General features: G+C 72.2%; 49 protein-coding genes, 1 tRNA gene and 2 pseudogenes (2 of these 52 cut by a window edge). 28 read left to right on the top strand and 24 right to left on the bottom strand.

The features are described 5' to 3' along the window. From ACIGA3_RS21215 to ACIGA3_RS21200, 4 genes are all read left to right on the top strand, one after another. On the top strand, positions 1–1,419 hold the 3' portion of the coding sequence (locus ACIGA3_RS21215) for an MFS transporter (RefSeq protein ID WP_399717840.1). 72 nt of this gene lie to the left of the window's left edge; 1,419 of the gene's 1,491 nt are visible here — the last part of the coding sequence; the start codon falls outside the window, past its left edge; the stop codon is at positions 1,417–1,419. 152 nt (positions 1,420–1,571) lie between these two features. Continuing rightward, positions 1,572–2,333: a DeoR/GlpR family DNA-binding transcription regulator gene (locus tag ACIGA3_RS21210; RefSeq protein ID WP_399717838.1), complete on the top strand. Its 762-nt coding sequence runs from the start codon at positions 1,572–1,574 to the stop codon at positions 2,331–2,333. Next, positions 2,330–3,277 carry a 1-phosphofructokinase gene (gene pfkB / locus ACIGA3_RS21205; RefSeq protein ID WP_399717836.1) on the top strand — a complete coding sequence of 316 codons (948 nt, stop codon included), beginning with the start codon at positions 2,330–2,332 and terminating at the stop codon, positions 3,275–3,277. Before ACIGA3_RS21210 ends, pfkB begins: the two co-directional genes overlap by 4 nt. Positions 3,278–3,401: 124 nt before the next feature. After that, positions 3,402–5,480 (top strand): fructose-specific PTS transporter subunit EIIC, encoded by a 2,079-nt coding sequence (locus ACIGA3_RS21200; RefSeq protein WP_399717833.1) that lies wholly within the window; start codon positions 3,402–3,404, stop codon positions 5,478–5,480. A gap of 80 nt (positions 5,481–5,560) precedes the next feature. Here ACIGA3_RS21200 and ACIGA3_RS21195 read toward each other — a convergent pair whose 3' ends face one another. The 3 genes from ACIGA3_RS21195 to ACIGA3_RS21185 form a co-directional block, all read right to left on the bottom strand. Beyond that, positions 5,561–6,307, bottom strand: coding sequence for a DUF6227 family protein (locus tag ACIGA3_RS21195; RefSeq protein ID WP_399717830.1), 747 nt, complete (start codon positions 6,305–6,307; stop codon positions 5,561–5,563). A gap of 185 nt (positions 6,308–6,492) precedes the next feature. Further along, on the bottom strand, positions 6,493–7,521 hold the full coding sequence (locus ACIGA3_RS21190) for a P1 family peptidase (RefSeq protein WP_399717827.1): 1,029 nt from the start codon (positions 7,519–7,521) through the stop codon (positions 6,493–6,495). Positions 7,522–7,546: 25 nt separating this feature from the next. Further along, complete coding sequence (locus ACIGA3_RS21185) at positions 7,547–8,167, bottom strand: flavin reductase family protein (RefSeq protein ID WP_399717825.1); 621 nt, start codon at positions 8,165–8,167, stop codon at positions 7,547–7,549. Positions 8,168–8,240: 73 nt separating this feature from the next. Between ACIGA3_RS21185 and ACIGA3_RS21180 the strand changes: the two genes are divergently transcribed. Then, positions 8,241–8,417, top strand: a complete 177-nt coding sequence (locus tag ACIGA3_RS21180; RefSeq protein ID WP_399717823.1) for a hypothetical protein — start codon at positions 8,241–8,243, stop codon at positions 8,415–8,417. Positions 8,418–8,436: 19 nt separating this feature from the next. Here the strand turns inward: ACIGA3_RS21180 and mscL are convergent, their stop codons facing one another. From mscL to ACIGA3_RS21150, 6 genes and pseudogenes are all read right to left on the bottom strand, one after another. After that, complete coding sequence (mscL, locus tag ACIGA3_RS21175; protein ID WP_399717820.1) at positions 8,437–8,958, bottom strand: large conductance mechanosensitive channel protein MscL; 522 nt, start codon at positions 8,956–8,958, stop codon at positions 8,437–8,439. Between the two features lie 141 nt (positions 8,959–9,099). Further along, positions 9,100–9,705, bottom strand: coding sequence for an RcpC/CpaB family pilus assembly protein (locus tag ACIGA3_RS21170; RefSeq protein WP_399717818.1), 606 nt, complete (start codon positions 9,703–9,705; stop codon positions 9,100–9,102). A 143-nt stretch (positions 9,706–9,848) separates the two neighbouring features. Next, complete coding sequence (locus ACIGA3_RS21165; protein ID WP_399717816.1) at positions 9,849–10,682, bottom strand: S-methyl-5'-thioadenosine phosphorylase; 834 nt, start codon at positions 10,680–10,682, stop codon at positions 9,849–9,851. A gap of 108 nt (positions 10,683–10,790) precedes the next feature. Continuing rightward, positions 10,791–11,105, bottom strand: a complete 315-nt coding sequence (locus tag ACIGA3_RS21160) for an FmdB family zinc ribbon protein (RefSeq protein ID WP_399717814.1) — start codon at positions 11,103–11,105, stop codon at positions 10,791–10,793. A 67-nt stretch (positions 11,106–11,172) separates the two neighbouring features. Next, positions 11,173–12,468, bottom strand: coding sequence for an MFS transporter (locus ACIGA3_RS21155; protein WP_399717811.1), 1,296 nt, complete (start codon positions 12,466–12,468; stop codon positions 11,173–11,175). A 221-nt stretch (positions 12,469–12,689) separates the two neighbouring features. Next, positions 12,690–14,195, bottom strand: a pseudogene (locus ACIGA3_RS21150) (potassium/proton antiporter). Positions 14,196–14,464: 269 nt separating this feature from the next. Between ACIGA3_RS21150 and ACIGA3_RS21145 the strand changes: the two are divergent. After that, positions 14,465–17,266 (top strand): penicillin acylase family protein, encoded by a 2,802-nt coding sequence (locus ACIGA3_RS21145; protein ID WP_399717809.1) that lies wholly within the window; start codon positions 14,465–14,467, stop codon positions 17,264–17,266. A gap of 73 nt (positions 17,267–17,339) precedes the next feature. On the opposite strand, the gene ACIGA3_RS21140 is transcribed toward ACIGA3_RS21145, so the two are convergent. Further along, positions 17,340–17,867: a 5-formyltetrahydrofolate cyclo-ligase gene (locus tag ACIGA3_RS21140; protein WP_399717806.1), complete on the bottom strand. Its 528-nt coding sequence runs from the start codon at positions 17,865–17,867 to the stop codon at positions 17,340–17,342. A gap of 185 nt (positions 17,868–18,052) precedes the next feature. On the opposite strand from ACIGA3_RS21140, the gene galU reads away from it, so the two are divergent. The 7 genes from galU (at position 18,053) to ACIGA3_RS21105 (ending at position 23,615) form a co-directional block, all read left to right on the top strand. Continuing rightward, the gene (gene galU, locus ACIGA3_RS21135; protein ID WP_399717804.1) at positions 18,053–18,964 is read left to right on the top strand and encodes a UTP--glucose-1-phosphate uridylyltransferase GalU; all 912 of its coding nucleotides are present in this window, start codon (positions 18,053–18,055) and stop codon (positions 18,962–18,964) included. Continuing rightward, entirely contained in the window at positions 18,961–20,277 is a 1,317-nt protein-coding gene (gene glp, locus ACIGA3_RS21130; protein WP_399717802.1) for a gephyrin-like molybdotransferase Glp, read from the top strand. The genes galU and glp overlap by 4 nt, the downstream gene beginning before the upstream one ends. 143 nt (positions 20,278–20,420) lie before the next feature. Continuing rightward, positions 20,421–20,900 (top strand): cyclic pyranopterin monophosphate synthase MoaC, encoded by a 480-nt coding sequence (gene moaC, locus ACIGA3_RS21125; RefSeq protein ID WP_030814523.1) that lies wholly within the window; start codon positions 20,421–20,423, stop codon positions 20,898–20,900. Further along, a complete protein-coding gene (locus ACIGA3_RS21120) occupies positions 20,897–21,424 on the top strand; it encodes a molybdenum cofactor biosynthesis protein B (RefSeq protein WP_399717799.1) in 528 nt (175 codons plus the stop codon). Before moaC ends, ACIGA3_RS21120 begins: the two co-directional genes overlap by 4 nt. Positions 21,425–21,441: 17 nt before the next feature. Beyond that, positions 21,442–22,074 (top strand): GNAT family N-acetyltransferase, encoded by a 633-nt coding sequence (locus ACIGA3_RS21115; RefSeq protein WP_399717797.1) that lies wholly within the window; start codon positions 21,442–21,444, stop codon positions 22,072–22,074. 183 nt (positions 22,075–22,257) lie between these two features. After that, entirely contained in the window at positions 22,258–23,469 is a 1,212-nt protein-coding gene (gene glpR, locus ACIGA3_RS21110) for a gephyrin-like molybdotransferase receptor GlpR (RefSeq protein WP_399717794.1), read from the top strand. Between the two features lie 72 nt (positions 23,470–23,541). Next, positions 23,542–23,615 (top strand) — tRNA-Ala (locus ACIGA3_RS21105). 82 nt (positions 23,616–23,697) lie between these two features. Here ACIGA3_RS21105 and ACIGA3_RS21100 read toward each other — a convergent pair. The 3 genes from ACIGA3_RS21100 to ACIGA3_RS21090 all read right to left on the bottom strand — a co-directional run bounded on the left by ACIGA3_RS21100 (position 23,698) and on the right by ACIGA3_RS21090 (position 26,154). After that, positions 23,698–24,351 carry a class F sortase gene (locus ACIGA3_RS21100; RefSeq protein ID WP_399717791.1) on the bottom strand — a complete coding sequence of 218 codons (654 nt, stop codon included), beginning with the start codon at positions 24,349–24,351 and terminating at the stop codon, positions 23,698–23,700. Positions 24,352–24,429: 78 nt separating this feature from the next. Further along, positions 24,430–25,452 (bottom strand): hypothetical protein, encoded by a 1,023-nt coding sequence (locus tag ACIGA3_RS21095; protein ID WP_399717789.1) that lies wholly within the window; start codon positions 25,450–25,452, stop codon positions 24,430–24,432. Between the two features lie 204 nt (positions 25,453–25,656). Then, positions 25,657–26,154 carry a GNAT family N-acetyltransferase gene (locus tag ACIGA3_RS21090; protein ID WP_399717788.1) on the bottom strand — a complete coding sequence of 166 codons (498 nt, stop codon included), beginning with the start codon at positions 26,152–26,154 and terminating at the stop codon, positions 25,657–25,659. A gap of 68 nt (positions 26,155–26,222) precedes the next feature. Here ACIGA3_RS21090 and ACIGA3_RS21085 point away from each other — a divergent pair, with 68 nt between their 5' ends. Next, positions 26,223–27,026: an exodeoxyribonuclease III gene (locus ACIGA3_RS21085; protein ID WP_399717786.1), complete on the top strand. Its 804-nt coding sequence runs from the start codon at positions 26,223–26,225 to the stop codon at positions 27,024–27,026. Here the strand turns inward: ACIGA3_RS21085 and ACIGA3_RS21080 are convergent. After that, positions 27,023–27,643: a MerR family transcriptional regulator gene (locus ACIGA3_RS21080; RefSeq protein ID WP_399718513.1), complete on the bottom strand. Its 621-nt coding sequence runs from the start codon at positions 27,641–27,643 to the stop codon at positions 27,023–27,025. The two genes, ACIGA3_RS21085 and ACIGA3_RS21080, sit on opposite strands and share 4 nt — an antisense overlap. A 184-nt stretch (positions 27,644–27,827) precedes the next feature. On the opposite strand from ACIGA3_RS21080, the gene ACIGA3_RS21075 reads away from it, so the two are divergent. The 4 genes from ACIGA3_RS21075 (at position 27,828) to ACIGA3_RS21060 (ending at position 31,400) form a co-directional block, all read left to right on the top strand. Beyond that, a complete protein-coding gene (locus tag ACIGA3_RS21075; RefSeq protein WP_399717784.1) occupies positions 27,828–29,342 on the top strand; it encodes a flavin-containing monooxygenase in 1,515 nt (504 codons plus the stop codon). Then, positions 29,339–30,226, top strand: coding sequence for an alpha/beta fold hydrolase (locus ACIGA3_RS21070; RefSeq protein ID WP_399717782.1), 888 nt, complete (start codon positions 29,339–29,341; stop codon positions 30,224–30,226). Before ACIGA3_RS21075 ends, ACIGA3_RS21070 begins: the two co-directional genes overlap by 4 nt. Next, complete coding sequence (locus ACIGA3_RS21065; RefSeq protein WP_399717779.1) at positions 30,223–31,107, top strand: SDR family oxidoreductase; 885 nt, start codon at positions 30,223–30,225, stop codon at positions 31,105–31,107. The genes ACIGA3_RS21070 and ACIGA3_RS21065 overlap by 4 nt, the downstream gene beginning before the upstream one ends. Positions 31,108–31,193: 86 nt before the next feature. Further along, complete coding sequence (locus tag ACIGA3_RS21060; protein ID WP_399717777.1) at positions 31,194–31,400, top strand: hypothetical protein; 207 nt, start codon at positions 31,194–31,196, stop codon at positions 31,398–31,400. Between the two features lie 70 nt (positions 31,401–31,470). Here the strand turns inward: ACIGA3_RS21060 and helR are convergent, their stop codons facing one another. After that, a complete protein-coding gene (gene helR / locus ACIGA3_RS21055) occupies positions 31,471–33,645 on the bottom strand; it encodes an RNA polymerase recycling motor ATPase HelR (protein ID WP_399717774.1) in 2,175 nt (724 codons plus the stop codon). A gap of 128 nt (positions 33,646–33,773) precedes the next feature. Next, positions 33,774–37,064, bottom strand: a complete 3,291-nt coding sequence (locus tag ACIGA3_RS21050) for a S41 family peptidase (RefSeq protein WP_399717771.1) — start codon at positions 37,062–37,064, stop codon at positions 33,774–33,776. A 179-nt stretch (positions 37,065–37,243) separates the two neighbouring features. Between ACIGA3_RS21050 and ACIGA3_RS21045 the strand changes: the two genes are divergently transcribed. Beyond that, positions 37,244–37,843, top strand: coding sequence for a TetR/AcrR family transcriptional regulator (locus ACIGA3_RS21045; RefSeq protein ID WP_399717768.1), 600 nt, complete (start codon positions 37,244–37,246; stop codon positions 37,841–37,843). Between the two features lie 104 nt (positions 37,844–37,947). Further along, positions 37,948–40,152: an MMPL family transporter gene (locus ACIGA3_RS21040; RefSeq protein WP_399717765.1), complete on the top strand. Its 2,205-nt coding sequence runs from the start codon at positions 37,948–37,950 to the stop codon at positions 40,150–40,152. A 54-nt stretch (positions 40,153–40,206) separates the two neighbouring features. Here ACIGA3_RS21040 and ACIGA3_RS21035 read toward each other — a convergent pair whose 3' ends face one another. Then, positions 40,207–40,569 carry a hypothetical protein gene (locus ACIGA3_RS21035; protein ID WP_399717764.1) on the bottom strand — a complete coding sequence of 121 codons (363 nt, stop codon included), beginning with the start codon at positions 40,567–40,569 and terminating at the stop codon, positions 40,207–40,209. A 161-nt stretch (positions 40,570–40,730) separates the two neighbouring features. Here ACIGA3_RS21035 and ACIGA3_RS21030 point away from each other — a divergent pair, with 161 nt between their 5' ends. The 4 genes and pseudogenes from ACIGA3_RS21030 to ACIGA3_RS21015 all read left to right on the top strand — a co-directional run bounded on the left by ACIGA3_RS21030 (position 40,731) and on the right by ACIGA3_RS21015 (position 44,197). Continuing rightward, complete coding sequence (locus ACIGA3_RS21030; RefSeq protein ID WP_399717762.1) at positions 40,731–41,576, top strand: EamA family transporter; 846 nt, start codon at positions 40,731–40,733, stop codon at positions 41,574–41,576. Positions 41,577–41,702: 126 nt separating this feature from the next. Next, entirely contained in the window at positions 41,703–42,824 is a 1,122-nt protein-coding gene (locus tag ACIGA3_RS21025; protein ID WP_399717760.1) for an FAD-dependent oxidoreductase, read from the top strand. An 85-nt stretch (positions 42,825–42,909) separates the two neighbouring features. Next, a pseudogene (locus tag ACIGA3_RS21020) lies at positions 42,910–43,830 on the top strand (NAD(P)-dependent oxidoreductase); the annotation flags it as partial. 91 nt (positions 43,831–43,921) lie between these two features. Continuing rightward, the gene (locus ACIGA3_RS21015; protein ID WP_399717759.1) at positions 43,922–44,197 is read left to right on the top strand and encodes a DUF1876 domain-containing protein; all 276 of its coding nucleotides are present in this window, start codon (positions 43,922–43,924) and stop codon (positions 44,195–44,197) included. Positions 44,198–44,203: 6 nt separating this feature from the next. Here ACIGA3_RS21015 and ACIGA3_RS21010 read toward each other — a convergent pair whose 3' ends face one another. The 4 genes from ACIGA3_RS21010 to ACIGA3_RS20995 all read right to left on the bottom strand — a co-directional run bounded on the left by ACIGA3_RS21010 (position 44,204) and on the right by ACIGA3_RS20995 (position 48,074). Further along, positions 44,204–45,364: a serine hydrolase domain-containing protein gene (locus tag ACIGA3_RS21010; RefSeq protein WP_399718511.1), complete on the bottom strand. Its 1,161-nt coding sequence runs from the start codon at positions 45,362–45,364 to the stop codon at positions 44,204–44,206. A 100-nt stretch (positions 45,365–45,464) separates the two neighbouring features. Further along, on the bottom strand, positions 45,465–46,232 hold the full coding sequence (locus ACIGA3_RS21005; protein WP_399717757.1) for an energy-coupling factor ABC transporter ATP-binding protein: 768 nt from the start codon (positions 46,230–46,232) through the stop codon (positions 45,465–45,467). Beyond that, a complete protein-coding gene (gene cbiQ / locus ACIGA3_RS21000) occupies positions 46,220–47,020 on the bottom strand; it encodes a cobalt ECF transporter T component CbiQ (protein ID WP_399717755.1) in 801 nt (266 codons plus the stop codon). The genes ACIGA3_RS21005 and cbiQ overlap by 13 nt, the downstream gene beginning before the upstream one ends. A gap of 1 nt (position 47,021) precedes the next feature. Next, positions 47,022–48,074 (bottom strand): energy-coupling factor ABC transporter permease, encoded by a 1,053-nt coding sequence (locus ACIGA3_RS20995; RefSeq protein ID WP_399717752.1) that lies wholly within the window; start codon positions 48,072–48,074, stop codon positions 47,022–47,024. A 155-nt stretch (positions 48,075–48,229) separates the two neighbouring features. On the opposite strand from ACIGA3_RS20995, the gene ACIGA3_RS20990 reads away from it, so the two are divergent. After that, the gene (locus ACIGA3_RS20990; protein WP_399717750.1) at positions 48,230–48,571 is read left to right on the top strand and encodes an SsgA family sporulation/cell division regulator; all 342 of its coding nucleotides are present in this window, start codon (positions 48,230–48,232) and stop codon (positions 48,569–48,571) included. Here ACIGA3_RS20990 and ACIGA3_RS20985 read toward each other — a convergent pair whose 3' ends face one another. The 3 genes from ACIGA3_RS20985 to ACIGA3_RS20975 all read right to left on the bottom strand — a co-directional run bounded on the left by ACIGA3_RS20985 (position 48,572) and on the right by ACIGA3_RS20975 (position 54,187). Next, a complete protein-coding gene (locus tag ACIGA3_RS20985; RefSeq protein WP_399717748.1) occupies positions 48,572–50,236 on the bottom strand; it encodes a penicillin-binding transpeptidase domain-containing protein in 1,665 nt (554 codons plus the stop codon). It abuts the gene before it with no gap. Positions 50,237–50,332: 96 nt separating this feature from the next. Continuing rightward, on the bottom strand, positions 50,333–51,952 hold the full coding sequence (locus ACIGA3_RS20980) for a penicillin-binding transpeptidase domain-containing protein (protein ID WP_399717745.1): 1,620 nt from the start codon (positions 51,950–51,952) through the stop codon (positions 50,333–50,335). Between the two features lie 483 nt (positions 51,953–52,435). After that, the gene (locus tag ACIGA3_RS20975; RefSeq protein WP_399717742.1) at positions 52,436–54,187 is read right to left on the bottom strand and encodes a dolichyl-phosphate-mannose--protein mannosyltransferase; all 1,752 of its coding nucleotides are present in this window, start codon (positions 54,185–54,187) and stop codon (positions 52,436–52,438) included. 106 nt (positions 54,188–54,293) lie between these two features. On the opposite strand from ACIGA3_RS20975, the gene rsmI reads away from it, so the two are divergent. From rsmI to ACIGA3_RS20960, 3 genes are all read left to right on the top strand, one after another. Next, on the top strand, positions 54,294–55,142 hold the full coding sequence (gene rsmI / locus ACIGA3_RS20970; protein WP_399717740.1) for a 16S rRNA (cytidine(1402)-2'-O)-methyltransferase: 849 nt from the start codon (positions 54,294–54,296) through the stop codon (positions 55,140–55,142). 247 nt (positions 55,143–55,389) lie between these two features. Continuing rightward, positions 55,390–55,725, top strand: a complete 336-nt coding sequence (locus ACIGA3_RS20965) for a hypothetical protein (RefSeq protein WP_399717738.1) — start codon at positions 55,390–55,392, stop codon at positions 55,723–55,725. Positions 55,726–55,750: 25 nt separating this feature from the next. Next, a protein-coding gene (locus ACIGA3_RS20960) for a TatD family hydrolase (protein ID WP_399717735.1) crosses the window boundary here: on the top strand, positions 55,751–56,393 show its 5' portion. The gene runs 245 nt beyond the window's last position; only the first 643 of its 888 coding nucleotides appear in the window; its start codon is at positions 55,751–55,753; the stop codon falls past the right edge of the window.

Genomic DNA, 56,393 nt, shown 5'->3' with positions numbered 1-56,393 from the left:
GCCTTCATGGACCTCGTCGACGTGACGATCGTGAACATAGCCATCCCCTCCATCCAGCGGGACGAGGGCGCCTCGTTCGGTCAGATCCAGTGGATCACCGCGGGGTACGCGCTGGCGTTCGCGGCCGGGCTGATCACCGGCGGGCGGCTCGGCGACATCCACGGCCGCAGGCGGCTGTTCCTGCTCGGGGTCGGCGGCTTCACCCTCGCCTCGGCGCTGTGCGGCTTCGCCGTCGCCCCGGCGATGCTGGTCGCGGCCCGCATTCTCCAGGGCGGCATGGCCGCGATGATGGTCCCGCAGGTGCTCTCCATCGTGCACGCCACCTTCCCCGCCCATGAACGCGGCAAGGTGTTCGGCCTGTTCGGCGCGGTCGTCGGCCTCGGCGCGGTCTCCGGCCCGCTGCTCGGCGCCCTGCTGACGGAGTGGAACCTGTTCGGCCTCGAATGGCGGCCCATCTTCCTCATCAACCTCCCCGTCGGCATCGCCGCCGTCCTGCTCGGCCGCCGCTACATCACCGAGTCCCGCGCGCCCCGCGCCCTCAAGCTGGACCTCGTCGGCGTCGCCCTGGTCACCCTGGGCCTGCTGATGCTGCTCTACCCGCTCACCCGGGGCCGCGAGCTGGGCTGGCCGCTGTGGGGACACCTGATGATGGCGGGCTCCGTCCTCGTCTTCGCCGCGCTGGTCGCGTACGAGCGGCGCAAGGCGGCCCGCGACGGCTCCCCGCTGGTCGAGCTGTCCCTGTTCCGGGTACGGAGCTTCGCCGCCGGTATCGCCGTACAGACCGTGTTCGGGGTCGCGCTCGGTGTCTTCTTCCTGGTCTGGACGCTGTACATGCAGATCGGCCTCGGCTGGAGCGTGCTGCGCGCCGGACTGACCGGGGTGCCCTTCTCGCTCGCGGTGTCCACGGCCGCCGCGCTGTCGGTGCAGTTCCTCGTGCCGCGCTTCGGACGCAAGGTGCTCCAGACCGGCGCCCTGACGATGGGGCTCGGCGTGCTCCTCTACATCTGGGAGTCCGACCGGTACGGACTCGCCATCGCCTCCTGGCAGATGGCGCTCCCGCTGGTCGTGATGGGCGTCGGCATGGGCCTGATCGTGGCCCCGCTGACCGACGCGGTCCTCTCCGAGGTGCCGCGCGAGCACGCCGGATCGGCCTCCGGCCTGATCAACACCGTGCAGCAGATGGGCAACGCGCTCGGGCTCGGCCTGGTGTCCGTGGTCTTCTTCGGGCAGATCGCCGACCGGCTGACCCCGGCGCAGGTGGGTCCGGCGTTCGTCGGCGCCTTCCAGCACGCGCTGTGGTGGGTGGCCGGGGTCATGGGCGTCATCTTCCTGCTGATGTCCGCGCTGCCGAAGCGGCCGGCGCAGCATGTGGAGGGCGGGGCGGAGTCTGTGGAGGAGCGTGAGCTTCTGAACGCTTGAGGGTGCCCGGGTCCGCCTGCTGGAGTTCCGTTCATGTCCGAATGGAGCCCGAACCCGTTTACTTTCCGGAAACTCGGGCGTAGCCTCGCAGTGAAACCACACGTTCGGGCATGAGCCGGGGCGGTGGGCAAAGGCTGCGGAGGCAGGCGGACATGTACGGACCGGAGCGCCAGCAGGAGATCCTCCGGCTCGCCCGTGACGGCGGCCGGGTGGACGTGCTCTCGCTGGCCGAGGTGTTCCAGGTGACGGCGGAGACCATCCGCCGTGACCTGAAGGCCCTCGACCGCGCCGGCCTGGTCCGCCGGGTGCACGGCGGCGCCATCCCGGCCGGCCGCCTCGACTTCGAGCCCGACCTCAGCGAACGCGAGTCCACCGCCGCCGACGAGAAGGACCGCATCGCCAAGGCGGCCCTCGCGGAACTCCCCGTCGACGGCACGGTCATCCTCGACGCGGGCACCACCGTGGCCCGGCTGGCTGCCGCGATCCCGCTGGAGGCGACGCTCACCGCCGTCACCCACAGCCTGCCGATCGCCGCCCGCCTCGCCGACCACCCGGGCCTCCAGCTCCACCTGGTCGGCGGCCGCGTCCGCACCCGCACCCGCGCCGCCGTCGACGCCTGGGCCCTGCGTGCCTACGGCGAGATCCGCGCCGACGTGGCCTTCGTCGCCGCCAACGGCTTCTCCGCCGAGCACGGCCTGACCACGCCCGACCTCGCCGAGGCCGCCGTGAAGCGCGCGGCCGCCGCCGCCGCCCGCCGGGTCGTCCTGCTCGCCGACTCCGCCAAGCACGGCCAGGAGCACTTCGCCCGCTTCGGCGACCTCGGCGACGTGGACCTGCTGATCACCGACAGCGGGCTCAGCCCCGAAGACGCGGCCGTCATCGAGCGCGGCGGCACGGAAGTAGTACGCGCATGATCCTCACCGTCACCCCCAACCCGTCCCTGGACCGCACCTACGAGGTCCCCGCCCTGGAGCGCGGCGAGGTCATCCGCGCTTCCGGCGAGCGCATGGACCCCGGCGGCAAGGGCGTCAACGTCTCCCGCGCGGTCGCCGCCGCCGGCCGCCGCACCCTCGCCGTACTGCCGCTCGGCGGCGCGCCCGGCGCCCTCATCGCCGAACTGCTCGACGCACAGGGCATCGAGGTCGCCCCCGTACCCGTGGCCGGGGCCACCCGCTCCAACATCGCGCTCGCTGAGGCGGACGGCGTCCTGACGAAGATCAACGCGCCTGGTCCGGAACTGACCGCCGCCGAGGAGGAGTCACTCCTCGGCGCCGTGCGCACCCACTCGGCCGACGCCGACTGGATCGCCTGCTGCGGCAGCCTCCCGCTGGGCCTCGCCCCGTCCTGGTACGCCGATGTCGTCACCCGCGCCCACTCCGGCGGCGCCCGCATCGCCCTCGACACCTCGGGACCGGCGCTGCTTCAGGCGCTGCGTGCCCGGCCCGACGTGGTCAAGCCCAACGCCGAGGAACTGTCCGCCGCCGTGGGCCGCCCGCTGCTCACCGTGGGCGACGCGGTGAAGGCGGCCGAGGAACTGCGGGCGATGGGCGCCCGCGCGGTACTGGCCAGCCTGGGCGCCGACGGGCAACTGCTCGTGGACGACGAGGGCGCCTGGTTCGGCACCGCCCGCGTGGCCGCCGTCCGCAGCAACGTCGGCGCGGGGGACTCCTCCCTCGCCGGGTTCCTGATCGCCGGGGGGAGCGGGCCCGAGGCGCTCGCCTCCGCCGTGGCGCACGGCGCGGCCGCCGTGCAATTGCCGGGCAGCGTGATGCCGACGCCGGCCGACCTGGACCCCGCCTCGGTCACGGTGACGGCGGACGTTCCGGTCGACCGTGTGCTGACGGAGCCGGTGTCATGACCAGCGCGCTCCGGCGTGCGAGGGCCGCGTGGCCGGCCGACCCCTGTTTCCACCCCCACATCCCCATCCCCATCACGCCCACCCCACGTCACAACAGGGCGATACGCGAGCAAAGGAGCCCGCGATGAGCGAGATGATCACCGCGGACCTGGTCGACCTCGACCTGTCCGCCGAGAGCAAGGAAGCGGCGGCGCGTGCCCTCGCCGAGCGCATGGTGGCCAAGGGGCGGGTGACCGACCTGGACGGCTTCCTCGCCGACGTGGCCGCCCGCGAGGCCCAGATGCCGACCGGTCTCGACGGCGGCATCGGCATCCCGCACTGCCGCAGCGAGCACGTCACCGAGCCGACGCTCGCCTTCGGGCGCAGCGCCGCCGGGATCGACTTCGGCGCGCCGGACGGCCCGGCCGACCTGATCTTCCTGATCGCGGCCCCGGCCGGGGCGGACGACGCCCACCTCACGATCCTCTCCTCGCTGGCCCGCCAGCTGATGAACACCGAGTTCACCGACGCGCTGCGGGCGGTCTCCGACCCGGAGACGGCGGCGGCGCTGATCCGGGGGGACGAGACGCCCGCAGAGGCTGCGGGTGGCTCCTCCGCGGAGACCGAAGACACCGCCACGGCGCCGGCGGCGGCCTCCGCCGGCGCCGCGGCGGGCAGTACGACCCCGGCGGCCTCGGAGGAGTCCGGCCCTGCGGAGCGCCCGTTCCGCATCGTCGCCGTCACCTCCTGCCCCACCGGTATCGCCCACACGTACATGGCCGCCGAGTCGCTGGAGAACGCCGGCCGGGAGGCGGGCGTCGAGGTGACCGTCGAGACGCAGGGCTCGGCCGGCTTCACCCGGCTCGACCCGGCGGTGATCGAGGCGGCGGACGGTGTGGTCTTCGCCCACGACGTTCCGGTGCGCGAGAAGGACCGCTTCGCCGGCAAGCCCACCGTGGACGTCGGCGTGAAGGCGGGCATCAACCGCCCCGCCGAACTCATCTCCGAGGTCCGCGCCAAAGCGGAACGCGGCGAGCGGACCGCCCCCGCCGGTGCGGCCGGCACCCCCGTGGACCGCGCGGGCGACTCCACCGAGGGATATGGCACCAAGCTCCGCAAGTGGCTGATGTCCGGGGTCAGTTACATGGTCCCGTTCGTCGCCGCGGGCGGTCTGCTCATCGCCGTGGGCTTCGCCATCGGCGGCTGGACGGTGAACAAGGCGCCCTCCGTCATGGACCACTTCGTGTGGACCCAGTCCGACAGCTGGGGCGCGCTGCTGTTCCAGATCGGCGGCATGGCGTTCAACTTCCTCGTCCCGGTGCTCGCCGGGTACATCGCCTACGGCATGGCCGACCGGCCCGGCCTCGTGCCCGGCTTCGTCGGCGGCGCGATCTCGCTCAGCATCAACGCGGGCTTCCTCGGCGGCCTCGCGGCCGGTCTGATCGCCGGTGGTGTGGTGCTGGCGATCCAGCGGGTGCGGATACCGGCGGCCCTGCGCGGCATCATGCCGGTGGTGGTGATCCCGCTGATCTCGTCGGCGGTCGTCGGCTTCCTGATGTTCGTGGTGATCGGCAAGCCCATCGCCGCCGCCCAGAAGGGCATGACCGACTGGCTGAACGGCCTCACCGGAACCAACGCCGTCCTGCTCGGCGCGCTCCTCGGCCTGATGATGTGCTTCGACCTGGGCGGCCCGGTCAACAAGGTCGCCTACACCTTCGCCACCGCCGGCATCGCCGTCGCCGGCCCCAGTGACTCCGCGATGAAGATCATGGCCGCGGTGATGGCCGCCGGTATGGTCCCGCCGCTGGCGATGGCCCTGGCCACGACCGTGCGCGGCAAGCTCTTCACCCCGGCCGAGCGGGAGAACGGCAAGGCCGCCTGGGTGCTGGGCGCCTCCTTCATCTCCGAGGGCGCCATCCCGTTCGCCGCGGCCGACCCGCTGCGGGTCATCCCGTCCGCGATGGTCGGCGGCGCGGTCACCGGTTCGCTGTCGATGATGTTCGACGCCACGCTGCGCGCCCCGCACGGCGGCATCTTCGTGGTCCCGCTGATCGGCAACCCGTTCCTCTACCTCATCGCCATCGCTGCGGGCGTCTGCGTCAGCACCGCCCTGGTGGTCGTCCTCAAGGGCATGCGCAAGCCGGCCCAGGGCACTCCGGCCGCCGACTCGGCGGAGAGCCGGGCGGCGGGGGAGAAGGGGAGCAAGCAGCCGGTCGCCGCCTGACCCTGACCGGATCAACTCACGCGTCCCCTCGGCGAACTCGCCGGGGGGCGCGGTGTTTCGTGGGTTCGGGCCCGGGTCCGTCAGCCGTGCCGGGCCGCGCGATGCTCCATGGCGTCGCGGGCCGCGTCGGGGGTGGTGTACACCTCGCACATGTGACGGCCATCGGGGGTGGCGGTGTGCTCGACCTCCCACAGGGAGATCTCCCGGCCGTCCCGCAGCAGGAACGCGTGCTCGTACAGCGCGAAGCTCACCCCGGCCCGCGCGGTCCGGCCGGGGCGGCCGAACGCCTGGGTGATCTCGTGCGCCGCCGCCGTGGCCAGCAGCGCCGCCAGCTCCTCGCCGGGGCCGTCCGGGTTCTCCGCCCGGCGCAGCAACCTGCGGGCGTGGTCGGGGGAGTTGTCCTCCACGTACGCGTGCCGGGGCTCGGGCACGGCCCCCAGCTCGGTCAGCACCGGCAGCTCGAAGTCCGAGGTGTCGTACGGCAGCGCCAGCCGGGCCGTGGCGGTGTGCAGCTCCTCCTCGTCGAGGTACACCTCGTGCTGCGCCTCCGCGCCCGGCGCGGTGTTGTGCGCCAGCTCCCACAAGGTGACCGCCGAGCCGTCCACGAGCAGCCAGGTGTGCCGGTACGTCTCCCGGTGCAGGCCGGCGCTGTGGTGCGCGGAGTGCAGCGAACTGTCGTGCGCCAGGGCGCAGTCCAGCAGCCGTATCACCTCGTCGGGCAGCTCGAACGAGTTCAGGGCACGGCCGAGGAGTCGCGCGAGGTGCTCCTCCGGAGACTCGGGCGACTCGGCGGACTCGTACTCCGCCGTCTCGTACGGAACGCTCAAGGTGTCTCCCGGCGTCGCTGCATGTCACCTGGTGGGTGCATACCGTAGCCCCTCGGTCGGACATCGTGTCCGGGAACCGAGAAACGTACTGGGGTAAACGCAGGGCGTGGCCGGAGAGTTCCCGATCGGCGGCCGAAATGCCCTGACAGCCAAGGCTTTTCCACCCCCGTACGCCTCTTCTTCCCCTACCTCCCCCCGTACAACTCCTCGTACGACGGCCACGCCCCGCCCGGCTCCGACACCGGGTGCGCGGCGCGTACGGCGCGGGTGATGGCGCGGGTCACCAGGTCCGCGCCGGCGGCGAGGATCTCGTTCAGCGCGGTCGGCGCCGGGTCCAGCGGGCGGGCGCCCGTGGCCAGGGCGAACACGGTGTCGCCGTCGTGCAGCAGGTGCACGGGCCGGACGGCGCGCGCGATGCCGTCGTGCGCGGTGCCCGCCAACTTCTGCGCCTGCGCCTTGGAGAGGTCCGCGTCGGTGGCCACCACCGCGAGCGTGGTGTTCAGCGGCGGGGGCGCGTTCCGCGCGGCGACCTCGTCCAGCCGCCGCCGCGCGGCCGCCCGCACCCCCGGCGCCGGATACGCCACCGGCCCGTCGAACAACTCCCCGTACAACACCCCCGTTTCGGCGTCCAGCACGGACCCGGCGGAGTTAACGACCACGAGCGCGCCCACGGTGACCCCGGAGTCGAGCACGACGCTCGCGGTCCCCACCCCGCCCTTGACGCACCCGGCGACCGCCCCGATGCCGGCCCCCACGGCCCCTTCGCCCACCGGCGCCCCCGGCGCGCTCGCGGCCGCCGCCTCCACCGCAGCCCGCCCCATCTCGGCGTCGGGACGGGCCCGGAAGTCCCCACCCCGCCCCAAGTCGAAGAGACAGGCGGCAGGCACGACCGGCACGACATGCCCCGCCTCGGGCCCCACCCGCACCCCCCGCCCCCGCTCCTCCAGCCAGGCCATCACCCCGGACGCCGCGTCCAGCCCGTACGCGCTCCCCCCGGCGAGCACGACCGCGTCCACGCGCTGCACCACATTGCGCGGGTCCAGCGCATCGGTCTCCTTGGTACCGGGCCCCCCACCCCGAACATCCACGGCAGCAACGGCCCCACCCTCCGGCGCGAGCACCACACTCACCCCACTGAGCCATCCGTCCCCCCACCGCCCCGCATGCCCGACCCGAACCCCACCGACATCCGTCAACGCCCCAGCCGTCGTCATACGGGCAGTCTGGCTCACCGCTCCGTCAGCCGACGGTGGCCGTGCGCGGTGTCTCCGTCCGGTAGGAGCTGCCCAGTTCCGGGCCCAGGCCGAAGTAGTGGCGGAAGTTGTAGATGAGGGGGCTCCAGGCGGCGGGGTCTATGTGGTGGGTGCCGGGGATCACCAGGTCGGGAGCCGCGTGGATCTTCAGGACCGTCGTCTCGACCACGACGCAGTCGCCGGAGAGGTCGGGGCGTATCCGTTCGGCCCGCGCCTCCAGGTGGAGGGGGCACTCGGCGGCTCGGGGCGGGCGGACCACGTGGGAGGGCTCTTCGCGCAGGCCCGCCGCGGCGAACTTGTCCGGTTCGAAGCGGCAGCCCTCCGCCTTGGTCTGCGGGACCGGGTCGCGGCCGGTCAGGGGGGCCAGGCGTTCCACCGCGGGCCACTGGTGCGGGGCGGGGAGGTTGATGACCAGGTCGGGGCGGGTGCGCAGGTTGCGGGCGGTCTGGCCCTCGCGGCCCAGGCCGAGGACGACCGTGCGGCCCAGTGCCCACGCCGAGGACATGGGCGCGAGGTTGAAGGTGCCGTCCTCGTTCTCGGTGGACAGCAGCACCACCGGGGTGCCGAAATAGAGGATGCTCGGCTCGATCGCCGTGTGGCTGCTCATGGGGGTGAGCCTAGGAACGGGTCCGTTCGGTGGGCGCCGAACCGTGCTCGCAGGCGGACCGTACCCTGGAGGCATGAGTACCGTCCCCGCACCCGAGCCGCGTGACCCGAAGGCCACGCTCGTCTTCGACGACCCGCTGAACCAGCAGTCCTCGGACGACACCGACCGGGGGTGGGGCGAGCGTCCGGCCGGCGACAGCGCCGCCGACCTCAGGCGCTTCCTCGACGAGAAGCCGCCCCACCACCTCTGAACGGTGCGGAGGGTCTTCGCTAGCGCCCGTCCGGCCCGGCCGCGCGCTGCTGCTTGACCACGCCGTCCGCCGCGCCCGTGCGCTGGGAGACCAGCAGGTCGCGGATGTCCTGGAGGACTTCCAGCTCCGTCACCGGGTTCGGCTCCGGCTCGGTCTTGCCGGTGCGGGCCTGCTTGCGGGCCTCCTGACGGGCCAGGTACTTCGCCATCGGCAGCACCATCAGGAAGTACACCACCGCGGCGGTGATCACGAAGTTCAGCGCGGCTCCGGCCACCGAGCCCCAGAGGATCTGCACGCCGCCCTCGGCGGTGCCGTCCGCTCCCGGCTTGCAGGGGTCCTTCAGGCAGTAGCTGTAGTGGTCCAGGTTCTTCGTGCCGATCGCGCCGACCAGCGGATTGATGACACCCTTCACCACCGCGGTCACGATGCCGGTGAAGGCGGCGCCGATGACCACCGCGACCGCCAGGTCGATGACGTTGCCGCGCATCAAGAAGGCTTTGAAGCCGTCCAGAATGCTCGTCGCTTCCTTCTTCGCGTTCACCGCGGTGACTCTCCTCGTCGTGTACACAGGCTGGGGAACAAAGCGCTCCGCAACCTACGTCAAGGTGCGGCCACCATGTCCAATCCCGTCGCTCGATCGAGCGACTTGACCGCACGCCTCCGGACATATGGCCGACAAGGCTCACCACAGCGTCACCGCCAGCCTGGCCATGGGGTTCGCACCCACCAGCCGCGCCGCCGTGGCACGCGGTACCGCCAGTACGACCAGTGCCCCGTCAGTGACGCTCCCCTCACCCACACCCGCCGCCGACCCGCCCCCCTGAGCCCGCTCCAGCGGCTCCGGCAGCCGGACCACCCGGGCCCCGCGCGCCAGCACCCGCGCCGACCCGCCACCCGCCGACCGCTCCTCGGCCGCGACCACGTCCACCCGGTCGCCGGGGCGCAGCAGCCGGACCGTGGCCGCGTCGGCGATACGGACGGGAGCCCGGACCAGCTCACCCGGCCCGTGCCTCCGTACCGGGTCGGCGGCCGGGTGCCCTCGGGGCCGCTCGGCGGACGGCGCACTGCCGGACAGGGAGCGGGGACCGGCCGCGACCAGCGCCGCCGCCGTCACCGCCAGCCCCGCCGCGACCGCCCGGCCCCGGTACCGCACCAGCCGCCCCGCCTGACGGCCCCCGCCCCGCACCCGCACGGGTGGGAAGGAAGGGACCTCACGGGTTGCCGGGGCATCGGTCCCCAGCGGACGTGGCACACGGAAAACGGGGACGGTGTTCGGGTTCACGGACATGCGGATCACCACCTGCGACGAGGGGAACGGCTTGCGATCCCCACGATGACCCGCCCTGCCCGACCCCGCCGGAGCCCGTGGACTACCGACCGGTTGTGGAAAACTCCGTCACCCGAACGAGGAAAAACACTCGCTCACCCGCCTCACGGCAGCGCGATCCCCGGCTCCATCCCGCCGAGCGCGTTCACGCACAGACAGTCCCGCTCACCCGTCGTCGGCAGCGCGGCCACCGCGTCGAAGAGAACGCCCCGCAGCCGGTCCACGTTGGCCGCGAAGACCCGCAGCACCTCGTCGTGGGACACGCCCTCGCCGGTCTCGGCGCCCGCGTCGAGGTCGGTGACCAGGGTCAGCGAGGTGTAGCAGAGCTCCAGCTCACGGGCGAGGGCCGCCTCGGGATGCCCGGTCATGCCCACCACCGACCAGCCCTGCGCCTGATGCCACAGCGACTCGGCGCGGGTGGAGAAGCGCGGCCCCTCCACCACGACCAGCGTGCCCCCGTCCACCGGAGTCCAGTCCCGCGCACGGGCCGCCTTCAGCGCGATGCTCCGCCCGGTCGGGCAGTACGGGTCGGCCAGCGACACATGCACCACGTTGGACACCGTGCCGTCCGGCAGCGGGACCCCGTCGAAATAGGTCTGCTGTCGCGTCTTGGTGCGGTCGACCATCTGGTCCGGCACCAGCAGCGTGCCCGGCCCGTACTCCGGCCGCAGCCCGCCCACCGCGCACGGCCCGAGAACCTGGCGCACGCCCAGCGAACGCAGCGCCCACAGGTTGGCCCGGTAGTTGATGCGGTGCGGCGGAAGATGATGTCCGCGTCCGTGCCGGGGCAGGAAGGCCACCCGCCGGCCCGCGACCTCGCCCACGAAGACGGAGTCGGAGGGCGCCCCGTAGGGGGTGTCCACCCGGACCTCGGTCACGTCGTCCAGGAACGAGTAGAAGCCCGAGCCGCCGATTACGCCGATCTCTGCGTTCGCCATGCCCAGCACCCTAACGGGCCAACGAAACCGGTCACCAGGAGCACCTGCGCGCACCCACGCCGAAGACCCCGCCGTCGCATGACGGCAGGGTCCGGGAAAGCAGGGGTCTCAGGCGGCGGAGCCGGCCGAGGACGACGGCGTCGAAGAGGACGACGAAGACGAAGACGACGATGACGTCGAGGACGACTTCGAGTCCGAGGACGACGAGCCGGACGACTTCGCGGCCGGGCTGCTGCTCGACGACGCACCGCGTGAATCGTTGCGGTAGAAGCCGGAGCCCTTGAAGACAATGCCGACCGCGGAGAACACCTTCTTCAAGGGGCCACCGCAGCTGGGGCACTCGGTCAGGGCGTCGTCGGTGAACTTCTGCACCGCCTCAAGGCCCTCGCCGCAGTCCTTGCACTGGTACTGGTAGGTCGGCACTGTCTTCCTCCTGGCACTCTCACTCAATGAGTGCTAACGATGCTCCATAGTGACGCATTCCCGTGGATCAGTCCACCGTGACCGGCTCGCGGTGACCGACGCCACGCGCCACGGTGCGGTTCCGGCCCCGCGCCACCAGCAGGGAACGCAAGACCAGAATCGTCGCCAGCGCCGGTACGGTCCCGGCCATCGGGACCAGGAACCCGGCGCCGTCCCACAGCCGGTCCTCCCATTGTCCCGCGACCGTGACGGCGGCCGCCTGGCCCAGCGCGACCGCGCCGGTCAGCCAGGTGAACGCCTCCGTCCGGGCGCCCGCCGGCACCAGGTCCTCGACCAGGGTGTAGCCCGTGATCAGCGCGGGCGCGACGCACATGCCGACCAGCAGGCCAAGGCCGGCCAGCAGCGGCAGCGAGTGCACCGTCCACAGCGCGGACGTGGTCAGCGCGAGCCCCGCGTAGCCCACCATGAGCCGGCGCCGGGGCGACGACTTCCAGGCGACCGCGCCGCACACCACCCCGGAAATCATGTTTCCGGCGGCGAAGACGCCATAGAGGACGCCGTTCAGACCGGGCTCGCCGATCGACTCGGTGAACGCGGCCAGCGAGACCTGCATCCCGCCGAAGACCGAGCCGATGCCGAGGAACGTCACGATCAGCACCCGTACGCCGGGCACCCGGAGGGCGGACACACGCGCGTGCGCCTCATCGGCCTCCGTGAGCGTCCCGCGCGGCGGCACCGGCGGCTGCGTACCCCGCTGGGCGGCGAACAGCAGGCCGCCGAACAGGGTCAGCGCGGCCTCCGTGACCAGTCCGGCCCAAGGGGTGACGGTGGTGCACAGGGCGGTCGCCAGCAGCGGGCCGACGACGAAGGTCAGCTCGTCCGTGACCGACTCGAAGGCCGCCGCCGTGCTCATCAGCGGCGACCCCTTCAGCCGCGTACCCCAGCGGGCCCGCACCATCGGCCCGACCTGCGGGACCGAGGCACCGGTCGGCACGGCCGCCGCGAACAGCGCCCACAGGGGCGCGTGCGCCAGCGCGAGAACGGTCAGGGTGAGCCCCGCCGCCGCGTGCACGACGACACCCGGCATCAGCACGGCCCGCTGGCCGTGGCGGTCCGCGAGACGGCCGCTGCAGGGCGCGAACAGGGCCATGGAGACCCCGGTGACGGCCGCGGCGGCACCGGCGGCGCCGAACGAGCCGGTGGTGTGCCGCACCAGCAGCACGATGGAGATGGTGAGCATGGCGAACGGCTGGCGTGCCGCGAAGCCGGGGACCAGGAAGGCCCACGCGCCCTTGGTGCGCAGCAGTTGCCCGTATCCCGGACGGGACGGCGCCGACTGCTCGGTGGTGACCGTGGATGCCACGGCCCGTGCCTCTCTTCCGCCTGGTAGCGCGCCCGTGCGGGGGGCACCGAGAGCCGTCCTCTTGCGCGCGGAACTGCGGTAGATACCGGTGGAACTGCTCAGGTCCGGCCGCCATACGGTCGCGCCAGCTCTGCGTCAGACGAATCGGACAGAGTTGGTTCGATCAGATGCCTTGATCGTACAGGCGGCCCCCGCCGCCGGACCTGTGAGAACCAGCACGCTCAGTGCCGGTGCGCCTTTCCGCCCGTGCCCAGCCAGTCGGCCAGCTTGCCGCCCTGGGTGACCGCGCGCAGGCGCCGTTCGGCCGCGTCGCGGACCGGGTCGGTGGCGACCACCAGCAGCTCGTCCCCGTGCCGCAGCACGGTCGTCGGCGACGGCACGAACGACCTGCCGTCCCGCACGACGAGGGTGACGGCGGCGCCCGGCGGCAGCCGCAGCTCGCCCACCTCCACGCCGTGCATCCGGGAGTTGTCCGGCACGGTCAGCGACAGCAGATGGCCGCGCAGCCGCTCCAGCGGCGCCGACTCGATGCCGAGGTCGGACGCCTCGCCCTCCTCGCCGAGCCGCAGCTTGCGGGCCAGCCAGGGCAGGGTCGGGCCCTGGACCAGGGTGTAGACGACGACCAGCACGAAGACGATGTTGAAGATGCGGCGGCTGCCCTCGATGCCGCTCACCATGGGGATGGTCGCCAGGATGATGGGGACCGCGCCGCGCAGCCCGGCCCAGGACATCAGCGCCTGTTCCTGCCATGGCACCCGGAACGGGGTCAGGCTGAGCACCACGCTCAGCGGACGGGCCGCCATGGTCAGCACCAGTCCGATGATCAGCGCGGGCACCACGTCGTCGCCCAGCTCGTGCGGTGTCACCAGCAGGCCGAGCAGGACGAACATGCCGATCTGCGCGATCCAGCCCAGCCCCTCCGCGAACCCGCGCGTGGCCGGCCAGTGCGGCAGCTTGGCGTTGCCCAGCACCATCGACGCCAGATAGACGGCGAGGAAGCCGCTGCCGTGGGCCAGGGCGCCCGCCGCGTACGCGGTGACGGCGATGGCCATCACGGCGATCGGGTAGAGACCGGAGGCCGGCAGGGCGACGTGCCTGAGTCCCCAGGAGCCGATGAAGCCCACCGCGAGACCCAGGGCGGCGCCGATGGCCAGCTCCAGCACGATCTCGGCCAGCAGGATGTACCAGTGCTCCACCGGGCCCGCCTGGCAGAAGGCGACGACCAGGATGACCACCGGGGCGTCGTTGAAGCCGGACTCCGCCTCCAGTGTGCCCGTCACGCGCGCGGGCAGGGGAATCCTGCGCAGGACGGAGAACACGGCCGCCGCGTCGGTCGAGGAGACCACCGCGCCGACGATGAACGCCTGCCGCCACTCCAGCCCGACCAGATAGTGCGCGCCCGCGGCCGTCGCGCCGACGCTGACCGCGACGCCCACCGTCGCCAGCACGGAGGCGGACGGCAACGCCGGCCGTACCTCCTTCCACTTCGTGCCGAGACCGCCCTCGGCGAGGATCACGACCAGGGCCGCGTACCCGATGACCTGGGTCATCTCGGCGTTGTCGAAGTGGATGTTCCCGATGCCGTCGGAGCCCATGAGGACGCCGATCCCCAGGTAGACGAGCAGGCTGGGGAGCCCGCTGCGCGAGGAGATCCGCACGGCCGCGACCGCGACCAGGAGGACCAGCGAGCAGGCGAACAGGAGCTGGTTGAGGTGGTGGACAGTCAGCGGCGCATCCCTTCATTGGCCCGCGCGGGGCGCACGTGGGCTCGCGTACACAAGACACCGAGGGGGCGGCGCACCGCACCCGACTACTTCGTTACCTTACCTAACTCTTGACGCTTCCTTGACGCTCGGGTTGGCAAGATCGAACGCCCGTCCGCGCTGGTTCCCGACTCCGCGTCAAGTGGCTCCGGGCCCTGCGCCTATGGTTGCTCCAGCGCTCATTCAAAGTCACAGCCCGACCTGCCGCTCGCGTTAGGACAGCAAGGACAGCGATGCCCCCGAATACCACCGCCACATCGGGCGACAAGCCCGGCAAGTCCGGCAGGAAGAAGGGGCGCAAAGCCCGACTTGTCGTGATTCTGCTGGTCCTGGCCCTGATCGGAGGCATAGCCTTCGGGGCGTTCTGGTCCATCAGCACCGTGCGTGCCTCCTTCCCGCAGACCAAGGGATCGGTCGCGCTCGAGGGCCTGTCCGGCCCGGTCGACGTCAAGCGCGACGGCTACGGCATCCCGCAGATCTACGCCTCCTCCGACGCGGACCTGTTCATGGCGCAGGGCTACGTCCAGGCGCAGGACCGGTTCTACGAGATGGACGTGCGCCGCCATCTCACCTCCGGGCGCCTGTCGGAGATGTTCGGCAAGAGCCAGGTCAAGAACGACGCCTTCCTGCGCACCCTGGGCTGGGACCGGGTGGCGAAGCAGGAGTACGACACCAAGCTGTCGCCCTCCGCGAAGAAGTACCTCCAGGCGTACGCCAAGGGTGTCAACGCCTACCTCAAGGGCAAGGACGGCCAGGACATCTCCCTGGAGTACGCGGCCCTGGGGTTCACCAACGACTACAAGCCCGCCGAGTGGACCCCGGTCGACTCCGTCGCGTGGCTGAAGGCGATGGCCTGGGACCTGCGCGGCAACATGCGCGACGAGACCGACCGCGCGCTGATGACCAGCCGCCTGGACCCGCGGCAGATCCGCGAGCTGTATCCGGACTACCCCTACGACCGGAACAAGCCGATCGTGCGCGAGGGCCAGTACAGCGCGCTGAGCCGGACCTTCCAGCAGGACGGCGCCCCCTCGGGGACCGGCACGGGCACGCAGGGCACCCAGGGCTCGACGGGGACCGCGGGCGGCACCGGCACCGGCGCGACCGGTACCGCGGCCACCAACGGCACCGGCACCGGCCTCACCGGCCAGCTCACCAGCCTCACCAAGGTCCTCGACGACCTCCCCACCGCCGTCGGCGTCAACGGCCAGGGCATCGGCTCCAACTCCTGGGTCGTCTCCGGCGAGCACACGATCACCGGCAAGCCGCTGCTCGCCAACGACCCGCACCTGTCGGCGTCGCTGCCCTCGGTCTGGTACCAGATGGGCCTGCACTGCCGGAACGTCTCCAGCAAGTGCCAGTACGACGTCGCGGGCTACACCTTCGCCGGGATGCCCGGCGTGGTCATCGGCCACAACGGCAGCATCGCCTGGGGCATGACCAACTCCGGCGTCGACGTCAGCGACCTCTACCTGGAGAAGCTGTCCGGCGACGGCTACCTCTACGACGGCAAGGTCCGCCCCTTCCGCACCCGCGAGGAGACCATCAAGGTCGCCGGGGGCACGTCCAAGAAGATCGTCGTCCGCCAGACCGCCGACGGCATGCCGCTGCTCTCCGACCGCGACGACGAGCTGGTGGAGGTCGGCCGCAAGGCCGACGTGGACACCGCCGCCCCCGACCGCGGCGACGGCTACGGCATCGCGCTGCGCTGGACCGCGCTCGACCCCGGCACCTCCATGGACGCCGTGTTCGCCATGGACAAGGCGTCCGACTGGACGAGCTTCCGCTCGGCCGCCGCCCTGTTCGACGTGCCCTCGCAGAACCTGATCTACGCGGACTCCCAGCACATCGGCTACACCCTGCCCGGCAAGATCCCGACCCGCTCCGCGGGCGACGACGGCTCCGTGCCGGCGCCGGGCTGGGACTCCAAGTACCGCTGGACCGGGTTCCTGGACCAGGACGAGCTGCCCTTCGAGTACGACCCGAAGCGCGGCTACATCGTCACCGCCAACCAGGCCGTGGTCGACAAGGACAAGTACCCGTACACGCTGACCACCGACTGGGGCTACGGCACCCGCAGCCAGCGCATCGCCGACCTGATCGAGTCCAAGATCAAGGACGGCGGCAAGGTCTCCACCGACGACATGCGCCAGATGCAGCTGGACAACAGCAGCGAGATCGCCAAGCTGCTGGTGCCCAAGCTGCTGAAGCTGGACCTGGACGACCCCGAGGTCCGCAAGGCGCAGAAGCTGCTGGAGGGCTGGGACTACACCCAGGACGCCGACTCGGCCGCGGCCGCCTACTTCAACGCCGTGTGGCGCAACATCCTCAAGCTCGGCTTCGGCGACAAGCTCCCCAAGGAGCTGCGCGCCAAGGGCCAGTGCCTGTGGGTGGAGAAGGCCGGCAGCACCGGTCCGCTGGACGACGAGAGCAAGGTCCGCGAGTGCGGCCGGCGCGACGCCGACCAGGCGCAGCCGGACGGTGGCGACCGCTGGTTCGAGGTCGTGCGCACGCTCATGGACAAGCCGGACAGCCAGTGGTGGCAGGCGCCGAAGTCGGGCAACCGCCCGGCCGCGCACAACCGCGACGAGCTGTTCACCCGCGCCATGATCGACGCCCGCTGGGAGCTGACCGCCAAGCTCGGCAAGGACATCGACACCTGGAGCTGGGGCCGCCTGCACCGGCTGTTCCTGAAGAACCAGACCCTCGGCATCGAGGGCCCGGAGGTGCTCCAGTACGCGCTCAACCGCGGCCCCTGGAAGCTCAGCGGCGGCGAGGCCACCGTCAACGCGACCGGCTGGAACGCGGCCGGGGGCTACGGCGTGGTGTGGGTGCCGTCCATGCGGATGGTGATCAACATGGCGGACCTCGACAAGTCCCGCTGGATCAACCTCAGCGGTGCCTCCGGGCACGCCTTCAGCGCCCACTACACCGACCAGACCGACAAGTGGGCCGACGGCGATCTGCTGCCCTGGTCCTTCTCCGCCAAGTCGGTCGACGGGAGCACGAAGGACACGCTGAACCTGCGGCCGTGAGCCGCTGACAGCGGTCACCGTATGAAGGCCCTCACGCGTGCGCGTGGAGGGCCTTCACCCGTATCGGGGCTTCTCAGGGGCGCGCGAAACGGCGTACGCCGGTCGGGGTCACCACGGCGTGCACCGGGCGGTCGTGCGCCTCGGCGGGCACCCGCGCCACCACCTCCGTGTCGTACAGCAGCACCACGAGCGCCGGACGCGCGCCCGCGCGCTCCAGGCGCGCGAGCACCCGGTCGTACGACCCCCCGCCCCGCCCCAGCCGCATCCCGCGCGCGTCCACCGCGAGGCCGGGCAGCAGCACCACGTCCGCCGAGGCCACCGCGCCGGGGCCGAGACGCGCGCCGGTGGGCTCGGCCAGCTCCATCCGCCCGCCGTGCCGGACCGCCGCCAGAGAGCCGGGTCCGGTGTACGCGCCCCAGTCGAGGTCGTCGTCGGGCAGCAGGACCGGGAGCAGGACGCGGGTGCCGCGCTCGCGCAGCGTCTCCAGGAGGGCGGCCGTACCGGGCTCGGTGCCGACCGAGACGTACGCGGCCACCGTGCGCGCGGTGGCCAGTTCGGGCAGACCGAGGGCCTGCGCGGCGAGAGCACGCTCGGTCGTCATGAGTTCTTCGTCGCTCAACTCCCTTCTATTTGCCAGGAGTTCACGCCGAAGACTCCGCTTGTCGGGCTCGTTCGCGCGTCCGTCGGATTTCACCTGTGGCCGCCTCCTTTTCGGTCCGCGATTATCACGCTCTCCTAAGCGGAGCAGGGGATTTCCCCCTAAGGACACCGGTTAGAGTGGCGCGCATGACTGAGTTGCACCCGAGGATCAGCAAGGCTGTCATTCCGGCAGCCGGGCTGGGCACCCGCTTTCTGCCCGCGACCAAGGCGACACCCAAGGAGATGTTGCCGGTCGTGGACAAGCCGGCCATCCAATATGTGGTCGAGGAGGCGGTAGCGGCGGGCCTCGAGGACGTCCTCATGGTCACCGGACGCAACAAGCGTCCGCTGGAGGACCACTTCGACCGCAATTACGAGCTGGAGTCCGCGCTCGGCAAGAAGGGCGACGCCGACCGCCTCGCCAAGGTCCAGGAGTCCAGCGACCTGGCCACCATGCACTACGTCCGCCAGGGCGACCCCAGGGGCCTCGGCCACGCCGTGCTGTGCGCCGCGCCCCACGTCGGCCACGAGCCCTTCGCGGTCCTCCTCGGCGACGACCTGATCGACCCCCGCGACCCCCTGCTCCAGCGCATGGTGGAGGTGCAGGAGCAGCACGGCGGCAGCGTGATCGCCCTCATGGAGGTCGCCCCCGAGCAGATCCACCTCTACGGCTGCGCGGCCGTGGAGGCCACCGCCGACGGCGACGTCGTCAAGATCACCGGCCTGGTCGAGAAGCCGGAGCCGGCCGACGCGCCCTCCAACTACGCGATCATCGGCCGCTACGTCCTCGACCCGCACATCTTCGACATACTCCGCAAGACCGAGCCCGGCCGGGGCGGCGAGATCCAGCTCACCGACGCTCTCCAGCAGCTCGCGGAGGACGAGAAGGTCGGCGGTCCGGTGCACGGCGTCGTCTTCAAGGGCCGCCGCTATGACACCGGCGACCGTGCCGACTACCTGCGTGCCATTGTCCGCCTCGCGTGCGAACGTGAGGACCTGGGCCCGGACTTCAGGACCTGGCTGCGCAGTTTCGTCGCCGAGGAGATGCAGGAACGTTGAGCACCGCCGCGAACCGTCCCGTCGGACCGGACCACGTGTGGTCGGTGGACGAGCACCTGGAGGACATTCTCAGCACCGTCCGCCCGCTCGACCCCATCGAGCTCCAGCTCCCCGACGCGCAGGGCTGCGCGCTGGTCGACGACGTCATGGTGCCGGTGTCCCTGCCGCCCTTCGACAACAGCTCCATGGACGGTTACGCGGTACGGGTCGCGGACGTGACCGGGGCCACCGAGGAATTCCCGGCGGTCCTGGACGTCGTCGGTGACGTCGCGGCAGGCGACGCCGCCCCGGTCCAGGTCGGCCCCGGCCAGGCGGCGCGCATCATGACCGGCGCGCCGCTGCCGCCCGGCGCCGAGGCCGTCGTCCCCGTCGAGTGGACGGACGCCGGGCTCGGCGGCGGCCCCGCGAGCGGTATGCGGGCCCGCGCCCAGGCGCCGGAGGGTGCCGAGGGACAGGTCCGGATCTTCCGGCCCGCCGAGACCGGGGCGCACGTCCGGCCCAGCGGCAGCGATGTGCGCGCCGGTGACCGGGCGCTCGCCGCGGGCACGGTCCTCGGCCCCTCCCAGATCGCCCTGCTGGCCGCGATCGGCCGGGGAACGGTCCGGGTGCGCCCGCGCCCGCGCGTCGTGGTGATGTCCACCGGCAGTGAACTCGTCCAGCCGGGCGAGCCGTTGGCGCACGGCCAGATCTTCGACTCCAACAGCTTCGCCCTCAGTGCCGCCGCCCGTGCCGCGGGTGCCATCGCCTACCGGGTCGGCGCCGTCGCGGACGACGCGGACGTGCTGCGCTCCACCATCGAGGACCAGCTGGTCCGCGCCGACCTGCTGGTCACCACCGGCGGGGTCAGCGTCGGCGCGTACGACGTGGTCAAGGAGGCGCTCACCGAGGTCGGCGAGGAGGAGGGCGGCGGTGTCGACTTCCGCAAGCTCGCCATGCAGCCCGGCAAGCCCCAGGGCTTCGGCGCGGTGGGCCCCGACCACACCCCGCTGCTGGCGCTGCCCGGCAACCCGGTGTCGTCGTACGTCTCCTTCGAGCTGTTCGTCCGCCCCGCCATCCGCGCCCTGATGGGCCTTCCGGACGTCCAGCGGCCGCGCACTCGGGCCACCCTCAAGGTGGACGAGCCGCTGCGCTCGCCCGAGGGCCGCCGCCAGTTCCTGCGCGGCAACTACGAGGACGGCGAGGTCGCCCCGGTGGGCGGCAGCGGCTCCCATCTGATCGCCGCGCTGGCCCACGCCAACGCGCTGATCGTGCTCCCCGAGGACATGTCGACGGCCGAGCCCGGCACCGAGGTCGAGGTCGTCCTGCTCGGCTGACCGGACGGCACCCGCGCGGGTCCCTCAAGGGGCCTCGCGGGGTCCCGGCCCGGTGTCCGAGCCGACTTGGCGGTACCGTGGCGCGCACAAGAGCCCGCACACCGCAAGCGCCGGCGGGCCGCGAACGGGAAGCACCGCACACCATGAGTACGCACGACCGACTGACGCACATCGACGAGGCGGGCGCGGCCCGCATGGTCGACGTATCCGGGAAGGAAGTGACCGCGCGCACCGCCCGTGCCAGTGGCCGGGTGCTCGTGTCACCGCGCGTGGTCGAGCTGCTGCGCGGCGAGGGGGTGCCCAAGGGCGACGCCCTGGCCACCGCCCGGATCGCGGGCATCATGGGCGCCAAGCGCACCCCGGACCTGATCCCGCTGTGCCACCCGCTGTCGGTGTCCGGCGTGACGCTGGACCTCGCGGTCACGGACGAGGGCGTGGAGATCCTGGCCACCGTGAAGACCACCGACCGCACCGGCGTGGAGATGGAGGCGCTCACGGCGGTCTCCGTCGCCGCGCTGACCGTGGTCGACATGGTGAAGGCGGTCGACAAGGGCGCCGTCATCACCGACGTGCGGGTGGAGGAGAAGACGGGCGGCAAGTCCGGCCACTGGAGCCGGGCGTGAGCGGCACCTCGTACCGCGCGCTGGTCGTCACCGCCTCCAACCGCGCCGCCGCCGGCGTCTACGCCGACAAGGGCGGCCCCGCCGTGGCCGAGGGCCTCACCCGCCTCGGCTTCACCGTGGACGGCCCGCGGGTGGTCCCGGACGGCGACCCGGTCGAGACCGCCCTGCGCGAGGCCGTGGCGGCCGGGTACGACGCGGTCGTCACCACCGGCGGCACCGGCATCTCGCCCACCGACCGCACCCCCGAGGCCACCCGCGCGGTCCTCGACTACGAGGTGCCGGGCATCGCCGAGGCGATCCGGGCGTACGGGCGCGAGAAGGTGCCCACCGCCGCGCTCTCACGGGGCCTGGCCGGGGTCGCGGGCACCACGGTGATCGTGAACCTGCCGGGTTCGAGCGGGGGAGTGCGGGACGGGCTCGCCGTGCTGGAGCCGCTGCTGACGCACGCCGTCGACCAGATCCGCGGCGGCGACCACCCCCGGCCCGACGCACCGGGCCACGCGGGCGCCGGGGGTGCGAGCTGACCGGCAGATCCTGGCCCGTGGTGCTGGTCGACGGGGATGTCGTCCTGCGGCCGATAAGGGTGCGCGACCAGCGCGCCTGGCGCGAGGTGAACCGGCGCAACCGGGACTGGCTGCGCCCCTGGGAGGCGACCATTCCGCCGCCCACCCCGAGCGGCCCGATCGCCCACCGGCCCACCTACCGCCAGATGATCCGGCACCTGCGCTCGGAGGCGGGGGCGGGCCGGATGCTGCCGTTCGTCATCGAGTACCAGGGGCGCCTGGTCGGCCAGCTGACGGTCGCCGGGATCACCTGGGGCTCGATGTGCTCCGGGCACATCGGCTACTGGGTGGACGAGTCCGTCGCCGGGCGCGGGGTGATGCCGACCGCCGTCGCGCTCGTGTCCGACCACTGCTTCCGCGCGGTGGGCCTGCACCGGCTGGAGGTCTGCATCCGCCCGGAGAACCGGCCCAGCCGCCGGGTGGTGGAGAAGCTCGGCTTCCGCGAGGAGGGGCTGCGGCCGCGCTATCTGCACATCGACGGCGCCTGGCGCGACCATCTGGTCTACGCGCTCACGGCCGAGGAGATCCCCGACGGCCTGGTCGACCGCTGGCGGCGCACGCGTGCCGGGCGGCCGGGACAGCCCGGGAATGCGAACAGCACCGGAAATTGAATATGTGTTCGAATTGATGCGTGAGCCGACCGTCTTGGACGTGTCTCCGGGCATTCAATTCCTCCCTTCGACGGTCCGCTGATCGCATCGGTCGCAAAAAAAGCTGGAAATATCAGCCAGATCGTGCGACACACCGGCTCAATTGGCGGATGGCCTCAGGGAAACCCCTCTACCGTGTGAGTCGTGAGCAGCAGCGGCCTCATCTACGCAGTCATCGTCGGGGCCTGGGCCGCCTACTTGGTGCCGATGTGGCTCCGTAGGCAGGACGAGCTGAACGAGGCCCGTCCGACGGAACGCTTCAGCACCGCCATCCGGCTGCTGTCCGGAAGGGCGGGGATGGAGCGCCGGTACGCCAAGGACCTGCGGGCGCGCTCCACCCTGGAGGGGGAGCCGGACGCCGGTGACCCGGACGTCGCCACCGACTCGGTGGACGTCCGGGACTTCGCCATGCCTCCGACGCGCCGTCAGGTCCGGGCGGACATCGAGCCGGAGCGGCAGATGCGGGCGGAAGCCCCGCGCGACCAGGTGGCCGTACCGGCCCCCAAGTCCCCTTCCGCGCAGGCGCATCCGTCCCGTTCCGCCCAGGCGCCCGAACCCGAACACGCCCCCGTGCCCGCCCGGCGCGCGCCCTCGGCGCAGACCGCGGCGGCGCGCGCCCAGCGCACGAAGGCGCTCGCCCGCAGGCGGCGCACCACCGTGATGCTCTTCCTCGCCTTCACCCTCGGCGCGATCGCCGCCGCGGTGGGGGGCCTGGCCCTCCTCTGGGTGCCCGCCGTGCCCGCCGTCCTGCTCAGCGCGTACATCGGCTATCTGCGCCGGCAGGAACGGCGCCGGTTCGCCTTCCAGATGGACCGCAGGAGCGCCGAGGACGCGGCGGCGCGGCTGCGTGAGCGCGCCCGTCAGCCGCGTCGCCGCGCGGCCGCCGAGGCGGCCGCCGTCGCCGGCGAGCCGGAGGAGGGAACGGGGCCGCACACCGACCCCGCTCTGTCCGCCGCCCTCGCCGCCGACCGGCGCGCGCTGGTCGAGCAGACCGACCACGCCGAGTGGGTCGACCAGCAGCGCGAGCGGCAGCGCCGCCCCGGTCACGGCGACAGCTGGGACCCGGTCCCGGTGCCGCTGCCCACCTACGTGACCGCGCCGGTCGCGCCGCGCGCCACCGCCGACGTGGACCTGGGCGCCCCCGGCACCTGGAGCTCGGCCCGCTCCAGCGCCGTCGCCCCGGACCAGCGTCCCGAGGTCCCGGCGGCCGATCCGGCGCCGGCCGAGGAACGCCCGGAGGACGCCCGGGGCGACGCCCGGCGCAGCGCCTCCGCCCGCCGGTCCCGCGAGCGCGGCCGCACCCCGCTGTTCGACCAGTACGAGGACGGCGACCGCCCCCGCGCCGCCAACGAGTGACCCGCGCCTGACCAGTCAGGGAGCGGATTTCAGAGCACCCCGATCGGGATGCTAGAGTTTCACTCGTTGCAAGGGCCTGTGGCGCAGTCTGGTAGCGCACCTCGTTCGCATCGAGGGGGTCTGGGGTTCAAATCCCCACAGGTCCACGCATCGACTGTTCTTGAGTTCGCTCAGGGGCGGTTACGAAGAACCCGTCCGATCGGAAGATCGGGCGGGTTCTTCGTCGTTTCAGGAAGCGTCAGAGGTGCCGGCAGCGTCAGGGGTGCCGGACACGAGGTCGCCGTAGACGATGACGTTGTCCGGGCGGTGGCCGTTCTCGATGGCTCCGCCGCAGGTGATCAGGCGCAGTTCGGGGTGGGTCGTGTCGCCGTACACCTTGTTGGTGGGGAAGGCGTCCTTGTCGACCTGCTGCACCGTCCGGACGGCGAAGACGGCGTCCGAACCGTCGGCGCGTGCGACGGTGATCAGCGCGCCCTTCCTGATCTTCCCGACGTTCCGCAGCACGGCCGGGCCCTGCACCGTGTCGTAGTGGCCGATCAGGACGGCGGGGCCGGTTTCGCCGGGGGTGACGCCCTTGGAGTACCAGCCGATCCGGTCGGCCTGGGCGACGGAGGGGACTTCCACCGTGCCGTCGGCGGCGAGGCCCAGCTCCAGGATCGGGCCCGCGTCGACGCCCGCCGAGGGGATCGTGACGTGGACCGGGAGCGAACGGGCCATGGGAGAAGCCGACTTGACGGGTATGGCGGCGGATGTCGAGACGGGCTCGGGCGGTGGCGGGGCCGTGCGCTCGGCGCTGTCCGACGAGCCGCAGCCGGCCAGGGCGAGGCCGAGGGCGACGGTGAGCGTGGCGGTCATGAGGCGGCGGGCGGCGGGCGGTTGCATGAGGCTGACTCCAGGCGGAACGACGGGCGCGGGCCGCCGCTCATCAGGCGGCGGGCCCGCACCCGTGGGGGTGGCGTTTCAGATCCGGCCGGCGCCGGACATCCCTCGGCGGCGCAGGACGACGAAGCCGATGCCCGCGGCCCCGGCCGCCGCGGCTCCGCCGACCGCCATCAGCACCGGGGCGCCGTTCTCCGGGGCGCCCTCGTAGCCGGCGGCGACGCTGCCCTTCGGCACCACGGTGGTCTGGTTGGTCGAGGTGGTGCCGGTGTTGCTGGTCGTGGTGCCGCCGGTGCTGCCGGTGGAACCCGTCGAGCCGGTCGGGTAGGTGAAGCTGCATCCGCTGGGCAGCTTCGGGAAGTCCTGGACCGTCGCCGGGTGGCCGCCGCCCTCCATGTTGGTGCGCAGCCGCGGGTGGGTGCTGTTCGGGTCGAGGATCTCGGCGAGGAAGCCCGCGCTCGCCGAGAGCCTGGGGTGCAGGCGGTTCAGGTGGTACGGCATCAGCTTGGTCTCGCCCGCGCCCCGGAAGTCCACCGTCGGCCCCGAGGGGCTGATGGTCAGCAGGGCCTCGGTGCCCGCGCCGATGCTCCGCGTCACGGTGACGACGCACCTGACCGGGGTGACGGGGCCCTGGCCGCCCAGGTCCGACACGGAGGATATGCGGCCGTCCGCCCGCAGGGTCACCTTGAAGCCGTTGAAGACCTTGCTCTGCTGGGCGCCGAAGCCGCTCCCGGCGCGCAGCTCCCCGAGGGTCTTCCCCTTGGCGACAACGGTGGCCGAGTAGTAGTCGCCCTTGTCGGTGTGCTTGTAGACCCTGGCCGTCAGACCGCCCTTCAGCGCGACCGTGTTCATCAGGACGGGGCCCTGCTGCCCGTTGGGGCCGTCGTGCCCCTGGGACGGGGTGGGCGCCGCACTGGTGGGCGTCTGGACCGGGGCCGGAGTGCTGGGCTTGCCGGTCGCGGTCGGCGTGCCGGCCTGCGGGCTCGGCGTCGCGCCGTTCGCGGCGAACGCGGCACCGGCGGGCAGGAGGACGGTGGCGGCGAGAGAGGCGGCGACGAAGCCCGTACGGAGGGCGGAGTTGCGTCGGAAACCGAGCGAAGACATGAAGGACTCCTGAGGATGAAAAAGAACCCGATTGATGAGGAGGGGGAGTCGCATCCGCTCGCACTGTCAGGTGGGGCCGAAAGGCGCGGCAGCTACTGAGCTGATCGTATGTTCCGACTTTCGGCGGAGTGATCGCCGTCACGTCACAGGCGCGTCACAGGGAAAGTAGTGGCCTGCGCTGCGGCAACAGGCCACTGGGGCGGTCTACTTGACGCCGTCCGGCGCCTGGAGCGGCTTCGCGTAGCAGAGGCTGTTCTCGTGGTGGCGGTAGTAGCCGAACTTGGCGCACGGGGTGTAGCCGCTGGAGGTGTACAGGGCGATGGCCTCCGGCTGTTCGGTGCCGGTTTCCAGGACCATGCGGGTGCGGCCGGCCGCGCGGGCATCCGCTTCCAGTTCCGCGAGGATGCGGCGGGCCAGGCCGTGGCCGCGCATCTGCGCGATGACGAACATCCGCTTCAGTTCGGCGTCGCCGTCCTGGTTGCCCTCGTCGTTCAGGTCCTGGCCGCGCCAGCCGCCGGTGGCGACCGGGCGGTCCCGCTCGTCGTAGGCGATCAGATACACGCCTCTGGGCGGGGCGAAGTCCGCGGGGTCCAGGGTGGTGGCGTCGCCGCCGTCGCCGTAGCGCACGTGGTACTCGGCCTGGACCTCGTCGTTGAGCTTCACGGCGTCGGGGTGGTCGAAGCGAACGCGACGTATATTCATGCTGGGCATCGTACTTCTATGCGGTGAGTGGGCGTCGGACTCCACCAGTGTGCCGGTATCGTGCCCTGGTGCTGACTGTGACCTCGGTGAATGTGAACGGACTGCGGGCCGCCGCCAAGAAGGGCTTCGTGGAGTGGCTGGACCAGACCTCCGCGGACGTGGTCTGTCTGCAGGAGGTGCGCGCCGAGCCGCAGCAGCTGCCCGAGCGGGTGCGGCAGCCCGAGGGCTGGCATGTCGTGCACGCGCCCGCCGCCGCCAAGGGCCGCGCGGGCGTCTCCCTCTACACGCGCCGTGAGCCCGACCGCGTCCGGGTCGGCTTCGGCTCGGCGGAGTTCGACGGCTCGGGCCGCTATGTGGAGGCCGACCTGCCCGGTGTGACCGTCGCCTCGCTGTATCTGCCCTCGGGCGAGGTCGGCACCGAGCGGCAGGACGAGAAGGTCCGCTTCATGGGCGAGTTCCTGGCCCACCTCAAGGCGCTGCGCGAGCGGGCCGCCGCCGACGGCCGTGAGGTCCTGGTCTGTGGCGACTGGAACATCGCCCACCAGCAGGCCGACCTCAAGAACTGGCGCGGCAACATCAAGAACTCCGGCTTCCTGCCCGAGGAGCGGGAGTGGCTGAGCCAGGTGCTCGCCCCCGGGGACGGCGGCTACGTGGACGTCGTCCGCGCCCTGCACCCCGGCGTCGAGGGCCCGTACAGCTGGTGGTCCTACCGGGGCCGCGCCTTCGACAACGACTCCGGCTGGCGCATCGACTACCACCTGGCCACCCCCGGCCTCGCCGCGAAGGCGGTCAAGGGCTACGTGGAGCGCGCGGCCACCCACACCGAGCGCTGGTCCGACCACGCGCCCGTCACGGTGGTCTACGAGCGCTAGTCCAGCTTGCTCAAGCGCCGGTCCATGGCCAGGGACAGCTCCGCCTCCACCACGCTGCGGGCCAGCGGGCGCAGGCGGTGCAGGGTGTCCTCGGGGGCGTGGCGCTGGATCAGCTCGGCGAAGAGGGCCGCGAGGGCGTCCGCGTGCTCGCGGACCCGTGCCGCGGCCGTCAGTACCTCGGCCAGCGGGATGCCCTCGCGGACCAGCGCCGAGGAGACGTCCAGCAGACGGCGGCTGATGTGGACGATCTCGTCGCCGTCGGTGCCGACGTAACCGAGGTTCATCGCGGCCGCCAGGTTCTCCGGGGTGACGTCGCCCTCGAAGCGGGCCGCCAGCTCCTCCGGGGTCAGCCGGACCGGCTCCTCCTCGGTGGGCGGGGCGACGCCCAGCAGGTCGGCCACGTCCCGGCCGTGGTCCAGTGCCTCCGCCAGCTCGGCTATGCCGTTCAGGGTGTGCCCGCGCTCCAGCAGCGCCGCGATCGTGCGCAGCCGGGCCAGGTGGTGGTCGTCGTACCAGGCGATACGGCCCTCGCGGCGGGGCGGCGGGATCAGTCTGCGCTCGCGGTAGAAGCGCAGCGTGCGCACGGTGATCCCGGCGACGCTCGCCAGCTCCTCCATGCGGTACTCGCGCCCGCCGGTCTGCCCGCCGCTGTGTCCGCCGTCTTCTGCCACGCCCGCAGCCTATGGCGTACCCCCGGTAACTTTCCTTCCCGCGCCCCCTACCGCTCGGTACGGAGCTGCTCTACAGTCCCATTGCGCCAGTGTTCACTGGCAGAGTCCGAGGATGCGTGGAGGCGTCGGGATGGCCGAGCACGAGCATGTACGGGTGGCGGTGATCGGGTCCGGGTTCGGCGGACTGGGGGCCGCCGTGCGGCTGCGCCGGGAGGGGATCACCGACTTCGTCGTCCTGGAGCGGGCCGGCAGCGTCGGCGGGACCTGGCGGGACAACAGCTATCCCGGCTGCGCCTGCGACGTGCCGTCGCACCTGTACTCCTTCTCCTTCGCGCCCAACCCCGACTGGCCGCGCACCTTCTCCGGGCAGGAGCACATCCGCGCCTACCTGGAGCGCGTCGCCGACGACTTCGGGCTCCGCCCGCATCTGCGCTTCGACTCCGAGGTCAAGCTGATGACCTGGGACGCGGAGAACCTGCGCTGGAACATCGAGACCGCGAGCGGCTCCCTCACCGCCGACGTGGTGGTCTCCGCCACCGGCCCGCTGTCCGACCCGAAGATCCCCGCGATCCCGGGGATCGACTCCTTCCCCGGCCGGGTGTTCCACTCCGCCCGCTGGGACCACGACTACGACCTGCGTGGCAAGCGCGTCGCCATGGTCGGCACCGGCGCCTCCGCGATCCAGATCGTCCCCTCGATCCAGCCCGAGGTCGCAAAGCTGACCGTCTTCCAGCGCACCCCGCCCTGGGTGATGCCCCGCATGGACCGGGCCATCGGCACCGCCGAGCGCAGGCTGCACCAGGCGCTGCCCTTCACCGCGCGGCTGCGGCGCGGGCTGCTGTGGGGCATCCGGGAACTCCAGGTGCAGGCGTTCACCAAGCACCCCGACGAACTCGGCCTGGTCGAGCGGCTCGCCAAGCGCAACATGGCCCGCGCCATCAAGGACCCGGCCCTGCGCGCCAAGCTCACCCCGGACTACCGCATCGGCTGCAAGCGCATCCTGCTCTCCAGTACGTACTACCCCGCGCTGGCCCAGCCCAATGTGGACGTGGTCGCCAGCGGGGTCAGCGAGATCCGGGGCTCGACCGTGGTCGCGGCCGACGGCACCGAGACCGAGGTCGACGCGATCATCTTCGGCACCGGCTTCCACGTCACCGACATGCCCATCGCCGAGCGGGTGGTCGGCGCCGGGGGCGTCACGCTCGCCGAGGCGTGGAAGGGCGGGATGGCGGCGCTGCGCGGTGGTTCGGCGGCCGGGTTCCCGAACTGGCTGAGCGTGATCGGGCCCAACACCGGCCTGGGCAACTCCTCCATGATCCTCATGATCGAGTCCCAGCTGAACTACCTCGCCGACTACCTGCGCCAGCTCGACACCCTCGGCGGCCGCACCGCCCTGGACGCCCGCCCCGCCGCCGTCGACCGCTGGAACAAGCGGGTGCAGGAGCGGATGAAGCGCACCGTCTGGAACACCGGCGGCTGCACCAGCTGGTACCTGGACGCCAGTGGCCGCAACACCACCGTCTGGCCCGGCACCACCACCGAGTTCCGCCAGGCCACCCGCCGCGTGGACCTCACCGAGTACGAGGTGCTGCGCAAGCCGGCGCCCGAGAAGCAGGCCCCCGTCCGGAGCGAGGCCACCGCATGAGCCGCACCCTGGAGGCCGCCTCCACCAGCGGCGCCCGCCTGCACGTCGAGGTGCACGGCCCCGAGGACGCCCCGCCGGTCGTCCTCTCCCACGGCTGGACCTGCTCGACCGCCTTCTGGGCCGCGCAGATGCGGGAGCTGGCCCGCGACCACCGGGTCATCGCCTATGACCAGCGCGGGCATGGCCTGAGCCCGTACAGCCCGGTCTGCTCCACCGACGCGCTCGCCGACGACCTCGAAGCGGTGCTCGCCGCCACCCTGGCGCGCGGCGAACGCGCCCTGATCGTCGGCCACTCCATGGGCGGCATGACGATCATGGCCGCCGCGAACCGCCCCCGCTTCCAGGAGCACGCGGCCGCCGCGCTGCTGTGCAGCACCGGCAGCGGACGGCTGACCGCCGAGGCGCGCGTGGTGCCGCTGCGCGCCGGACGGGCCCGCACCTGGCTCACCGGGCACATCCTCGGCTCGTCCCTGCCGCTCGGACCGGTCACACCCCTGGCGAAGAAGATCCTCAAGTACGCGACCATGGGCCCCGGTTCGGCCCCGCACATGGTGGACGCGTGCGCCCGGATCGTGCACGCCTGCCCGCGCGCCGCCCGGCACGCCTGGGGCGGAGTGCTGGACCGGCTCGATCTCGACCACGGTGTACGGCAGTTGACCGTACCCACCGCCGTGCTGCACGGCACCGCCGACCGGCTCACCCCCTCGGCGCACGCCCGCGCGCTCGTGGCCGAGCTGCCCAACTGCATCGGTCTCACCGAGCTGTTCGGGATCGGTCACATGACCCCGGTGGAGGCGCCGGAAGCGGTGACCGGCCGGATACGGGAACTCGTCACCACGTACGTCACGGGGAGCATCCCCGTCACCCTGGAGGAGGGCGCATGAGCAGGGTCGGTCTCGAAGGACAGGTGGCCGTCGTCACCGGTGCGGCACGCGGTGTCGGGGAGCTGCTCGCCCGCAAGCTCTCCGCGCGCGGCGCCAAGGTGGCCCTGGTCGGGCTGGAGGAGGACGAGCTGAAGGCCGTCTCCGAGCGGCTGTACGGCGAGAGTGCCTACTGGTACGCCGATGTCACCGACCACGAGGCGATGGGCCGGGTCGCCGCCGAGGTGAAGGAGCGGTTCGGCAAGGTCGACATCGTGGTGGCCAACGCCGGTGTGGCGAGCGGCGGTCCGTTCGCCGACTCCGACCCGGTGGCCTGGCGGCGGGTGATCGAGGTCAACCTCATCGGCTCGGCCGTCACCGCCCGTGCCTTCCTGCCGGTGCTCACCGAGAGCCGCGGCTACCTCCTCCAGATCGCCTCCCTCGCCGCGATCACCCCGGCGCCGATGATGACGGCGTACTGCGCCTCCAAGTCGGGCGTGGAGGCGTACGCGCACAGCCTGCGCGGCGAAGTCGGCTATCTGGGCGTGCGGGTGGGTGTCGCCTACCTGTCCTGGACCGACACCGACATGGTGCGCGGCGCCGACCAGGACGACGTGATGCGGGAGTTGAGGCAGCGGCTGCCGTGGCCGTCGAACAAGACGTACCCGCTGGGCCCGGCCGTCGACCGGCTGGTGGACGGGATCGAGCGGCGCTCCGCGCATGTGTACGGGCAGTGGTGGCTGCGCGGGATGCAGGGCGTACGCGGCTACCTCCCGGCGCTCATCGGCACCGTCGGACAGCGCGAGATGCGCCGGTACGCGGACCGGCTGACCGGCATGCGCTCGGGGCTGGTGGGCGCGGGCGGTGCGGCCGACGAAGCGGCCCGCGCTACGCAGCGTAACTGATCGACATGCGGAGGGTGTTCGCCCGTGTGAATCTGGTCGAGGCCCCACCGAGGGCCGCAACCGTCTCACCAGGGATGTGAACCCACATGGGTATGAAGGACCAGTTCCAGGAGAAGTCCCGCAAGATGCAGGACCAGGCCAAGGAGAAGGCCGGCCAGGCCCGCGAGAAGGCCGGCCAGCGCGGCCAGCAGGAGCGCGGTCAGCAGGAGCGCGCCCACCAGCCCCAGCGTGACCGCGCCGAGGGCGGGGCGCGCGAGGTGGAGGACCGCTTCGACCCGGACCACACCGCCTGACGCGGCAGATCCGGCGTAAGCCACGCGGCGGGGCACCCGGCACGTCCGGGCGCCCCGCCCCGGCGCACGATCAGGCGCTCAGCACCACCAGTCGCTGGGTCGCGCGGGTCATCGCCACATAGCGGTCCACCGCGCCCTCGATGCCGTCGCCGAAGGCTTCCGGGTCCACCAGGACGACCAGATCGAACTCCAGCCCCTTCGCCAGTTCCGGCGTCAGCGACCGGACGCGGGGGCGCTCCTCGAACGCGGGATCGCCGATGACACAGGCGGTCCCTTCGGCGTTCTCGGCCAGCCAGTCGTGCAGCACGGAGTCCAGGTCCGACACCGGGCCGTACGTGACCGGGATGCCGTTCGCGCGGACGGAGGTCGGTACGTTGGCGTCCGGGAGGGCGGCGCGGATCACCGGCTCCGCCTCCGCCATCACCTCTTCCGGGGTGCGGTAGTTGATGCTCAGCGAGGCCACCTCGACCCGGCCGAGGCCGACCCGCGCGAGCCGCTCCCGCCACGACTCGGTGAAGCCGTGCCGGGCCTGGGCACGGTCGCCCACGATGGTGAAGCTGCGGGACGGGCAGCGCAGCAGCAGCATCTGCCACTCGGCGTCGGTCAGCTCCTGTGCCTCGTCCACGACGATGTGCGCGAACGGTCCGGCGAGCGCGTCCGCTTCGATGGCGGGCAGCGCGTCCTCGTCGACCAGGCTCTCCCTGAGGTCCTGGCCGTGCAGCATGGTCACCGCGCCCTCGCCGTCGGGGTCGGCCGCGATCACACTGTCGATGACGACGGCCATGCGCTCCCGCTCGACGGCCACCGTGGCGGCCTGTCGGCGCTTCTTCCGCGAGGTCTCCGGGTCCCCGAGCCGCTGCCGGGCCGCGTCCAGCAGCGGCAGGTCGGACACCGTCCACGCCTGGGGGTCGGCGCGGCGCAGCAGGCGCACCTCGTCGGGGGTGAGCCAGGGGGCGCACATCCGCAGGTAGGCCGGCACCGTCCACAGGTCACCGACGAGGTCGGCCGCTTCGAGCAGGGGCCAGGCGCGCCGGAGGGTGCCGGTCAGCTCGCTGTCGGCGGCCAGGGCCCGGCGGAACAGCTTGGGCGGGACCTCCTCCTTGAGCTGGTCCTGGAGGATCGTGACCAGCGCCTCCCAGATCAGGTCGCGGGCGTCGTTGTGCGGTACGCCCGCCTCCGCGGCCTCGAACGCCTCGGCCCAGTCGGCGGCGGTCAGGTGCAGCTCGGCCCAGGGGGTGGTGATGGTCATGGGCTCGGTGGGCGGGGTCTCGTAGAAGCGCACCGCCTTCTCGATCGCCTTCACCAGCTCCGCCGACGACTTCAGCCGGGCCACCTCCGGATCGGTCTCGACGCCGGCCCCGGCGCCCTCCGCGACCAGGTCCCGCACGGTGCAGGTGCGTACCCCCTCCTCGCCGAGGCTGGGCAGTACGTCGGCGACGTAGTTCAGGTACGGCTGGTGCGGGCCGACGAACAGCACACCGCCCCGGCGGTGCCCGAGGAGCGGGTCGGAGTGGAGCAGGTAGGCGGAGCGGTGCAGGGCGACGACGGTCTTGCCGGTGCCGGGGCCGCCGTCCACCACGAGGGCGCCGCGCGAGGAGGCCCGGATGATGGCGTCCTGGTCGGACTGGATGGTGGCCAGCACGTCCCGCATCCGCTCCGAGCGGTTGCCGCCCAGGGTGGCGATGAACGCGGACTGGTCGTCCAGCGCCGCGTGGTTCTCCAGGCCGTCGGCGGTGAACACCTCGTCCCAGTAGTCGGTGATCCGGCCGCGCGTCCAGCGGTAGCGGCGGCGGCTGGCCAGACCCATCGGGTGGGCGTGGGTCGCGGCGAAGAACGGTTCGGCGGCGGGGGAGCGCCAGTCGATCAGCAGGCGGCGGCCGGTGCTGTCGGTGAGGCCGAGGCGTCCGATGTACATCGGTGCCGCGTTCTCCGCGTCGTCGGCGTGGACGATGCGGCCCAGGCACAGGTCGAGGCCGAAGCGGCGAAGAGCCCGCAACTGGGCGGTCAGCCGGTGGATCTCCAGATCCCGCTCCAGCACCTCCCGGCCCGCCCCGCCGGGCGCCCGGCGCAGGCGATCGAGGTTCTCGGAGAGTTCGGCGATGGTCTGCTCCAGGCTCGCGGCGATGTCCGCGAAGTGCCGCTCGTCAGCGGCGATCAGTGCCGGGTCGGCCTTCGCGGCGAGCCGGGCGGGCAGCTCGAACGCGCGGGACTCGGGCGCGGACTCGAGCACGGGACGCGCACACATGTCGTGGATCACTCATTTCCGCAGGTTCTGGGCTTGACCAGCGATTCTGCGCCATGAGGGGGGCCTTGCCGCAAGGCCCCCCTTGCGCTATACGTTGTAAGTGGCGGGGAGTGTGCACACCTCCGGCCTCACCCCTCTTCGCGCGGCGGCAGCTTGGGCCGCGAGCGGTCCGGTACGTCGCTGTAGTCGGGCGGTACCGCGGCCGGGGTCGTCTCCAGCATGTCGAGCGCCAGCCCCACCGCGTCGTCGAGCTGGGCGTAGCGGCCCTCGGCCCAGTCCAGCGGGGTGCGCAGCGCCTCCAGGTCCGGGGTGACGCCCCGGTTCTCCACCGACCAGCCGTACTCGTCGAACCAGGCCGCGTTCATCGGCACCGTGATGACGGTGCCGTCCCCGAGCCGGTGCCGACCGGTCATGCCGACGACCCCGCCCCAGGTGCGCTGCCCGACCACCGGGCCGAGCCCGAGCAGCTTGAACGCGGCGGTGATCATGTCGCCGTCGGAGGACGTCGCCTCGTCCGCGAGCGCCACGACCGGCCCGCGCGGCGCGTTGGAGGCGTACGACACCGGCTGCTCGTTCCGGGTGAGGTCCCAGCCGAGGATGGTCCGGGTCAGCTTCTCCATCACCAGCTCGCTGATGTGCCCGCCCGCGTTGCCGCGCACGTCCACGATCAGCGCCGGCCGGGACACCTCAAGCCGCAGATCCCGGTTGAACTGGGCCCAGCCGGAGCCGCCCATGTCGGGGATGTGCAGATAGCCGCACTTTCCACCGCTCAACTCCCGTACCACCTCGCGCCGTTTGGCCACCCAGTCCTGGTAGCGCAGCGGCCGCTCGTCGATCAGCGGGACCACGGCGACCCGGCGGGCGGGACCCGGCTCGCCCGCCGGCGGGGTGAAGGTGAGGTCGACGGTGGTGCCGCCGGAGCCCGCGAGCAGCGGGTACGGCCCGGTCACCGGGTCCACCGGACGCCCGTTGACGTGGGTCAGCACGGCGCCCTCGCGGATGCCGGTGCCGGCCAGCGGGGAACGGGCGCGGGAGTCGGAGGAGTCGCCGTCCAGGATGCGGGCGACCATCCAGGAGCCGTCCCGGCACACGAAGTTGGCGCCCAGCAGGCCCTGGCGGCGCTGGTAGTGCGGCGGGCCCTCGTTGCGCCGGGCCGGGGTGACATAGGCGTGCGACGTGCCCAGTTCGCCGAGGACTTCACGCATCAGGTCGGCGAACTCGTCGGGGGAGGTGACCCGTTCGACCAGCGGGCGGTACTGCTCCAGGATCGCCGCCCAGTCGATCCCGCACATGCCGGGGTCCCAGAAGTAGTCCCGGATGATCCGGCCGCCCTCGGAGTACGCGCCCCGCCACTCGGCGGCCGGGTCCACCTCGTGCAGGATGCGGCGCAGGTCTATCCAGACCGTGCTGTCGCTGTCGCCGGGCTCGGTGGCCGGCACCGCGCGCAGGTCGCCCTCGTCCACCACGACCAGCCGGGTGCCGTCGCCGCTCACCTCGAACCAGTCGAGATGGCCGACCAGTTCGGACTTCTTCGCCTTGCTGATGTTGAAGTGCTCCAGCGTGGGCCGGCCGCTGATGTCGGCCGGGTTGACGAAGGTCTCGCCCAGCGCGCCGGAGATCGGCCAGCGCAGCCAGACCAGCCCGCCGCCCGCGACCGGGCGCAGCGCCGAGTACTTGGAGGACATCACCGGGAACGGCGTGACCCGGTTCTCCAGCCCCTCCACCTCCACGGTCACCGTGCCGCCCTCGCCGGACCCCGCCTCCAGCGGATCGAGCCCGCCCGCGGCCGGACGCCCCTCGGGATTGAGCGCGAACGGGGAGGGCGTGGCCGAGTTCAGCGGGACCAGGTAGGGGCGGCAGCCGAGCGGGAAGGACAGGTCGCCGGTGTGCACGTCGTACACCGGGTCGAAGCCGCGCCAGGAGAGGAAGGCGAGGTAGCGGCCGTCGCTGGTGAAGACGGGGTTCTCGTCCTCGAAGCGGCCGTTGGTGACGTCCACGACCATCCGGTCCTTGATGCGGGCCAGCTTGATCTGGCGCAGGGAGCGGCCGATGCCGGGGTGGGACCAGGTGAGCCAGGCGCCGTCGGGGGAGAAGGCGAGGTCGCGGACGGGCCCGTTGTCGGAGCGGATCAGCTCGGTGACGGTGCCCGGCTCCGGGCCCTTGGTGCCCGCTGTGTCTTCGGTGTTCTCGGTGTTCTCGGCCACGTCGATCAGCAGCAGCCTGCCGTCGTTGGAGGCGACGGCCAGGCGCTCGCCCTCCGGGTCGGAGACCAGCTCCAGCACCCGGCCGAGCCTGCCCTCGCCGAGCAGCCGGGGCTCGCGGCCGCCGGTGGCGCGGGGGAGCTGGGCGATGGCGACCGCGTCGTCGCCCTCGGCGTCGGTGACGTAGGCGAGCTGCCCGGTCGAGCCCAGCATCTCCGGCAGGCGCACCCGGACGCCGGGGGTGTCGGCGATGGTGCGGGCGGGGCCGTCGCGGTGGGTGAGCCAGTACAGGCTGCCCCGGACGGTGACCGCGCTGGCCCGGCCGGTCTCGTCCACGGAGAGGCCGTCCACGTTGTGCGCGGCGGGTACCTGGTAGGGGCGGCGGCCGGGGGCGGAGCCGCCCAGGTCGATGTCCAGCTTGCGCGAGGTGCCGGTGGGGGAGAAGTCGTCCACGATCCAGATGTCACCGGCGCACTGGTAGACGACCCGCTCGCCGTCGGTCGAGGCGTGCCGGGCGTAGAAGGCGTCGTGGTCGGTGTGGCGGCGCAGGTCGGTGCCGTCGGGGGCGACGGAGTAGAGGTTGCCGATGCCCTCGTGGTCGGAGAGGAAGGCGATGCGTCCGGCGACGAACATCGGGGAGGCCAGCTGGCCGTCGATGTCCTCCAGCAGCCGCTGCCCCTGGAGCCACAGCCGTCCCATGGCGCCGCCCCGGTACCGCTTCCAGGACGCCGGTTCGTGCGGGGGCGTCCCGGTGAGCAGCAGCGTCTGGTGCTCACCGGCCACGTCCGCGACCTGGATGTCACCGACCGGGCCCCAGGGCAGGCGTCCGCCGGGGCCGCCGTCCGTGCCGATCTTGTGGGCCCAGGTGAAGTAGGAGAAGGGCTGCCCGTGCGAGGCGACGGCCAGGATGTCGCTGTTCCCGTGCTGGTCCGGGGGCGTCCAGCCGCTCACCTGGGTGTCGGCGCTGCCCCAGTACGTCAGCTGCCGCGCGGGGCCGCCGGCCACGTCCACGAGGTGGATCTCGGGCACCAGGCTGCGCCAGCTGGTGAAGGCGATCTGCTTGCCGTCGGGCGAGAAGCGGGGGTGTCCGGCCTTGGTGCGGTCCGCGGTGAGCCGCCAGGGGCGGCCCGGTTCGTCGAGCGGCGCCAGCCAGAGGTCGTCCTCGGCCACGAAGCACAGCAGATCGTCGCTGATGTGGGGAAGCCGCAGATAGCTCACCTATCCATGCTTTTCCGGCGCGAGGGGCACAGCAACTCGTGCGGCCCGGCACCCCGTGACGCAGGACACGCCCCGGGCCCGTACGAAACCGTTTCGTTTCGCAGATGGCTGGGGTACCTTCATCCTGTACGGAGTCCCGCACGGGAGCCGTGTCAGTCGAAGCGGGAGAGGTGAGGCGGATGACCGATGCCGCCACCGCACGTCGCAGCAGGATCACGCCCGAGCGCGCGGCCGAGCTGTACGAGGCGGTCCTCGACCTGCTCCGCGAGGTCGGCTACGACGCCCTCACCATGGACGCCGTCGCCGCTCGCACCCGCTCCAGCAAGGCCACGCTCTACCGCCAGTGGGGCGGCAAGGCCGAACTGGTCGCCAGGGCGATCCGGCACAGCAAACCCGGCCGGATCTCCGACGTGGACACCGGCTCGCTGCGCGGTGACTTCCACGCGGTCGTCGGCCACGAGGACGACTGCGCCATGGAGCAGAACAGCGCCCTGATGCGGGGCCTGGCCATGGCCGTCCACAACAACCCCGACCTGCTCGCGGCCTTCCGGGAGCAGCTCGTCGAGCCCGAGATGACCGCACTGCGCGCGATGGTCGGACGGGCCGTGGACCGGGGCGAGGTGGCCCCGGACAACCCGGCGCTGCCGTTCGTGGTGCACATGATGATCGGCGCGTTCGCCACCCGGGCGCTCATCGACGAGCAGCCGCCCACGCAGGACTTCCTGCGCTCCTACATCGACGCCGTGGTCCTCCCCGCCCTCGGCGTCCCCACCAGCTGACCCACCTCTCCCCGCAAGCCCACCACCTGACGTCACCGCTCACGTCGCCGGGCTGACCACCCCTGCCCAGACGCTTTTCACGACCTGACCGGGAGTACGCCCTCGTGGCCACGTATCTCTATAAACTCGGCCGATTCGCCTTCCGGCGACGGCACTTCGTCGCCCTGCTGTGGGTCGCGCTGCTCACCCTCGCCGGGGTGGGCGCGGCCTCCGCGCCGCCCGCCGGGAACTCGTCCTTCTCCATCCCCGGCACCGAGGCGCAGCGCGCCTTCGACCTGCTGGAACAGCGCTACCCCGGCATGAGCGCCGACGGCGCCACCGCCCGCGTCGTCTTCAAGGCCCCCGAGGGCCAGAAGATGACCGACGCCGGCAACAAGGCGGCCGTCCAGAAGACCGTCAAGGAGCTGGGCTCCGGCTCCGAGGTCGCCTCCGTCGCCGACCCGTACACCGGGCAGGCGGTCAGCCGGGACGGCACCATCGCCTACGCCTCGGTGAAGTACAAGGTCTCCGGGATGGAGCTGGAGGACTCCTCCCGTGACGCCCTCAAGGAGAGCGCCGGGCACGCCCGGGACGCGGGGCTGACCGTCGAGATCGGCGGCGACGCGCTCACCACCGCGCCCGAGACCGGGTCCAGCGAGGTCATCGGCATCGCCATCGCGGCCGTCGTCCTCGTCATCACCTTCGGCTCGCTCATCGCGGCCGGGCTGCCGCTGCTCACCGCGATCATCGGTGTCGGCATCGGTGTCTCCACGATCGCCGCGCTCGCCAACCCGCTCGACCTGGGCTCCACCACCTCCACCCTGGCCACGATGATCGGCCTCGCGGTCGGCATCGACTACGCCCTCTTCATCGTCTCCCGCTACCGCGCCGAACTGGCCGAGGGCCGCGAGCGCGAGGAGGCCGCGGGCCGGGCCGTGGGCACGGCGGGCTCGGCGGTGGTGTTCGCGGGCCTGACCGTCGTCATCGCGCTGGTCGGACTCTCCGTCGTCAACATCCCGATGCTGACCAAGATGGGCGTCGCCGCCGCGGGCACGGTCGCCATCGCCGTGCTGATCGCGCTCACCCTGATCCCGGCGCTGCTCGGATACGCGGGCCGTACGGTCAAGCCGGCCGGGGAGAAGAGCAAGCTGCTCGGCGGGGGACGCGCCGCGAAGAAGTCCGGACGCCCCAACATGGGTACCCGCTGGGCGAGTTTCGTGGTCCGGCGCCCGGTCGCCGTGCTGCTGCTCGGGGTCGTCGGCCTCGGTGCCGCCGCCGTCCCGGCCGCCTCGCTCGAACTGGGCCTGCCCGACGACGGCTCCCAGCCCGTCTCCACCACCCAGCGCCGCGCCTACGACCTGCTCTCCGACGGCTTCGGCCCCGGCTTCAACGGCCCGCTGATGGTCGTGGTCGACGCGAAGGGGAGCGACGACTCCAAGGCCGCGTTCGCCAAGGTCGGCGACGAGATCAAGGGCCTGAAGGACGTCGTCACGGTCACCCCGCCGACGCCCAACAAGGCGGGCGACACCGCGATCATCACCGTCGTACCGAAGTCCCAGCCGTCCTCGGCCACCACCGAGAACCTGGTGCACGCGATCCGGGGCAAGAGCGCTTCGATCGCCTCCGCGACGGACGCGACGCTGCTGGTCACCGGGGCGACGGCGATGAACATCGACGTCTCGCAGAAGCTGAACGACGCGCTGCTGCCGTACCTCGCCCTGGTCGTCGGCCTCGCCTTCCTGCTGCTGATCGTGGTGTTCCGCTCGATCCTGGTCCCGCTGAAGGCGGCCCTCGGCTTCCTGCTCAGCGTGCTCGCCGCCCTCGGCGCGGTCGTCGCGGTCTTCCAGTGGGGCTGGCTGTCCGGCCTGATGAACGTCGAGCAGACCGGGCCGGTCATGTCGATGATGCCGATCTTCATGGTCGGCGTGGTCTTCGGACTCGCCATGGACTACGAGGTGTTCCTCGTGACCCGGATACGTGAGGCGTACGTCCACGGGGAGAACCCCGGCCAGGCGGTCGTCACCGGCTTCCGCTACAGCGCCCGCGTCGTCACCGCCGCCGCCGTCATCATGATCGCCGTCTTCTCCGGCTTCATCGGCTCCAGCGAGTCGATGATCAAGATGATCGGCTTCGGCCTGGCCATCGCCGTCTTCTTCGACGCCTTCATCGTCCGCATGGCCATCGTCCCGGCCGTCCTGGCCCTCCTCGGCCGCCGCGCCTGGTGGCTCCCGGCCTGGCTCGACCGCGCCCTGCCCAACGTGGACGTCGAGGGCGAGGGCCTGCGCACGCAGTCCGACCCGGACGAGGACCGCGAACTGGTCCGCGCCTGAGGGTGTTCGACGGCGGACGGCCGGTGGGGCGAGTGCCTCACCGGCCGTCCGCCGTCATCCGGTCTTCTCGAGCGCCTCGAAGATGTCCGCGTCCGTCTCCTGGTGCCAGAGAGGCAGGTCGGGCCACTCGGCGATCTGGGCGGGCTCGGGGTCGGTGCACTGTTCGCTCACCTCGGTGGCCCAGCAGATGGCGACGAAGCGGCCCTTCTGCTCGCGGGACAGCTTGGCGGCGGTGCCCTCGCTGACTTCCATCAGGCCCTGGATGCGGGACGCGACCACTCCCGCGACCTCCCGCTCCCACTGCGGGACGTCCTCCCACGGGGTGACGAATCCAGGCTCGGGCTCACCGGGAAAGTGGCGGCGGACCCCGGCGATCCAGGCTTCCCGGAACAGTCGAGCGCCCTCGATCCGATTCATGCTCCGCAGCTTAGGGGGGTTGCTTCGCTCAGGTCAGTGACTCCGTGCAACTGGCCGGGTTTGTTCGGGTGATGGCGGCCGGGCGGCCCGGACCAACCCCTTGCACAGGCCACGCAGTGATCCGTTAGCGTGCCGGGTATGACGACGACTGGTCCTGACCGGTGACGCCGCTCGTCACCGCCGCCGTACTGCTGGCCGCGTTCACCCATGCCGGGTGGAACGCCATCGCGCACCGGATCACCGACAAGCTGACCGGGTTCACGCTCATCGCCGGGGGCGGCCTGGTCGTCGGGCTGGTGATGGCGCTGTTCGCTCCGCTGCCGGCCGGGCCCGCCTGGCCGTATCTGCTGATCTCCGCCGGGGTGCATGTCGCGTACTACGCGCTGCTCATGACCTCCTTCCGGCTCGGGGACTTCGGGCAGGCGTACCCGATCGCGCGCGGTACCGCGCCGCTCGTCGTGACCGTGCTGGCCGCGCTGTTCGCGCACGAGGTGCCCGGCGGCTGGGCGGCGGCCGGGGTCGCCGTGTCGTGCGTCGGGCTGACCGGGGTGAGCCTGTGGGGGCTGCGGGGGCGCCGGCCGGACTGGAGGGCCATCGGCGCCGCCGTCGCCACCGGCCTCACCATCGCCGTGTACACCGTGCTCGACGGCATCGGCGTACGGCACGCGGACACCCCGCTCGGGTACATCGCCTGGCTGATGGCCGCCCAGGGCGCCTTCATCCCCGCCTACATGTACGTCCGCGTACGCGGCGACATGGTCCGCCGGCTCAAGCCGTACGCCGCGCTCGGCCTCATCGGCGCGGTCCTCTCCGTCGCCGCGTACGCCCTGGTCCTCTGGGCCCAGACCCGAGCCCCGCTCGCCCCCGTCGCCGCCCTCCGCGAATCCTCGATCATCGTCGGCGCGGCCATCGGAGCCCTGTTCTTCAAGGAACGCTTCGGCGCTCCGCGCATCGCGGCGGCGGGGCTGCTGGTGGTGGGAATCGGGCTGATGCTGCACGCGGGGTGAAGCCGGCCCTGTCGGCCCGCTGTCGGGGCTGTCGGGTGGGTGTCGGTGGGGTGTCGGGTCGGGTTGGGACGTTGGGGGTGCCGGTCGGGTGAGTGCTCGGCGGGAGACCTTCAGCGAGGAGAAGCCATGTCCCACCACGTCACGATCATCGGTGCCGGTCTCGGCGGGCTGACGCTGGCCCGGGTGCTGCATGTGCACGGGATGGCGGCCACCGTGTACGAGGCGGAGGCGTCGCCGGCCGCGCGTACGCAGGGCGGGCTGCTCGACATCCATGACTACAACGGGCAACTGGCGGTCGAGGCGGCCGGGTTGATGGAGGAGTTCCGGGCCATCGTCCTGGAGGGCCGCCAGGCGATGCGGTTCTTCGACCGGGACGGCACCCTGCTGTTCGACAAGGCCGACGACGGCACCGGCGGCCGGCCGGAGGTGGAGCGCGGTGAGCTGCGGCGGATGCTGCTGGACTCGCTCCCGGAGGGCACCGTCCACTGGGGCCACAAGGTCAGCGGCGCCCGCACCCTGGCCGACGGCAGCCACGAGGTGACCTTCACGAACGGCACCTCCGTCACGACCGACCTCCTCGTCGGCGCGGACGGCGCCTGGTCGCGGGTCCGGCCGCTGCTCTCCGACGCGGTCCCGGAGTACGCCGGCGAGGCGTTCGTCGAGACCTACCTCTTCGACGTCGAGACCCGGCACCCCGCCGTCGCCAAGATGGTCGGCGGCGGGATGTTCGGCGCGGTCGACCCGGACGGGGACGGGCGGTGGATCGGGGCGCACCGTGAGAAGGGGGAGACCGTCCACGCCTACGTCACGCTCACCAGGCCCCTGGACTGGTTCGCGGACATCGACTTCACCGACCTCGCCGGGTCGACCGCCAGGGTCGCGGCGGAGTTCGAGGGCTGGGCGCCGGAGTTCACCACCCTCATCACCGGGTCCGACACCGCCCCGCTCCTGCGCCCCCACTTCACGCTGCCCATCGGCCACCGCTGGGACCGCGTACCCGGCGTGACCCTGGTCGGCGACGCCGCCCACCTCTCCGTCCCCAACGGGGAGGGCGCCAACCTCGCCATGCTGGACGGCGCCGAACTCGGCGAGGCGCTCGCCGCGCACCCCGGCGACACCGAGGCCGCGCTCGCCGCGTACGAGCGGGTGCTGTTCCCGCGCAGCGCCGACGCCGCCGCCGAGGCCCACCACAAGCCCACGTCCGAGGAACTGATCGAATTCTTCACGCAGGACGAGCAGGCCCGCTGAGCCACGGCGGGCCGGGCGGGGTTTGCGGGCAGGATGGGGGCGAGGGGCATGATCGACGACGCCTCGGCGAGAGCCCCGACGACACCTCGAAGAGAAGGAGCGCCACCGTATGACCGCCACCGACCGGCCGACCGTCGCCGTGCTGGGCACCGGCATCATGGGCGCCGCCATGGCCCGCAACCTCGCCGCCGCCGGGCTCCCCGTACGCGCCTGGAACCGCACCCGCGCCAAGGCCGAGCCGCTGGCGGAGGACGGCGTCCGGGTCACCGGCACGCCCGCCGAGGCGGTCGAGGGCGCGGACGTGGTGCTGACCATGCTGTACGACGGCGACACCGTGCTGGACGTGATGCGCGAGGCCGCGCCCGCGCTGCGCCCCGGCACGCTGTGGGTGCAGAGCACCACCGCCGGCACCGAACTCACCGGCCGCCTCGCCGCCTTCGCCCGCGAACACGGCCTGGAGTTCTACGACGCCCCCGTCCTCGGCACCCGCAAGCCCGCCGAGGACGGCCAGCTCACCGTGCTGGCCGCCGGGCCCGAGGCGGGCCGGAGCACCCTCGCGCCGGTCCTCGACGCGGTCGGCTCCCGCACGGTGTGGACCGGCGAGGACGGCGCGGAGGGCAGCGCCAGCAGGCTCAAGCTGGTCGCCAACAACTGGGTGCTCGCGGTCACCGCGGCCACCGGGGAGGTGCTGGCCCTCGCCCAGGCCCTCGGCGTCGACCCGCGCTCGTTCTTCGACCTGATCGAGGGCGGCCCGCTGGACATGGGCTATCTGCGGGCCAAGTCCGCGCTGGTACTGGACGGCCGGCTGTCCCCGGCCTCCTTCGCCGTGGCCACCGCCGAGAAGGACGCCCGGCTGATCGTGGCCGCCGCCGAGCGGGGCGGTGTCCGCCTCGACCTGGCCGAGGCGACCGCCGACCGCTTCGCCCGCGCCGCCTCCCAGGGCCACGCCGACGAGGACATGGCAGCGGCGTACTTCGCCAGCTTCGAGGAGAAGACGGCGGACTGAACACCACCGGACACCACCGGCCGACATGAACTTCACCGCACGCGAGCGCACCCTGGAAGCAGGGAAACGGTGGTTTTCGGAGGTGGTCGTGGTGATGCACAACTCTGTGGGTTGGCACATCGAGCTGGAGTTCGAGGAGGACGACCAGCACACACGCGCGGTGGCACTGGTGCGGCTGCCGGACGGCAGTGAGGTACGGGCGCACGGGCACGCCACCCGGCACCGTGTCGACGCCAACCAGCCGAGGGTCGGCGAGGAGATCGCGGGCGCCCGCGCCCTGAACGAACTGGCCATGCGCCTGCTGACCAAGGCGCACGAGGAGATCGACGAGGACTCCGGGCGCATCTCGCACGCGATCCACGTGTGATCGAGGTCAGCCCAGCGAACTCCGTACCGCCCGCACCAGCGCCTGCGCCCTCGGGTCCGCCGTCACTCCGGTGCGGAAGCCGTTGGTGACGTAGCCGAAGGCGATGCCGGACCCGGGGTCGGCGAAGCCGAGGGCGCCGCCCCGGCCGGGGTGGCCGAAGGAGCCGGGGGAGAGCAGCGGGGACGCGGGGCCGTGGAGCATGAAGCCGAGGCCGAACCGGGTGCCGACCACGAGCACCCGGTCCGGCCCCGCCGACGCCTCTGCGCGGGCTAGCTCCATCGTCTCGGGGGTGAACAGCCGCGTACCTCCGTCCACTTCACCGATGAGGGACGCGTACACACGGGCCAGCCCGTCCGCCGTGGCGATGCCGTTGGAGGCGGGGAGGGCGGCCGACCGGTAGCCGGGCGCGTTCTCGTCCGGCAGCGGGGTGATCGCGGCGAAGGCGCGCCGGGTCAGTGAGGACGGGTCGGCGTAGGCATCGGCCACGGCTCGCTTGGGCCGTACCTTCAGCGCACCGGCCGCCTCGGGCGCGGAAACGGGCCCCACCCGGCCCACCCGCGCCTGCTCCGAAGCGGGCAGCCCCAGCCACACGTCCGCCCCGGCCGGCGCCGCGATCTCGGCCGCGATGAACTCGCCCACCGGGCGCCCGGTGACGCGCCGCACCAGTTCTCCGGTGAGCCAGCTGTAGGTCTGCGCGTGGTAGCCGTGGTCCGTGCCCGGCTCCCACATCGGCGCCTGCGCGGCGACGGCCGCCGCGCCGAGGTCCGGGTCGGCGGCCTCCTCCGGCGTCAGCGGCCGGTCCAGCACCGGCACACCCGCCCGGTGGGCGAGCAGATCGCGGACGAGGGTGCGCTCCTTGCCCGCCGCCTTGAACTCGGGCCAGTACGCGCCCACCGGGGCGTCCAGGTCCAGCAGACCCCGCTGGTGCAGCAGCAGGAGCGCGGCGGCGGCAACGCCCTTGGTCGCGGAGCGCACGATCTGCGCGGTGCCCCGCTCCCAGGGGACGGAACCGTCGACATCACGGGTGCCCGCCCACAGGTCCACGACCCGGTGCCCGTCCCGGTACACGGCGACGGCCGCGCCCCGCTCCCCGAGCCGGGCGAAGTTCGCCGCGAACGCCTCCCCGACCGGCTCGAAGCCCTCGGCCACCGTGCCGTTCACACGCACATCCACGCCGTATCCCTTTCCTCGCCCGCGCTCACGAGTGAAACACGGCCGTACGGCCTTGGATTCCTCGGCCCCGAAAGGACCCGACGGCCGAGAACTCCTACGCGTCCAATGCCACCGTGCGCGGATCGAACCCGAACGGCAGCTCCAGCCGGTGTGCCCGCATCAGCGCCTCGTCGGAGAGCAGCTTGCCGGTGGGACCGTCGGCCGCGATCACCCCGTCGCTGAGGATCAGCGCGCGCGGGCACAGCTCCAGCGCGTAGGGCAGGTCGTGCGTGACCATGAGGACCGTCACGTCCAACGAGCGCAGGATGTCGGCCAGTTCGCGCCGGGAGGCGGGGTCCAGGTTGGAGGAGGGTTCGTCGAGGACGAGGATCTCCGGCCGCATCGCCAGTACGGTCGCCACCGCGACCCGGCGCCGCTGCCCGAAGGAGAGATGGTGCGGGGGCCGGTCGGCGAAGTCCGCCATGCCCACCTGCTCCAGCGCGGTCCGCACCCGCTCTTCCAGTGCCGCCCCCTTCAGCCCGGCCGCCGCCGGTCCGAACGCCACGTCCTCGCGCACGGTCGGCATGAAGAGCTGGTCGTCGGGGTCCTGGAAGACGATGCCGACCTTCTGCCGGATCTCGGCCATGTGCCGCTTGCCGACCGGCAGTCCGGCCACGGTGACCGTGCCGGTGCCGCCGGACAGGATGCCGTTCAGGTGCAGCACGAGCGTGGTCTTGCCCGCGCCGTTCGGCCCGAGCAGCGCGACCCGTTCGCCGCGCGGGACGGTGAAGTCGACGCCGAACAGGGCCTGGTGGCCGTCGGGGTAGGCGAAGGCGAGGCCGGAGACTTCCAGCGACAGCGATGCGGTACTCACAGGAACCATCCCAGCAGACAGACGACGAGGGCGGAGCAGGGCAGGGCCAGGGCGCGCAGCCACTGGTCACGGGTGGCGGTGACCTCGTCGATGACCGGCATCGACCCGGCGTAGCCCCGGCTCACCATGGCCAGATGGACCCGCTCCCCGCGCTCGTAGGAGCGGATGAACAGCGCGCCCGCCGACTTGGCGAGCACCCCCCACTGCCGTACCCCCCGCGCCTCGAAGCCGCGCGACTCGCGGGCGATCCGCATCCGGCGCATCTCGTCGGTGATGACGTCGCCGTAGCGGATCATGAAGGAGGCGATCTGCACCAGCAGCGGCGGCAGCTTCAGCCGCTGGAGTCCGAGCAGCAGCTCGCGCAGGTCGGTGGTGGCGGCGAGCAGGACCGAGGCGGCGACGCCCAGGGTGCCCTTGGCGAGCACGTTCCAGGCGCCCCACAGGCCGTTGACGCTGAGCGAGAGGCCGAGGACCTGTACCCGCTCGCCCTCCGCGACGAACGGCATGAGCACCGCGAACGCGACGAACGGCACCTCGATCAGCAGCCGCTTCAGCAGGAAGCCGGCGGGCACCCGCGCCCGGTACGCGACGCAGCCCAGCAGCAGCGCGTACACCCCGAACGCCCACATCGCCTCGCGCGGGGTGGAGACCACCACCACGACGAAGGCGAAGACCGCCGCCAGCTTGGTGTGCGGAGGCAGCCGGTGCACGGGCGAGTGCCCGTGCCGATAGAGCTTGTGAGCTCCCCCAAGCTCTCGGCTTCGCTCGAGCAGGGAGGTACCCCCATCGGCGCCCATGTCAGACGCTCGTGTTCGCGGGAGAGGCGTCGTGGTCGCGGCGCCTGCGCACCGCCCAGAAGACCGCGCTGCCCGCGACGACGGTGACGCCGACGCCGATCACGCCCGCGAGACCGCCGGAGAGCCGGGCGTCGGAGACGTCCCGGACGCCGTAGTCGGCCAGCGGGGAGTCCGACGAGTGGTGCGGCTCGGTCTTCTTGTCGATGCCCTCGTCGTGCGCGACCTTCTCCAGACCGTCCGGGTTGGCGGAGGCGTAGAAGCTGACGAACCCGGCGAGGACCAGGGACGTCACCAGGCCGGTGATCCACAGGGTGCGCCGGGAGGTGCGCGCGACGGCCGGGGACGGGGCCGGGGTCTCGGCGGGCGCGTCCACCAGCTCGCCGTTCACCCGCAGCTGGAGCTTCTGCCGGAGCCCACGCGCGCCGTAGACCAGGTCGGGGCGGACCGCGACGACCGCGGCCACGGTGAGCGAGGTGATCACGGCCTCGCCGATACCGATCAGCACATGGACACCGATCATCGCGGTGGCCACCTTGGCGAGGGACACGTCGGTGGTGCCGCCGACGGCGTAGATCAGGGTGAAGACGACGGCCGCCGCCGGTACGGAGAGCAGCGCGGCGACGAAGGAGGCGGCGGTGATCGTGCGCCGGGAGCGGGGCAGCACCGCGAGCAGACCCCGGAAGACGGCGTACGCGACCACGGTCGTGACGATCGCCATGTCCGTGATGTTCACGCCGAGCGCGGTCAGCCCGCCGTCCGCGAACAGCACACCCTGCATGAGCAGCACGACCGACACGCACAGCACGGCCGTATAGGGGCCGACGAGTATCGCGGCCAGCGCACCGCCCAGCAGATGGCCGCTTGTTCCGGCGGCCACGGGGAAGTTGAGCATCTGTACGGCGAAGATGAACGCGGCGACCAGGCCGGCCAGCGGTGCCGTGCGCTCATCCAGTTCGCGGCGTGCGCCGCGCAGGCTCACCGCGAGGGCGCCTGCGGCGACCACCCCGGTGACAGCGGAGGTGGGGGCGTCGATGAATCCGTCAGGTACATGCACGATTCGATTTTAGTCGCTTGTTGCGAATGCCTTGCAAGAGCGAGACGCTCCCACACTCCCGTCTTCCTGAGGCGCAAATCGGAAAATATGCGACATTGGAGACGGAGTGGCTGTGCGGCCTCCCTGAGGGTCACCGAACGTGAGAGGGCGATCCGATGTCCGTAGTCGAGCAGTACGCACGCGCCCATATCGTCACGGACGCGGAGGACGACCCCGACTCCGTACGCGTGGTGCTGCGCTACGACCCCGACACCGACCCCCTCTCCGTCCAGGTCGGACTGCCCGGCCCCGCCGAGTGGACCTTCTCGCGCGCCCTGCTGGAGGACGGACTGCGGGCCCCCGCCGAGAGCGGGGACGTACGGGTCTGGCCGTGCGGGCGCGTCCAGGCGGTTCTGGAGTTCCATTCCCCCGAGGGCGTGGACGTGGTCCAGTTCGACGTCAAGTCGCTGACCCGGTTCCTGCTGCGCACCTACACGGCCGAACCCGTCCGGAGCTGATCAGCCGCCCAGCTTGAGCAGGGTGGCGACGATCGGCCCGGCCGTGTCGCCGCCGTGGCCGCCCGCCTGCACCACGCCCGCCGAGGCCAGGTCGCCGCGGTAGGCGGTGAACCAGCCGTTGGGCTTGTCCTGGTTGTCGACCTCTGCCGAACCGGTCTTGGCGCCGTAGTCCGGCCCGAGCCCGGACATCGCCTCGGCCGCCGTGCCGTACGCGGCGGTGAAGTTCATCAGCTCGCGCAGCTGCCCCAGCGTCTTCGCCGACATGGTGCGGGACGCCTTCGCCAGCGTGCGGTGGTCCACGGACGGGTCGACCAGGTACGGCTGGTGGAAGGTGCCGGTCTTCACCGTCGCCGCCACCGACGCCATGTTCAGCGGGTTCATCCGCACCCCGCCCTGCCCGATCAGCGAGGCCGCCATCTGCGCCGCCGACTGCACCGGCACCGAGCCGTCCAGCGTGGGCACACCGGCCGACCAGTTGTTCATGGAGAGCCCGAAGACCTGCTGGGCCTGCTTGGTCAGGTCGTCGTTCTTCAGCTTCTTCGCCTGGCTGATGAACGCGGTGTTGCAGGAGCGGGCGAAGCTCGCCTTGAAGGTGCCGTCCTTGATCTCGAAGTCGTCGTCGTTGTGGAACTTCCAGCCGCCGAAGGTGAACGTCTTCGGGCAGGGGTGCTTCTTGTCCGCCTCCGCCAGGCCCTTCTCGATCAGCAGCGAGGAGGTGATCACCTTCATGGTGGAGCCGGGGGCCAGCGAGCCCTGGAAGCCGATGTTGAAGCCGTGCCCGCTGTTGGCGACCGCGAGGATCTCACCGGTCGAGGCGCGCAGCGCCACCACCGACGCCTGCTTCCGCTTCGCCACCTGCTGCTCGGCCGCCGCCTGGAACTTCGGGTCCAGCGTGGTCTTCACCGTGCCCGGCGTGCCCTCGCTCAGCTCCACCAGCGTCTTGTCCGACAGCCCGGCCTTCTCCGACGCCTTGCCGCGCACCACGCGCAGCTCCACGCCCGCCTTGCCGCCGGCCGTCTTGCCGTACTTCTCCCGCAGCCCGTCCAGCACCGAGCCCAGCGAGGGGTACGTGGCCACCTTCAGCTCGGCGCCGGTGCGGTCCAGCGCCTTCACCGGCGGGGTCCCGGACTCGCCGGTGACCAGCGTGTCGCCGTCCTTCAGCTCCGGGTGCACGACACCGGGCTGCCAGCCGACCAGCGCCGCGCCGTCGCTCGCCCGCCGCACGACGGTGAGCGAACTGCCGTATGCCAGCGGCTTGCTGACGTCTCGGTAGGAGATTGTCGCCTTGACGGCGAACGGCACCTTCGCGCCGGCCGCCGTGCCCGCGGTGAGGGTGACGTCCTTCAGCCGGGCGTCCTTGGCGTAGGCGGTGAGCAGGGCGGTGGCGGCCGGGGCGTCGTCGGTGACGGCGGCCGCCTCGGTGACCCGGCCCTGCTGCCAGGCGGTCAGGAAGCGGGTGGTGACCGTCTTCACCTCCAGCGCGCTGGGCGGCCCGGTCTTCACGCTCTTGTGATCCGACAGCGTGGACGCCTCGTCGGCGGACGCCCCGCCGCCGTACAGCGCGTAGAGGCCGAACCCGGCGCCGCCGACGACGAGGGCGATCATGCCGCCGAGTACGGCGGGTTTCGTCTTCGGCCGTTCGGCGGCACGCCTTCTCTTGCCCACAGTCCCAAGTCCTCCGCGCTCTCCCCAGGGTCCCCGCAGCCCTCACACGTCCCCAACGACCTCAACAGCCTAGAGTCCCCGCGGACTCGGCTGATCTCAGCCCGCACTCCGTAGCACTCTTGCGACAATCGGACCGGCCGCGTCGATGCCGTGGCCGCCGTCCTCGGTCATCGCGGCCGCGGCCATGTCGTTCCGGTATCCGGTGAACCAGCTGTTGGACCGCGACTGCCCGTCGACCTCCGCCGAACCGGTCTTCGCGCCGACGTTCCCGCTCAGACCGGCCATCACGCCCGCCGCCGTGCCGCTGCGCGCGGTGCGGTTCATCATCGCCCGCAACTGCTGGGACGTACCCGGCGCCAGCCCCCGCGCGGTGGCGGCCTCGCGGCCGTCCAGGCCCAGCGGCACGATCACCGGCTGCCGGAAGGTCCCGGTCTTCGCGGTCGCGGTCACCGACGCCATGTTCAGCGGGCTCATCTGGACCTGGCCCTGCCCGATCAGCCCGGCCGCCTTGTCGGGGCCGTCCGGCGCGGGCACCCGGCCGTCGAAGGAGGGCACGCCCACCTTCCAGTCGTTCCGCCCGATCCCGAACCGCTGCGCGGCCTCCGTCCCCAGCGAGTCCGGCTTCACCTCGTCGGCGAACTTCACGAACGCGGTGTTGCAGGAGCGGGCGAAGCTCTCGGAGAGGGTGGCGTTCTCGTTCGGCGCGAGGTTGGTGAGGTTGGTGAAGGTCTGGCTCTGCGAGACGGCCGACGGGGGGCAGGGCGCCGGCCCGTTCGCCGTGGTCAGGCCGGAGTCTATGAGGGTCGCGGCGCTGATGATCTTCATGGTGGAGCCGGGGGCCAGCTCCCCGAGGAAGGCCGCGTTGAAGCCGTCGTCGCGGTGGTTGGCGAACGCCAGGATCTCGCCGGTACTGGGCTTCACGGCCGCCACGGAGGAGTTGGTGTAGTTGCTCACCGCCGCCTCTGCCGCCGCCTGCGCGCTCGCGCTCAGGGTGGTGCGCAGCTTGCCGGGCTTGCCCTTGACCAGGGTCGTCAGCGTGGTGTCGGCCACGCCGCTGCCGGTGTGCCGGATCACCAGCTCCACGCCGGACCGGCCGCCCGTCTTGTCGCCGTAGCGCCCCCGCAGCTCGTCCAGGACCGGGCCCAGGGAGGGGTACTCCTCCTTGGTCAGCACCTTGCCGTCACGGTCCACGGCGTCGATCTGCGGGGTGGCGGACTCCATGACGGTCAGCGAGTCCCCCTTCTCCAGCTTCGGGTGCACCAGCGCGGGGTCCCAGTCGACCAGCGGCTGGTGCGAGTTCACCCCGCGCACCACGCTCAGCCTGCTCGCGTACGCCAGCGGCCGGGACTTCTCCCCGTACGACACCGTCGCCCGCACCCGGAACGGCACCGTCTCCCCGTCCGGCTCGCCGGGGGTGACGCGCACGCCGGTGATGTGCGCGTCCGAGCCGTACGCCGTCAGCAGCGCCTCGGCCTCCTCGGGGAAGTTGGTGAGGGCGGCGGCCTGCTCCGGCTGGTTCTTCTCCCAGGCGGCGAAGAACTTCGCGGTGGTCTGCCGGACCTCCTCGGGGCTGGGCGGACCGGTCGGTACGGCCTTGGTGCCGCCGGACGCGGTGGTGTTCAGCGCCGAGGCGATGTTGTACATCCCGTACCCGGCCCCGCCCAGCATCGTGGCGCACACGCCGCTGATGACGGCGACTCTGACTCCCTTGCCCATGAAGCGATTCCTCCCCGTGGTGTCCCCGTGGCGCACCGGATTCCTGAACGCGTTCAAAAGACGGTGCGGAGGAACTGTATTTGCTCACCAGGCAGTTGGGGCAGGCGTTTCCGAGACTTGTCCGAACGGAGACGTTGGTACGGCGCGACGCACGGGGGGTGGGTCCGGCCGGCACGCATGCGGCCGGACCCACCCCGTCCCCGCGCGTCCGCCCGGCTCCGGGGTGCGTGACCGGAGCCGGGCCCCACACCTGCGGGGACCGTGATGGAGGCTTTCCCCCTGGGGCCTCCGGGAATGAGAAAACCCCAAGTGCCCCGCTCGCTCAAGCGGACCGCACCCGGCCCCGGATGGGGGTTCGCCCGGATTTGCCGGTGGCGGGCACGGTTGTGTTCGACTGGCGTGTTCGGATGGCGAATTCCGAACCCCCAGGCAGCGGCGACGCGGGGGTGGCGAAACCTGGCGTGTCCCCACCCCCGGCCGGGCCTACACCCAGGTGTCCAGCCACATCCGGCCCCGCCAGGAGTCGATCGGGATGGCCTGGCCGGTGTACAGGGGCCAGAAGTAGATGAAGTTCCAGGCGATCAGGAGGACCAGGACGCCGGCGGCGGTCGCGCCGACCACGCGGCGGGTGTCGGTGGAGTTCGGGGGGCCGATGATCGCGCCGGTCAGCATCGCCACCGCCAGGCAGAGGAACGGGACGAAGACGACCGCGTAGAAGAGGAAGATCGTCCGCTCCTGGTACATGAACCAGGGGAGGTACCCGGCCGCGATGCCGCAGGCGATGGCGCCGGCCCGCCAGTCGCGGCGGAACGCCCAGCGCCACAGCACGTACAGGACCGCCGCGCACCCGGCCCACCACAGCATGGGGGTGCCCAGCGCCAGCACCTCGCGGGCGCACTTGCCGCTCGTGCCCAGCGGGCAGCCGTCGGCGCCGGGGCCGGGGGACTCGTAGAAGAACGAGACCGGGCGGCCCAGCACGATCCAGCTCCACGGGTTGGACTGGTAGGTGTGCGGGGACGACAGGTGGACGTGGAAGTTGTAGACCTCGTGCTCGTAGTGCCACAGGCTGCGCAGCCAGTCCGGCAGGAACGTCCAGGAGCCGCCCTGGCCGTCGGTCGCGGCCCAGTTGCGGAAGTAGCCGCCGGAGCCGTCGGTGGGGGAAAGAATCCAGCCGGTCCAGGACGCCAGGTACACCGCGATCGTCACCGGCACCGTCGCCAGGAACGCGAGCCCGGTGTCGTACTTCAGCACCGCCTCGTACGGGTGCCGGGCACCGGCGACCTTGCGGGCGCCCACGTCCCACAGCACCGCCATCACACAGAACGCGGCCAGGATGTACAGGCCGTTCCACTTGGTGCCGAAGGCCAGGCCCAGCATCACGCCCGCGCCCCAGCGCCAGGGCCGCCAGCCGAACCGGAAGGTGTCCCCGGTCCGCGCGTCCGGACGGGCCACGCCGTCCGGGCCGACCGGGAGCGCGGCGCTGAGTTTCTCCCGCGCCCGGTCCCGGTCCACGACCAGGCAGCCGAAGGCGGCGACCACGAAGAACATCAGCACGCCGTCCAGCAGCGCGGTCCGGCTCATCACGAAGTGCAGGCCGTCCACCGCCATCAGCGCGCCCGCCAGGCAGCCGAGGAACGTCGAGCGGAACATCCGGCGCCCGATCCGGCACAGCAGCAGCACACTCAGCGTGCCGAGCAGCGCGGTCATGAACCGCCAGCCGAACGGGTCGAACCCGAAGACCAGCTCACCGAGGCCGATCACGAACTTGCCGACCGGCGGATGCACCACGTACGCCGCGTCCGAGGGGATCGCGAGGTGGCCGTGGGTCGCGAGAACGGCGTCGTTGGCGTTCTTGTCCCAGTTGACCTCGAAGCCCCGGTGGACGAGCGCCCAGGCGTCCTTGGCGTAGTACGTCTCGTCGAATATCACCGCGCGCGGGCTGCCCAGGTGCCAGAACCGCAGCAGGCCCGCGAGCAGCGTCACCAGCAGCGGCCCGCCCCAGCCCGACCAGCGGGTGATCCGCTCCGCCAGGTGCGGCGGGCAGCCCAGCAGCTGCCACACCCGCGGAGAGGGCTGCGCGTAGGGCGGCACGAGCCGGTCCCGTACATCGGCCGCGGGAGCGCCCGCGGGGGGTACGTAGCCGAATCGGCGCAGCCGCCGCTGCCAGGACGGCCGCTCGTCGTCGGGCGGCGCCTGGCCCTGCCGGAGGTCCGTGGAGGACGCGGTACTGGTCACCGCGCCATGGTAGGGAAACGTGCGGTGTGAGTCCCGTGCAAGCGCGGTACCGATTGGGACGCGATCGGTTTCCGCCCCGCCCGGCACCCCTGGGAGGATGGTCCCCGTGACTGGAACCCTTGTCCTCGCAGGTACCCCCATCGGCGACGTCGCGGACGCCCCGCCCCGGCTGACCGAGGAGCTGGCGGGCGCCGACGTGATCGCCGCCGAGGACACCCGGCGGCTGCGCCGCCTCACCCAGGCCCTCGGGGTGACGCCGGGCGGCCGCGTGGTGTCCTACTTCGAGGGCAACGAGTCCGCGCGCACCCCCGAGCTGGTGGAGGAGCTGCGCGGCGGCGCCCGTGTGCTCCTTGTCACGGACGCGGGGATGCCGTCGGTCTCCGACCCCGGCTACCGGCTGGTCGCGGCCGCCGTCGAGCACGACATCAAGGTCACCGCCGTGCCGGGGCCGTCCGCCGTGCTCACCGCGCTCGCGCTGTCCGGGCTGCCGGTGGACCGGTTCTGCTTCGAGGGGTTCCTGCCCCGCAAGGCGGGCGAGCGGCTGTCCCGGCTGCGCGAGAACGCCGACGAACGGCGCACCCTCGTCTACTTCGAGGCCCCGCACCGCCTGGACGACACCCTCGCCGCGATGGCCGAGGTCTTCGGTGCCGGCCGCCGCGCCGCCGTCTGCCGCGAGCTGACCAAGACGTACGAGGAGGTCAAGCGCGGCCCCCTCGCCGACCTGGCCGCCTGGGCCGCCGAGGGCGTACGCGGCGAGATCACCGTCGTCGTCGAGGGCGCGCCCGAGACCGGCCCCGAGGAACTGGACGCAGAGGAACTCGTCCGCCGGGTCCGCATCCGCGAGGAGGCCGGCGAGCGCCGCAAGGAGGCCATCGCGGCCGTCGCGGTGGAGGCGGGACTGCCCAAGCGGGTGGTGTTCGACGCGGTGGTGGCGTCGAAGCGCACGACGCCCTAGGGGCCGGAGCCTTACGCCCCCCGCGCGGCGCGTATGCGGGGGTGCGCCCCATGGGTGGGCAAACGGGGGGTCGGGTGGGCAAAGGGATCGGCCCCCCGGCGGAGCGATGTGGCAAGGAACGTCCAAGGCGCGTCCAACAGTCGACAGGTCGCGTGCGTTCGCGGCGGTGCGGGCGTCCACTGGTCGAAGGGGCGGAACCGTCCCCCGCCTCCGTACCGGGGCGTCAGTGGACCGCAGGAGCTGGCACATGAGTGAGGTCGCCGGGCAGATCGCCGCCGTTCACGAGTCGTACGCGTTCGCCTGCATGCGCTGCGGGCACGGCTGGGAGCAGTCGTACGCGATAGAGCACCACACCGACACCGAGGGCCATGAGTGCGTGCGGTACGTCGCCGAGGGCAGCGTGGTGCCGTCCCCGCTGAGCCGGCCGGTGTGCCAGAACTGCGACGGGCACGTCGTACGGATCATGCGCGCCGGGCAGGTGTCGTCCGTACGCGGCCCGCGCCCGGAGCCGGAGGCCCCCGCGCCGGCCCACCACTGGCACCTCTCCGACCTGCTGCATCCCTTCCAGCGCCGGGCGAGCTAGCCGGGCCCTTTCGTAGGATCGGGGCATGCCTTCGAACGGTCCCAAGAGCGACAAGAACGCGCCGCCCCCGCTCCCCGCGCCCCTGGGCGTCGAGGTGGCGGACTCCCACACCCACCTCGACATGCAGTCCGGCACCGTCGAGGAGGGTCTGGCGAAGGCCGCGTCGGTCGGCGTCACCACGGTCGTGCAGGTCGGCTGCGACCTCGCGGGCTCCCGCTGGGCCGCCGAGACGGCCGCCGCGCACGCCAGCGTCCACGCGACGGTCGCCCTGCACCCGAACGAGGCGCCGCGCATCGTGCACGGCGACCCCGACGGCTGGTCGAGGCAGGGCGCCCGCCGGCCGGGCGGGGACGCGGCGCTGGACGAGGCGCTCGCCGAGATCGACCGGCTCGCCGCGCTCCCGCAGGTCAAGGGCGTCGGCGAGACCGGCCTCGACTTCTTCCGCACCGGCCCCGAGGGCAAGGAGGCGCAGGAGCGGTCCTTCCGCGCCCACATCGAGATCGCCAAGCGGCACGGCAAGACCCTGGTCATCCACGACCGCGACGCCCACGCCGACGTGCTGCGCGTGCTGAAGGAGGAGGGCGCCCCCGAGCGCACCGTCTTCCACTGCTACTCCGGTGACGCCGACATGGCCGAGATCTGCGCCCGCGAGGGCTACTACATGTCCT

This window comes from Streptomyces sp. NPDC085596 (assembly GCF_044541565.1).
Taxonomy (GTDB): Bacteria; Actinomycetota; Actinomycetes; order Streptomycetales; family Streptomycetaceae; genus Streptomyces.
Note: the sequence above shows the minus strand (reverse complement) of the source record. Positions and strands in the feature narration are given on the sequence as shown.

What these genes read in the sequence shown, in the direction of transcription:
- ACIGA3_RS21210 (WP_399717838.1), top strand. Translation starts at nt 1,572, where the DNA reads ATGTACGGACCGGAGCGCCAGCAGGAGATCCTCCGGCTCGCCCGTGAC.
- pfkB (WP_399717836.1), top strand. Translation starts at nt 2,330, where the DNA reads ATGATCCTCACCGTCACCCCCAACCCGTCCCTGGACCGCACCTACGAG.
- ACIGA3_RS21200 (WP_399717833.1), top strand. Translation starts at nt 3,402, where the DNA reads ATGAGCGAGATGATCACCGCGGACCTGGTCGACCTCGACCTGTCCGCC.
- ACIGA3_RS21190 (WP_399717827.1), bottom strand. Translation starts at nt 7,521, where the DNA reads ATGACGACGGCTGGGGCGTTGACGGATGTCGGTGGGGTTCGGGTCGGG.
- ACIGA3_RS21185 (WP_399717825.1), bottom strand. Translation starts at nt 8,167, where the DNA reads ATGAGCAGCCACACGGCGATCGAGCCGAGCATCCTCTATTTCGGCACC.
- ACIGA3_RS21180 (WP_399717823.1), top strand. Translation starts at nt 8,241, where the DNA reads ATGAGTACCGTCCCCGCACCCGAGCCGCGTGACCCGAAGGCCACGCTC.
- ACIGA3_RS21170 (WP_399717818.1), bottom strand. Translation starts at nt 9,705, where the DNA reads ATGTCCGTGAACCCGAACACCGTCCCCGTTTTCCGTGTGCCACGTCCG.
- ACIGA3_RS21165 (WP_399717816.1), bottom strand. Translation starts at nt 10,682, where the DNA reads ATGGCGAACGCAGAGATCGGCGTAATCGGCGGCTCGGGCTTCTACTCG.
- ACIGA3_RS21145 (WP_399717809.1), top strand. Translation starts at nt 14,465, where the DNA reads ATGCCCCCGAATACCACCGCCACATCGGGCGACAAGCCCGGCAAGTCC.
- ACIGA3_RS21140 (WP_399717806.1), bottom strand. Translation starts at nt 17,867, where the DNA reads ATGACGACCGAGCGTGCTCTCGCCGCGCAGGCCCTCGGTCTGCCCGAA.
- galU (WP_399717804.1), top strand. Translation starts at nt 18,053, where the DNA reads ATGACTGAGTTGCACCCGAGGATCAGCAAGGCTGTCATTCCGGCAGCC.
- moaC (WP_030814523.1), top strand. Translation starts at nt 20,421, where the DNA reads ATGAGTACGCACGACCGACTGACGCACATCGACGAGGCGGGCGCGGCC.
- ACIGA3_RS21100 (WP_399717791.1), bottom strand. Translation starts at nt 24,351, where the DNA reads ATGCAACCGCCCGCCGCCCGCCGCCTCATGACCGCCACGCTCACCGTC.
- ACIGA3_RS21095 (WP_399717789.1), bottom strand. Translation starts at nt 25,452, where the DNA reads ATGTCTTCGCTCGGTTTCCGACGCAACTCCGCCCTCCGTACGGGCTTC.
- ACIGA3_RS21090 (WP_399717788.1), bottom strand. Translation starts at nt 26,154, where the DNA reads ATGAATATACGTCGCGTTCGCTTCGACCACCCCGACGCCGTGAAGCTC.
- ACIGA3_RS21080 (WP_399718513.1), bottom strand. Translation starts at nt 27,643, where the DNA reads ATGGAGGAGCTGGCGAGCGTCGCCGGGATCACCGTGCGCACGCTGCGC.
- ACIGA3_RS21075 (WP_399717784.1), top strand. Translation starts at nt 27,828, where the DNA reads ATGGCCGAGCACGAGCATGTACGGGTGGCGGTGATCGGGTCCGGGTTC.
- ACIGA3_RS21070 (WP_399717782.1), top strand. Translation starts at nt 29,339, where the DNA reads ATGAGCCGCACCCTGGAGGCCGCCTCCACCAGCGGCGCCCGCCTGCAC.
- ACIGA3_RS21065 (WP_399717779.1), top strand. Translation starts at nt 30,223, where the DNA reads ATGAGCAGGGTCGGTCTCGAAGGACAGGTGGCCGTCGTCACCGGTGCG.
- ACIGA3_RS21060 (WP_399717777.1), top strand. Translation starts at nt 31,194, where the DNA reads ATGGGTATGAAGGACCAGTTCCAGGAGAAGTCCCGCAAGATGCAGGAC.
- helR (WP_399717774.1), bottom strand. Translation starts at nt 33,645, where the DNA reads ATGTGTGCGCGTCCCGTGCTCGAGTCCGCGCCCGAGTCCCGCGCGTTC.
- ACIGA3_RS21045 (WP_399717768.1), top strand. Translation starts at nt 37,244, where the DNA reads ATGACCGATGCCGCCACCGCACGTCGCAGCAGGATCACGCCCGAGCGC.
- ACIGA3_RS21035 (WP_399717764.1), bottom strand. Translation starts at nt 40,569, where the DNA reads ATGAATCGGATCGAGGGCGCTCGACTGTTCCGGGAAGCCTGGATCGCC.
- ACIGA3_RS21025 (WP_399717760.1), top strand. Translation starts at nt 41,703, where the DNA reads ATGTCCCACCACGTCACGATCATCGGTGCCGGTCTCGGCGGGCTGACG.
- ACIGA3_RS21005 (WP_399717757.1), bottom strand. Translation starts at nt 46,232, where the DNA reads ATGGTTCCTGTGAGTACCGCATCGCTGTCGCTGGAAGTCTCCGGCCTC.
- cbiQ (WP_399717755.1), bottom strand. Translation starts at nt 47,020, where the DNA reads ATGGGCGCCGATGGGGGTACCTCCCTGCTCGAGCGAAGCCGAGAGCTT.
- ACIGA3_RS20990 (WP_399717750.1), top strand. Translation starts at nt 48,230, where the DNA reads ATGTCCGTAGTCGAGCAGTACGCACGCGCCCATATCGTCACGGACGCG.
- ACIGA3_RS20980 (WP_399717745.1), bottom strand. Translation starts at nt 51,952, where the DNA reads ATGGGCAAGGGAGTCAGAGTCGCCGTCATCAGCGGCGTGTGCGCCACG.
- ACIGA3_RS20965 (WP_399717738.1), top strand. Translation starts at nt 55,390, where the DNA reads ATGAGTGAGGTCGCCGGGCAGATCGCCGCCGTTCACGAGTCGTACGCG.